The organism is Paenibacillus sp. JT31N7, assembly GCF_059692095.1.
The window spans coordinates 746,779-803,381 of sequence record NZ_JCAUAT010000002.1 but is presented as its reverse complement, the minus strand read 5'-3'; the positions used below and the strand labels follow the sequence as shown (position 1 = coordinate 803,381).

Genomic DNA, 56,603 nt, shown 5'->3' with positions numbered 1-56,603 from the left:
CCTTGTTACCGGAGCAGGAGGGTATATCGGGTGCGCCCTTGTGCCCGAGCTGGCCAAGCGGGGGTATGAAGTCCGGGCTCTGGACAAGTATGCCCGGGGCCAGGACAGGCATTTTATTCATTCCGGCGTAAGCCGGATTTATGCGGACACCCGAACATGGGGCGGCGAAGGACTTGAAGGCATAGATGCCGTGATCGATCTGGCTGCCATCTCCCATGACCGCCGGGGGGAAATGACTCCGCACGAGACGCTCGACATCAACCAGTTTACGCGTTACCGGACCGCGAAGAGATCCAGGGAAGCGGGAGCCGGGCGGTATCTGTTCATGTCCACCTGCGGCGTATACGGATTCCGGGACGACCCGGGCGGAGCGGATGAGACGGCGGTCCCTAACCCGCTGACGACTTATGCCAAAGCGGCCTGCCAATCGGAGCGGGATATTCTTCTTCTCGGCAGGGAAGGGTTTGATGTCACCGTAGCGCGTCCGGCCATCCTTTACGGCTACTCTCCGCGAATGAGATTCGACCTCGCCGTCAACGCGATGGTCCGGGAGGCGTGGCGGACCGGGACGATCACTCTCCAGGGCGGGGGCGGGCAGTGGAGGCCGTTCGTCCATCTGAAGGATGCCGTCGGGGCCGTCTGCCGTCTGCTGGAAGCTCCTGCGGAGAAGGTGTCCGCCCAGATATTCAACATCGGCTCCGGCGGGCAGAACATCCGGATCCGGGATCTGGCCGAACTTGTTGCGGCCGTACTGCCGATTCCGGTCGAGATCAGACGGGAGGGGCCCGCCGATTCGAGGTCTTACCGGATCAATACGGATAAGATCAGCGGGATGCTGGGCTGGAAAGCTTCGTATTCGCTGAAAGAAGGGATTGAAGAGCTGTACGGAAAAATCGCCCGGGGTATCGTCTGAAACGGTTGTTCTCCTCCGTCAAGGAGCTTCTCCCGACGGGACTTCTCCTTCGGGGCTTCTCCCGACAGGCAGCTCCGAAGAAGAAGTCCCGAAACCAGAACAAAGAAGCTTCCAAGCCCGCATCGCGCAGCGGGCTTGGAAGCTTCTTTTTGAATTCCGGATCCGGGTTAAAGGCGGTCGTTGAAAAGAATCATCGTATGACTTTGGGGACCGCCTCTTAGCTGTCTTTTTTATACACGAGCGGGTTATAGGGGGTGTCCGCCGTCTCGCCCGTCTTCTGTCCCCCGAAGTATTGGTTGAGGTGTCCGGTAGGATCGGACTCGAACGGGTTGACGATCACGGCTCCATCCTCGTAATACATCATCGTCATGGCTTCGCGCGTATCCTGCGTTTCGTTGGGCGGAGCATTGTGAAGCGTCCAGCCCGCGTGAAAGGTCACGTCTCCAAGTCCGATTCCACCGTAAGTCATCTCCTCCAGCCCGAGTCTATACGCCGCTTTCAGATTCTGCTTAGCGGTTTTTCCGCGATTGTCGAGCGTATGGGATCGCGAAATAAAGTGAAGCGAACCCATGGAAGCGGTAACCTCCCGGAGAGGAATCCAGGCTGTAATGGAACGGTCCGTGTCGAGCAGCATGTAGTTGTTATCCTGGTGCATGGGCGTTGCGGCCGCACCGGGCTGTTTGAAGAAGGCGGAGTCCCGGTAAATCCGGACGCCTTCCACGCCCATCAGGTCGGCGGCGATTTTGGCAAGCCGGCGGGAAGCGGCGAAGCGCCCGACATCCGGGTGGCGGAGACGCAAATTGACCGTGCCGGCATCGTCCGGACCCGAGGAGGGGATCGTATTGGTCCTATAATCCCGGATGGCTTCCAGAATGCGGGGCCGGTAGGCCAGAATTTCCCCGGGGGTGAGAACCTGCTTCAAATAAATATGCCCGTTGTCTCTGAAATAACGGATCTGCTCCGGGGTCAGCGTATAGCCGGACGATAAATCCGGCAGGACTTTGCTTGCGGATTCGGATTCCAACTGAATACCTCCTTGTGCGCGTTTACTTTTTTTCTATTATAGAATTCGGTCCGTTCCGGGCCTCAGGTTTTCTTGTCCGGTTGACGCTGTAAAAACGAAACGGGAAAGATTGTCCGATTAACGAGCAAGAAGTTCAGATTGTCCGTTCCACGGCGTTGTTAGAATGGAAATAAGTTCATGTGGCGAGGTGAAAGCATGCAGGACGGTTATTATCTTTCAACCTATTTTCATATCGGCCCCCTGGATTATTTGACGGGGACTTGTATCCGGCACGACCCCAATATGGCCCTGTTCCGCAAGGAGGGCGAAGATATCCGGCTGATCCGCTATTGGGAGCTGGAGAGATTTACGGGGCATAAGCAGCACAGGCAGTCTTTCTACAGCCGTGAGCATGCCGTAGGCGTCGTCAACGAATTGCTCGGCGCGCTCGGCCTGTCCTTCGAAGACATGACGGAAGTATGGGGAACGCCCGGTCTGGCTACGTGTTCGGATTACCACTCCTTGGACGATTACCCGGACTTGTCCTACCACAGCATCTCTCATCTGTTCTCGGCCGTAATGGCGGACAGCCGGCTGTTCTATGAAGGGAACGTACTCGGGCTGGCCGTCGACGGCATCCCGGATGACGTGGTGGACAGGGAGGCGGGGAGCAAGCCGTTTTTTGCCGGCTGTCTGGTGCGCAGGGGAGAGCTGGAACTGTTTCCGGTGCAATCCCCCGGTCCGCTGTGGGATTGGTCCAGCACGTATTACAACCTGAGAGAAGGCACGCTGATGGCGCTTGCCTATGCTTCCGAAAGCACCGTGAAGCCGGTTTCTCTGGAGCTTCCGCCGGCCTATAACCGGAATTTCAACATCTGGGAGCACGATTATTTACGGCCTCTCATCGAAGCTGCGGACCAGCTTTGGGAAAGGGACTCGCAGACAGACCCCGCTTGTACGGGCTTCGATCCCCGCTTCACGGAGAGGGAGAACAAGATTTCCGCCGTGATGAAGCAGGTGCAGGCGGCATCGATCGCCATAATGGAGCGGAATGTGGAAAATATTCTCGAATCATACGGCGTCAATCCGGAAGAGACCTATCTCGCTCTGGCGGGTGGTTATGCGCTGAATTGCCCGACGAACAGCCATCTCATGCGCAAGTACCGGTTTAAAGGCATGATCGCGCCGCCCTGCGTGAACGATTCGGGCCTGTCGCTCGGCATGGGCCTGTATGCGTTTTACCGTAAAATGTTCCCGGCGCGCATCCGGTTCAGGCTCGGTCATGCCTACCATGGCGCAGCCGGGTGCTCGCTGGAGGAAGTCCTTCAGTCCGGCACCTTCACCGATTACATCGGCGGCGTGACCCCGCTGGAAGAAAGCCGGGCGGCGCAAGACCTGTGCCACGCGCCTGTCGTGTGGTTCGACGGACCGGCGGAAATGGGGCCCAGAGCGCTTGGCGCCCGTTCTCTTCTCGGGGATCCGAGGACGCCGGCGGCGAAGGATGCGCTAAATGCCGTCAAGCAAAGAGAATGGTGGCGCCCGGTCGCGCCCGTTATTCTTGCCGGTGAGGTAGGGGAGTGGTTCGAGGAAGGCTGCCCTTCGCCCTATATGCTGCACACTTTCCGCGTAAAGGCGGGAAAGCGGGAGCTTATTCCGGCCGTCACTCATCTGGACGGCACGGCAAGGGTGCAGACGGTGGATGACGTTCCCCCCACCCGGAATTTGTACAGGCTGCTCCGCGCTTTTAAAGAAGCGACCGGTGTTCCCGTCCTGTGCAATACTTCCCTGAACGACAGAGGAGAACCGATCATCCAGGAAGTCGGGGAAGCGCTGCATTTCGCTCTGATGAAAGGCATTGAAGTGGCGTATATCAACGGCAGGCGCCTTCAGCTGGTTAACCACGGCAGCTATCAAACCCGGGCGGGGGCCGCCCCTTTTCCGCGGAAAATTAATTTCAGCCCGATGAGTCCCGAAGAGAGAGAGGATGCGTTGCTGAGGCACAATCCTCATCGAATTCCCCTGGAGATCCTGAAATTTTATATGGAACGGATCGAAAGAGGCGGGATTTCCCGGTATGACATCACCGATCCGAAGCAGGCCCGCCGGCTGATCCGGGAGGTTCAGCTGCACCGGGCGAGGCCGGGAGAACGTGGAATTCGCGATCCTGAAGCCTAGTCATTCAATACATTCGAAGGAGGCTGTTTATGACTGCGTACTCGTTAAGCGTGCAGGAGAAACAATTTTTTGCCGAGGAAGGCTATCTGGTGCTTAAAGGCGTGTATTCGCCGGAAGAAGTGAACGTTTTGAAGGAGGAGTACCACAGGGCTTGGCTCGATTCGATTCTCGACAAGAAAATCGTACAGGACCCGGAGAAGCCGTTAACGAGCCTGTTCCCGCGCATGAAGGATCTGCATAAAGATCATGCCCCTGTGCGCGAATTTGTTTTTAAAGAGAAGGCGATAGCCGCCCTGGAAGAACTGGCCGGGGAAGAAGCCCTTCTGGTATCGACAAACTTTTATTTCAAGCCTCCGGGTTCGGCGGGCATGCCGTTTCACCAGGATAACTACGGGATCGGCGTTCTGCCGGGCACCTGTTATGCGATATGGGCGGGCCTCGATCCGGCGGATGTGTCCAACGGAGGCATGAGGATTGTAAGGAAGACCCATGCGCTGGACCTCCAGGTTCCGGAGAAAGTGTACACAACGGCCGAGGATACCTTCGGCGGCTATGTTCAGACGCTGACCGTTCCCGAAGAACATGAACTTATCGAGCTGCGGACAGAGCCGGGGGATGTCGTGATTTATCACGGAAATTTGGTCCACGATTCGGCGGACAATGCGAGCGAGGTTCTTTTCCGTCATTCGATTATCAGTCATTTCGCCGGGGCCGGTGCCGAGAAGACGACGCTTAATTTCAATTATCTGATGAACAAAGAAGGCCAGCGGGTGCGCAAGCGGATGAACGCGGGCGCCAACTTGGGCAGAAAGGGGGAGTGACCGATGCATGAGAAGCTGCCGGAAGACAAGCTTACCACGTTCGCAAGCGAGGGCTATCTCGTCCTGAGCGATGTGTATACACCGGAGGAAGTCAGCGAATTAATCCGTCAGTTTGAACTGCATTGGGTGCAGCTCACGGCTTCCGGGCAAATTATCCAGAACGGAAACCGTCCGCTCGAAAGTCTGTATCCACGTCTCCGGGATTACCACCGGAAGAATGAAATCATTAAGCGGTTAACTCTCAAACCCCAGTTGTTCGCTTATCTGGAGCAGCTCATCGGTGAAGAGGCGCTCATTATTTCGACCAGCTATTATTTCAAATCTCCTTCGACGAGAGGTCTTCCCCTGCATCAGGATAATTACGCTTTCGGCGTATCGCCGGGAACGACTTATGCCGCATGGATTTCGCTGGATTTTTCCGATGAGGGCAACGGGGGCATGACTTTCGTGCCCGGTACCCACTCGTTGGACCTGCAGGTACCCGAAGGCGACACTTCCGACGTCCGCCGGTATTTTTCCGATGAAGGCCAGTGGCTCAAGGCTTACGAAACGGCGGAGATGGCGGAGGTGGCCACGAATCCGGGGGATGTTATTTTTTTCAACGGGAATGTTGTCCACGGCTCTTCCGACAACTTGTCCAGACACCGCTTCCGCAGGTCGCTGCTCGTTCATTTTACCGGGGTGAGCGTGGAGAAGCTTGCGCTTAATTTTAACAATCTGATGGATAAAACGGGCGCCAGAGTGCGCAGAAGGATCAATACGGATACGAAAATTACCGAAGGCCAGGAATCGGTGTTTTCCATTCAGGAAGCGGATTATTTTGCCGGGTGGAGGTAGAAAGAGGCGTGGAGAAAGAAGGTGACAGGATGCTCATTCGAGTACCGCTCGAAAAGGTGGAGCAGGCCGGAGATCTGATTCAGCTTATGGAAAAAATCTATTATCTGTCCGATCGCATTACGAACGTCAGCTGGGATGAACGGGCTTTGACGATCGAGTACGACGGTGCGGACGAAGAAGAGGTGGCCGGCCGGCTGGAAGCCTTGTGCGCTTCCTTGTCCGGCCGCCGGAAGCTTCCCTACCGGAAGCTGAAAGATAACCGCAGGGACGGGCAGGCAGCCGGTCGCGCGAAAACGGGGACCGGAGCGTCATCCTCCCGGGAACGGGATAGTGAAAGCGCCAAGGAGGCTCATGTTTTACTGGAGCAGGCGCTTGTGAAGCTTCTGCGGAGCCGTGCGCATACGTACGGGGCGGCTCTCCGCAGATACCCGGCGATGATGCCAGAATCCGTCCTGCAGAAGAGCGGATATATCCGGAATTTCCCGCAGAATGTTTATGCCGTAGGGGAATTCCGGCATCAATTCGATACGATGCAGGAGATTCGTTCCCGGCTCGAGGACAACGCACCGCTGCATAAGCTTTTGCAGCCGAGCGGCATGTACCTGCAGCCCTGCATCTGTTACCACGTGTACGAGGAACGGAGCGGGAAGCGAAGCGGCAGCCCTGCGGCGAGCGGAAGCGGTACGGGGGCGGCGGGGGCGGTTTCATCCGGCCCGAACCTCGCGCTCTACTCCGCTTACGGACCGTGCTTCAGACACGAGCACGCCAGCCGGATAGACGATTCCCGGCTGCGTGAGTTCGGGATGTTCGAGATCGTGTACATCGGCGGGGCGCAGGAGGTAAGGGATATGCGGCTGAAGCTGCTGGAGGACACGTGGCGCCTTTTTGAACAATTGGGGCTGGAGGGATATGTGGAGACAGCGTCGGATCCCTTCTTCCTGCCCGAGGATACGGACCGCCGGCTGTTCCAGCTCGCTGCGGAATCGAAATTCGAGCTGAGTTTTGCACCTGGCGGAGAGAGCGCAAGCGATTATGCGGTCGCGTCTTTCAATGTATGCGGCGACGTGCTTTGCAAAGCGTTCGGCATAACCGGGGAAGCGGGAGAAGCCAGCGAAGCCGGTGAGGCCGGTGAGACTGTGGAAGCCGTGGAAGCCGCTCCCCTTCATTCGGGCTGCGCGGCCTTCGGGGTGGACCGCTGGGTACAGGCTTTGGCCGAAACGCACGGATATAAAGCCGGAACCTGGCCGCAGCTCATCAGGGAGCACCTGTAAAGATGGATACGAGACACTTTCTTCCTGTCGTGGAGTCGCCGGGTTTCGAGACCGAATGCTATCACAACATCCGGCTGAGCCTTCTGCTTGCGCATGACCGGACGCTGCCCTGGTACCACAGTCATTTTATGAACCTGACCCTCAAATCGACGGGGGCCGATCTGTTTCCTGTCGTCCGCTTTGAAGAGCATCTCGACGTCTACTCGGAAGTTCTCGAGGAAACGCCTCTTGTCCGCTGTGAGGATTGGGTGGAGACGGCACGGAAAACGCTGGGCGAAGGCCGCTATATGATCGTGTATTTTAACTGGAGAAATATCCCCTGCTCCCGCTATTACAACAAGCAGGATATGTTTCATGAAGCGCTCGTGTACGGCTTCGACGATGAGCGCGGGGTTTTTCACTTTCTCGCCTTCGACGTGAACGGCAAAGGATACGGAAGCTCGGAGGTTCCCTACGGCCTGTTCGGCCGGGAAATGGCCAGATTGGCCGATGAAGATATGCATGCCCAGCGCTGGTTTGCTTTCTACGGGTTTCCCGCGTCGGTTATCCGGCTCAAAGATGCGCTCCCGTCCCGTCCCGATACCCGGAACATGTACTTTGCCCTGGAGAGGGGCAGGGTTCGGGGGAACGGTTCGCTGGATGAGACGTTTGCGATGGGCCATCACGTCAACGAGGTTCTGTCCGTTTATTTCCGGCAGCTTGCGGAGGGAAGGCCTCTTCAGGCAAAGGAATTCATTTACTGGAACATTATCGTTCACAAAATGATTCTCCACAAAAGCCTGATGCTGCAAAGGATTGTTTATCTTCAGGCGGGGACGGATTCCAGTCAGCTCGACCTGCTGAAAAATTTGTATATCAAGGCCAAAACGGAGATGGACCGGGCCAAGTGGACGAGCATCAAATACCAACGGACGAAAGCATCCGTATACCTGCATCAGCTTGCGGACAACTTTCAGACCCTGTACGAGCTTGAAAAACGGGCTTCCGCCATGCTGATGGAGTTTCTCACGCTGTCCCATTTGAAATGAAAATCTGAATCGTCGAGGTGTAAGCATGGACCAAACAGCCATGGAAGCTGTGATTATTGAACATGTGAAACAGATTTTGCCCCAGCAGATCGAGATTGAGCCGACCACCAAACTTCTCGAAACGGGAATCGACTCCATGAGTTTTATCCGGCTTGTGGTTTTGCTGGAGGAAGCTTTCAACATCGTGATCGAAGACGAGGAGATTCTTCTCGAGAATTTTACCAGTGTGGAGACGATCCGGAACCTAATTCGGAAATGCCTGGACAGCAAAGGGTGAACCGGACGGAACGTACGCCAACAGAAGACGAAGAGGTCATGGTCAAAAGCAGAGTAACCGGCTGGGGGATATGAGATAGTAAAAGTACCCCGGGGAAACAAAAAAACAGCCACTCAAGGAGGCAAAAGCATGAAAACCGCATCGTTCAAAAAGAATGCCAAGCAAGTGACCATGACACTGGAGAACTCCAACAGTAAAACGTACCTGGAGTTGCTGGACGGACGTTCCGAAGAGCTTCAATTCACTCAGGTAGCGCCGACCGAGTTCACCGTCAACGATTCCGAATTCAGCCTGAAATCGGGCATCAATGTAGAACTGGGCATTAAAAACGTCGATCTTGTCGCGACTTCGAGCGTGATCTGGCCGGGACAAACCATCCGCGTCCGCGGTGGTCTGCACGGTCAAGGCGCTGCCATGAAAGCCCAAGCCACAATCCCGTTCAACAAAAAAATGGCGGACGGCGTTCAAGGCGAGTCTTGGCTGTACTGGGTGATCGAAACTCCGGAAGGCGAATTCCACAACAAGCAGGCGATTCACATGAAAGGCACCCTGAAAGGCCTGCCTCCGAAAAACGCCACGTTCTATTCGGACAGTGTCACTCCGCTGTTTGACAGCGAAGACAATCAAGTGGGAACCGTATACGGATGCCTGCAATCTAACTAATCGAGCGGTCACGGGAGGGGTCATTAACACGGGCCCCTCTTTCTTACTTGAAAATTGCCGTACGAGAAGGAGAATGCGATGTACGACGTGATTATCGTGGGCGCGAGATGCGCCGGAGCTTCGCTCGCTTCCTTTCTGGGCAGGCGCGGACACTCGGTTCTGCTGGTCGATCAATTTCCGTACCCGAACGCGACAACTTCAACTCACATCCTGGGCGAGAGCGACGTGTACGAGAGGCTCGGAATTCTCGGGAAAATGGAGTCCGCCGGAGCGCCTTCCTTAACGCGGATGCGGGTGGATTTGGAAGGGACTGTTTTCGAATCGGATATTACGGTAACGAAAAGGGCCCTGGGACTCCGCAGAGAGCTGCTGGACCCTCTGCTTCTGCAAAGCGCAGCCCGGCACCGGCACGTTGAAGTGCGGCTTAACACCAGAGTGACGAAGATTTTACTGGAGAACGGACGAGCTGCAGGCATCGAATGCCGGAGGAAGGACGGTCGGCTTCAGCGTTTCGCCGGAAAAGCCGTAATCGGTGCGGACGGCCGATATTCGGCGGTAGCCAAAGGGGTGCAGGCTCCTCTGGAGACAGAAACGGAACGGCCGCTGCACGGGGTTGCTTACGCATATTTGTCCGGTGTGCATCGGCTGCCCGTTCCGGCGGTCGAATGGTACTGGAAGGGTTCGTCCGTCGTCCTGTGCAATCCGATCGACGGCTTGATGCACTGCGCAGCCATCATGTATCCCCCCGAGGAACAGGAGCGGATGACCCGCCCGGGACGAGGGGAATTCATGGAAAGGCTGCTGGAAATCCGTACCCTGGCGCCGAGATTGGCGGAGAGCGGAATGGAAGGAAGCGTCCGAGGAATTCCCCCGGGTAAAAGCTTTATCCGTAAAGCTTACGGCTGCGGATGGGCGCTGGCGGGGGATGCCGGGGCTTTTCTGCACCCGGTAGCCGGCGTCGGAATCGACAATGCCGTATGCACGGCGGAAATCCTGGCGGAAGAGCTGCATGCTTTTTTCACGGGGGAGAAAGAGTGGGAAGAAGCGATGCGTAGCTATGAAGAGCAGCGCAACGACCGGATTTATCCGCAGTATCGGCATTCGCTGGCCACGCTGGATATTGCAGGCGACCCCTTTACGGAAACGTCGGCCGGCGCGCTGAAGATGCTGGCGACTTTCCCGAGTCTGGTCAAGAAAATCGGCATGCAGGCGGAAGCCGTCATTTCACTTTTATCTGGAGGCCAAAGTCATGATTGAATGTCCAACGGACCGTACACGGAATGTCACCTATCTGGAAGCTACCCCGGAGCAAGTATGGCGGTCGATCGCCACGACGGGAGGAACTAATACGTATCTCACCTACTCCTCCTCGACAACGGGCGATCCCTCCCTGCCGCAGGCGGGAGATGTCTACACGCTTAATTACGGCGACATCGAGAACCAGTCTGTCGTTGTGGAAAGCGTACCTAACCACCGTTTCGTCCTGTCGGACGCTTATCAATCCCTGGCACCCGACGGAAAAGCGGAGACGTTCTACGTGAACACGGCTTTTGACCTTGAAGCATTGGACGGGTTTGTCAAATTGAGTCTGCAGGTGCAGGGATTTGCCGACGACACGTACGGGCAGTGGCTGCGCGAGTGTCTGGAAATGGGCTGGCGGCGGTCTTTGATGAATTTGAAGTCGGTGCTGGAACTAGGCCTGGATCTGCGGACGGAATTATTCAGTTATCCGCGGCTCGGCGTAACCAACTGCACGGTGAACAAGGAACAGAGCCGGGAAACGGGAGTATCCGCGGGGGGCGGAAATTATTTGCTGGAAGTATTCCCGAACAGTCCCGCACAGAAAGCGGGGCTCCGCGCAAACGATGTCATCCTCGACATCGGGGGACGGGGAACGGCGACCTACGGCGATTTTGTCCGTGTCATCTCGTCTTATTCCGGTAAAAAGGGGCCCGTATCGGTAAGGTTCAGCCGCAGCGGCAAACAGCATGAAACGACAGTCTGGCTGTCTGTAGAAGAGCAGTTTACCGGTTTGAATAAGGAGAGCCTCTCCCTGGAGGAAATTAAAAACAGGCGCGAGCTTATCGCGAAAAGCCGGTCGGCTTCCGGAGCGATCTGGTCCGGAGCGGAGGGCCGGGAAAGCGGAGAGCGGGAAACCGGAGAGTAGAGTCCGAGGACACCGGAGCTGAATGAAACGAAGGAGCGTGAGTGAAAATGATCGGGGATGACCGGAGTGCGGCAGCCGGACTGGACAGGGAGTACACTCTTACCGGCGAGCAGATTAGCCGCTATCGCAGGGACGGGCATGCTTACCTGGAAAAAGTCTGTTCGGCCGAGGAAGTAAAAACTTACCGCCGGGCGGTTACGGAAATTTACCCTTCTTTCACGGCCGATTCCTATCCGCCGGACGAACGGGAGTTTTACGGAGTGGAACGGGCCTTTCCGACCGTGATGAACATGTGGGAGAGAAGTTCCAAGGTGAGAACCTTCACCTTCGCCCGCCGTTTTGCCCAAATCGCCGCCGACTTGATGGGCGTGGACAGACTGCGGCTGTACCACGATTCGGCTATTTTTCTGGAGCCGGGAGGAGGAGCGATTCCCTGGCACCAGGATAGTCCCTACATGCTGCAGATGGACCCGGACATGACGATGACCATGTGGATGCCGCTTGTCGATCTGCCGGCGGAGCTCGGATCGATGCGTTTTATGTCGGGCTCGCACGAGCTGCCTTCCGATAAGCATACGAATCTGCTTCTGCAGGCTTACCGGAAAGGGCTGGCCGAGGTGCACTACGGGGCGATGCCCGCCGGAGACGCGACCTTCCATTCGGGCTTGACCCTGCATTATGCGGCGGCCAACCGGACCTCCATCGTGAGGGAGGTCGCCACGATTATTTACGTTGCGGACAACCTGCAAATCGTTGAACCGGATACCGAGGCGAGGGCCTATCACCTGAGACGGATTTTCCCCGGAATGAAGCCCGGAGATACAGCCGTCAGCCCTTGGACGCCGCTCGTATTCGACCGGTTTGCAGAGTCCGGCGGCCAGACGGAAAGGAAGGGATAAGATGGAGAACACGCATGGTTTTGATGCGCTGGAGCAGGAATTGAGCGTGTCGCGGGAGGACATCGACGGGTTCCGCAGGGACGGGCATCTGCTCCTGAGACAGTTGGCCTCGGAGGAAGATATCGGCGGGATCCGGGAAGCGTGCCGGCGCGAGATCGCCCGGCTGGACGACGGGCTCAGGCTGCAGGTGATGAATGTCTGGGAGAAGGATGCCGCCGTGAAGGCGTTTGTATTCGCCCGGAGATTTTCCCGGATTGCGGCGGATCTTCTTGGTGTGGACGGAGTCAGGCTGTATTTCGACCAGGTTTTCTTTAAAAAACCGGGGGCGGGCGCAATGCCTCTGCACCAGGCCAATCAGTTCATGCTTGAGCTGGACCCCGATTCCGTCATTTCGATGTGGATGCAGCTAACCGATATTCCGGGAGAAAGGGGGCCGCTCTCCTACGTTGCCGGTTCGCATCTTCACGAGAAGCTCCGGGGCGCCAAAAATCCGCTCCTCGCAGCCATGCGGCTGGGGCTCTCGGAGAAGCCGTGCGGTCCGATGCGGGCGGGCGATGCTTCCTTCCATACCGGCTGGACGCTTCACGGCGCTTACGGCAACGATACGGACATCACGAGAGAGATGCTCATTGTGACCTGGTTTGCCGAAGACGCCCGGATTACGGATCCCGGGGACAGCGCCGGCAGGAATCCGCAGCTTCAAAGCCTATTCCAAGGCTTGGAGCCGGGCGGCAAGGCGCAGGGACGGCGGCTTCCGCTGTTGTTTTACCGGCCCTACCGGGATGTGGTCAAGCTGGTTCATCAAGCGGAGGAGGATGCGGAATGAACGGAGCCGTTCACGATGACTTGCCGCCTCTAAGCGACAGCTACGCACTGCCGGAGGGCCTGATTGCACAGTTCCGGGCGAAAGGGCACGTCTGCATCAGGCAGGCGGCCTTCATCCATGAAATCAGCGCCTACCGTCCGCATATCATCTCGGCGGTGGAGGGCTACGCGGGAGACCGGAGCGTCCGGCCGCATAAGCAGCTGTATATGAACCTCTGGGAGGAAGACACGCGTGTCCGGCAGTTCGTATTTGCGCGCCGGTTCGCCAAGCTGGCGGCGGATCTCATGGGCGTTACGGGAGTCCGGCTGTACCTGGACCAGGCGAACTTTATCGAGCCGGGTGCGAGCATAACGCCTTGGCATCAGACCGAGGCTTATATGCTTGAGCTCGATCCCGCGCAGGTCATCACCATGTGGATGCCCCTGGTGGATCTGCCGGAGCCCGGCGGGCCGGTGACCTACCTGTCCGGCTCGCATCTTCTTCCGGGAGGAGCATCCAAAAATCCGCTGCTGGAAGCGAAAAGAGCGGGACTCCCGGAAGAGACCTACGGACCGCTGAGGACCGGCGACGCCACGTTTCATGCGGGGCGTCTGCTGCACAGCGCTCCGGGGAACGGCGGGGCCTTCACTCGCGAGGTGATGACGGTGACGTATTTTGCAGACGGGGCGAGAATCCTGGATCCCGAAGACAAATCCGGCAGAGCCCCGCACCTCAAACGCCTCTTCGCCGGAACCGGGGCGGGACAGCCGGCCGAAGGCCCGCTGACGCCCCTGCTTTACCACAGGCTTTTTTAAGAGGAGGAAACCAGGTGGAAGATTCTCTTTTCACGGCAAATTTGCACGAGGAGATCGAGCTGTCTCCCGGACAGATAGAAGAATACCGCAGCAAGGGTCATGTTTATGCCGGACGGGTCGCCGCGGAAGAAGACGTGGCGGCCCTGCGCCCCCTGGTGAGGGAGCTGGTTCGGACCTGCGTGCAGGAAGACCGGCCGCTGGAGGAACGGGACGATTTCGGCAAAGCTTTTCTCCAGCTGATTAATTTATGGCAGAGGGACGAGGCCGTGAAGAAATTCGTCTTTGCCCGCAAATTCGCCCGGATGGCCGCCGATCTGCTGGAAGCGGACGGGGTGCGGCTGTACCTGGATCAGATTTTTTACAAGGAGCCGGGAGGCGGCCCTACGCCATGGCATCAGGATGGCGCGTACATGCTCCGATTCAAGCCGGACAAGCTCATTACCCTCTGGCTGCCTCTGACCGATATCCCGGACGAGATGGGCTCGCTGCGGTTCATTTCCGGTGCGCATGAGATCGAGCGGATGAAGCATTCCGGCAACATTCTGCTGGATGCGGTCCGCAGAGGGCTGCCGGAGACGGATTATAAGGGAATGAAGGCGGGGCACGCGACGTTTCATTCCGGATGGACACCTCACAGCGCGCTGGCGAATCCTACGGACTCCATGCGTGAAGTCCTGACGATCACGTATATAGCAGAGGATGCGGTTATAGCCGACCCGGAGGATAACGAGGCACGCCGGAAGCATCTGGAGACGTACTTTCCGGGGCGAAAGCCGGGAGAGCGTGCGGACAGCCCGCTTAATCCGGTTCTGTACAGGAGGGAACGGCCTGCCCGGTCTGCGGCTGAATCTGCGGCTCAATAAAGGAAGAATTGTGTGCAAACGAAGCAGAGAGAAGCGGCGGCGGGACCTTTACAATGAAAGCAACGGAAAGTTTGGAGGGGGAAGCAACGTGTCCGCGAAAGATCAAATACGTCTGTTTTTAAGCGATCAAGGCTGCGGTATGCTGCCGGTCGAAGAGATTAGCGAAGAAAAACGGCTTTTCGATATGGGATTCGATTCGCTGAGGTTTATGGAACTTGTCGTGCTTATCGAGGAGCATTTCGGGGTCCAGTGGCCGGACGAAGCGCTGGAAATCAGCGGCAGTACGCAGGTCAGGGACATCGTTTGGGCGCTTGAAGGCTGTTTATGAGCTCCCGCCCGGACTACCGTCATTTGCTGACGATGCTGCCCCATCAGTTTCCCCTCCGGGTTCTGGACGAGGTGAAGGACTATTCGCCCGGTAAATTTCTTGTAGCCGGATGCAGCCCGCTGCCGCTGAAGATTTACTTCGGCAACACGGACACCATTCCGCCAACCCTGCTGATCGAGGGGCTTGCCCAAGCGTGCGTCATCTTGACCCAACTGGAGACGGTGCCTCTGGAGGAAGATGAAGTTCCCCTGCTGGGAGCGATCAAGGCCAAACTGCTCCAACCGGTATCCTGGCAGGAACCCATTACTTACAAGGTAGAACCCGTCCGTATTTTAAGCAAAAAAGCGATCTTTACCGGCACTTTGTACCGGTCGGACGGAACAACGGCGGTATCGGCCGAACTTAGCGTAGCTGTTGCCGCGACATCAAATTCATAATAGGCGGGGACCATCGTATGCCGGCAGAGGCTTATTTGCATGATGCAAAACCTTGGACCATGGTGGACCGGATTATCGGAGAAAGCGATAGGGCCATCTCAACTTTGAAGAATATTTCCAGTAGTGATTTCTATTTGATCGGACATTTCCCTTCATACAGTGTGTATCCCGGTATGCTGATGGTGGAATGCATTCTTCAATCGGCCGAGCTTCTGCTGCGGCGGCAATCGCCCGGAAGGCTAAAATCCTGCCTGTTCGGCGAGGTCGCCTCGCGTTTCCTCAGTCCGGTCGTTCCGGGGGATTCCGTGAGATTTGACGTCGGCTTTACAGCCGAAGGAAGCGAGCTGGCGGCTGTCGGCAAGGTCGGCAGCCGCACCGTGATTCACTGCAAAATGAAGCTGCTGCGGGAGGAGGGGGAAAAGGATGAACGGAGATGAAAGGCTGGTGGAGCTCTACGACCAGGGAAAACTGGCGGGAGTCCTGCACCTGCCGCCCGAGCACCTCAGACCTTGTCCGGTGATCATCTACTGTCCGGGCAAAAACGGCGAAAGGTACGAGGTGCACCGGCTCGCCGTAAAATTTGCCCGGAGATTGGCGCAGCAGGGGATCGCTTTTCTGCGTTTCGATTATTACGGAATCGGTCTGAGCGACGGGCATTATTTCGACATGACGACCTCCGGTAAAATCTCGAATGTGCGGAAAGCCTATGAGTTTGTCTGCAATCATCCGGATCTGCTGGAGAAGGATGCCGTCTTCCTGGGATTCAGCGATGGAGCCAGGATCGCCTTGATGGCCGCACTGGGATGCGTGGTAGAGAGGCTTGTCCTGTGGAGTCCGCTGTTTTTCGAATTCGGAGGAAATTATCCGAGCGGAAAACATCCCCGTTTTATCCGGCATCCGGAAGCGGGCAGGCTGGTTATGCCGTGGGCCGGCCTATGGGTCGGGATGGATTTTTACCGGGATTTGCAGAGCATGGACACCGAAGGCGCCCTGAAATCTTATAGGGGTTCTTCCGTCCTCATCTACGGAGACGACGATCCTCTCATCCTGGAGGAAATGGAACTGTCGGAATCCCGCCGGTCGGCGATTTACAGGCAATCCCCGCGGAACCGGGTAGTCGGAGTTCCGGAAGCGGGTCATCTGTTTACATCAAGGCCGCTGGAGGAGACGCTGATGGAACACACGACTTCCTGGCTCCGTTCGGAGCGTCTGGTTAGGGGAGGGTAAATCATGTGGAAGCAAAGAAGATTCGGCCGTGACCGGGGCATCTACGGACTCGTGGAAGAACTTAACGGCCCCGGGAACGATCTCGTTATGATGTTCGCTGGATTGGGCCAGGCGATGAGCGAAAAAAACTATTTCTTCTCTAACCTGCGCAAGTATTTAGCCCGGAGCGGAGTAAGGGTCGTTCAATTCGACTACCGCGGCCACGGGGACAGCTTCGGCGAACTGGGGGACACGACGGTGTCCGGCATGAAGCGGGATGCGCTCGAAGTGCTTGCCGAGGTTCTGGAAGAGCGCCCGGCGGAGAGGATTTTCCTGATCGGCAACGCCCTCGGCGGGATCATAGCCCTCCAGACGGCAGCCGCGCTGCTGAAGAAAGGGGATGCTGCTCCCGTCTGCATTCCTGTACTGCTGGCGCCTCCCTTCCGGAAATTCCCCGGGAAGGAAGTTTTGTTCGGGCGGGAGGCTCTTCAGGCTCTCGTGCGTGAAGGAAAGCTCGACGCCCAGCTTCTTGTGCCGGGCTTCGACTATTATACGCTGAGCGACTTTAACCGGGAGCCGTATGACTTTTTTATGGCCTGGGGAGCCCACATGCTTTATTTGCACGGGCAGTGTATTTCCGCCGGCATGCTGGACGAGCTTCTTGAGCTGGATACGGCCCGTCTAGTCAGAGAATACGGCGGACCTCTGCACATTATGTGCAGTAGTGAGGATGACGACGCCCGGATAATGGCAGAGGAATTGGACCATGTCACTATGCACAGGATGCGGGGGTACCGGTATTTTTACCAGCATCCCGCGGCAATGGACCAATGGTTAGCCGAGGCGGCCTCCATTGTACGGGGCGATAACGGGGAGAGTGAGAAATTTTAATGGAAGAAACCCGGAAAACAATAGCGCAAACCATCCTGTCCCAAAAAACCGACTGGCGGTTCCCGGACGGCGAAGGATTATCCCAGCGCACGCTTGACTGCAGACAGCTCTGCATGATGGAGGTGCTTAAATGGAAAGGAGAGCGGCAGCTTACGCCCGTTTTCCTGAACGCCTTCGACTGCGAGTCGAACGGGCTCATGCTGAGGCGCAGGGAGCCCGAGCCGGGGAGAGGCTGGAGGCTGACGAAATATTCTCCTTTGAACACGGAGGGGCTGTATCCTCTAATTGATTCCGTCTTCGATCACGAAGGCTATTGTCTGCTGTTTTACAACGCGAAGGCGGCCGTTTTTTCCTCGTATTACGGGAAGCACGATATCGTTCATTGGTCGCTGCTGGTTGATTATGACGAGGCGGGGGCGACCCTGGTCGATGACGAAGGGGCTCCGGCTTTTTTTAACGGGTATATCGGCAAAATTCCCTGGGAAACGCTGATGAGCGCTCATGCGGACTCGGAGAAGGGCGGTGTCGCGATACTGGGGCGCCGGCCGGGGTACGCGAAGACTTGGGAGGAAGAATTCCTCTCGCTGGTTCAGGCTTCGGTACAGAACATGGTCGATCAGCAGGGACTTAAGAATCTGGAGAACTTCGTAAAGGCGGTTGCGGAAAGTCCGCCGGAAGCCCTGATCCCCGTGCTGGAAACGCTGGAGTTCGACGTCCACTATTTCCGCCGGTTGAGGGAACTGTGGAAAACGGCCGTGGAGAACGGCACCGTACCGGACCGGTACATAGCCCCCGGCTGGGTGGAGGAGCTCGTTTACGTCTGCAAATCATGGTCGCTGGTTATGGGAGTTCTGGCTAAGTGGAAAAGGCAGCCGGACAAAGACTACTCGGCCAAACTTACCGATTACCTCGGGCAAGCCCTTGAAAGCGAAAAGGGGTTTTACCGGGAGCTACGACATCTGGTATGAGGTGAACCATGAAAGAGGAGTTCAAACGGATTGCGGACACGATTGTGAGCCATTCCCTGAGGCTTCGTCCGGGGGAAAAAGTGATGGTCAAAGTCCGCGGAGACGCGGCGGACTTGACCGAAAGCCTGATCGCGCGCATCTATGAGGCCGGAGCGGTGCCTTTTTTGCAGACGACGGGTGTAGAGGAACTTAAATGGCTGCTGGAGGGAGCTTCCGAGGAGCAGATCCGCCAATGGGCGGAGCATGACCTGGGCCTTGTCGAAGCCATGGACGCGTATATCGGGATTCATTCGGAAGAAAACATCTTCGAGATGGAAGATGCGGATCAGACGCGCTACGGCTACTACGTGAAGCATTATCTTCAGCCTTTGACGATGACGATGGCATCCAAGCCCAAATGGGTGCTGCTCCGCTATCCTACCCGGGGAATGGCCCAGCAGGCGGGCATCGGAACCGCGAAGCTCCGGCAAATCTATGCCTCGTCCTGCCTGATGGATTACGGGGCGCTCCAAGAAAAGGCGGAACCGCTCCGGAAGCTGCTCGGGCGGACCGGCCGTATCCGTATCGTCTCGCCCGGGACGGATTTGTCTTTCTCCGTGAAAGGCATGCCCTCTTTCCTGTGCGACGGCCGCTACAATCTTCCCGACGGGGAGCTGTTTACGGCGCCGGTGGCCGGCTCGGCGGAAGGCCGGATCACGTTCAATGTGCCTACAAGCTGCATGGGCAAAACGTTCGATTCCGTCGCGCTCACGTTCCGGCAGGGCCAAGTGACCGAATGGTCGGCGGACGATACCGAAGCGCTGACCGGCATTTTAAAGACGGACGAGGGAGCTTCCCGCCCGGGTGAATTCGGCATCGGGCTGAATCCCCATATCCGCCGGCCCATGCGCAGCCTGCTGTTCGACGAAAAGATGGCGGGAAGCATTCATCTTGCCTTGGGACAAGCGTACGAGATGGCCGATAACGGGAACACATCGGGCTTACATTGGGACCTCGTTTTATGCCAGTTGGAAGCTTACGGAGGCGGCGAACTTTATTTTGACGATGTATTGATCCGTAAAAACGGTTATTTCGTCGTGCCGGAATTGGAACCGTTAAATCCTTGAGCGGGAGGGAAGCGGATGGCTCACCTGTTTATCGCGGTCCAGAGGGTACTGGGACACGTAGTTCCGGCCTTGGCCATCGGACAGCAGCTTAAGAAGAAGGGGCATGAGGTCACGCTGGTTACTCACCCGGCCAATGAGGAGCTGGCCGTGCGTGCGGGACTGGCCTTCCTGCCGGCGGAATGGGGGAAATTTCCGGAGATGTTTATCTATGAGCAGGCTCTGGAAATGGACGCGCTGCTTTCCGGCAGGGAAGTCGACTGGGTGATTTGCGATTCCTCCCAGGCCGCCCCCGCTTATGCGGCGGAGAAAAGAGGGATCCCCTGGATCAGCCTGCAAACGACGGTTCCTTATCCCGAAGAAGCGCTCCCCGGCAGCAAAACCGTCTTTAACCGGATGAGGAAGAGCTACGCCCGGGAACTGAACGGGGTCAGACTGAGACTGGGACTCCCTCTGCTCACGGATGACAGGAGAACGCGGGGAGATCTGGCGGGGCTGTCTCCCCGGCTTCATCTGGTCAACGTCCATGCCGTGCTGTACTCGGAGGAAGGCGGTATTCCGGAGCAGTCCGTGTTTACCGGGAGCTGCACGCTTGAGACCGGAGACCACAGCAGCCGCATAAGTGCGGCGTCCCGGATAGAGCCGAACCCGAACCCGAACCCGTACCCCGGGCGTCCCACCGTTCTCGTCTGCGCTTCTTCGACGGAACGGCATGATTCCAGGGAGGTCATGAACCGCTATATCCGCGCGGCCGTGAGTTTGTCGGAGGAGAATTCATTTAATCTGATCGTTGCGGAACATAAGCCGTACGAAGGGGAGCGGCCTCTGCCTTCCCATGTCCGCTGGATAACGGCTTATCCGAATCACGATCTCCTGCTGCCCCTTGCGGACGCCGTCATTACGCACGGAGGCTGCGGCACCGTACAGTCCGTCATGAGGTACGGCGTTCCCATGGTTGTGATTCCTCTCGCGTCCGACCAGCATCTTCTGGCCCGGACATGCGAGCGCCTCGGAATCGCCCTGACAGTCGGTCCGGAGGAAGCGGAACGCGGGCGGATCGGGCAGGCGCTGCACAGTCTGCTGGCGGAGGGGAACCCGTACACGCCGCGGGCCAAAGAACTGGCGGCGCTTATGGAGCGGGACAACCCGAACGAAACGGCCGTCCGCGCCATCGAACAAGTTCTGCAAAATAATTCGTAAAGGATGAAGCGCATGTTGACCGGAGAAGCGGCACTGGAAGTCATTCAGAAAATCGGCGAGCTCGATAGCGTGGAGATGGATACCAATTTTCTGGAAAAAGGAATAGATTCCGTTAAGGTCGTTGAAATTCTGATTGAGTTCGAAATGATGTTCAATATCGACGTTCTGGACGATCAGCTGAACCTGGACGAACTGTCGACTCCCAAACACATTCAAGACTACGTGAACGGAATTATCGCCAAGTAGCGCAGAGTCGCCAATAAAGCCGAGTAACTCTCCCTTCGACCTTCTATGCTTAAAGAGAGAAGGGGAACCTACCCCGCTAAACGGAAGGAGGGGCACATTGAGGAAGGAAATTATGACAGGCGAAATGATGGAGCACTACAGGGAAAAGGGATTCGCGGTCATTCCCGGGGTGTTTTCGCCGGACGAAGCAGTGGAGATCAAGCGGGCCTTGAAAGAAGTATGGACGCAGGGCATCCGCAGCCGCACGATTCTGCAAAGCCTGGTATTTCCGCTGGAAAGCTTATTCCCGCCCTTGAGGAATGTGCATCAGAGCCATGAGGCGCTCAGACGGTTCTCGCTCGATTCCAGAGCCTTCGGCACGGCTGCCCGGCTGCTCGGCGAGAATGCGCTGCTTGTCGGAACGACGGGGTTTTATAAATGTCCGGGGGCCAAGCAGTTGCCCCTGCACCAGGACAATTACGATATCGGGGCCGAGCCTGCTCCGGGCTGCGCTTTCTGGGTGTCCCTCGACGGGGCGTCCCCGGAAAACGGCGGGCTTCGGATGGTTCCGGGCAGTCACCGCCTGGGACTGCTGAAACCCCGGGCTCCGGGCAGCCGTTCCACGTACGGGCAGTCGGTTCCGGTTCCCGATCGTCACACGGAGGTCGATCTGACCACCAAGCCCGGAGACGTGGTGGTGTTTAACGGCTACACGGTCCACGGCTCCCATGCGAACCGGACCCGGTACGGGTTCAGGAATTCTCTCGTGATGCATTTCGTCGGCGAAAGCGTCAGAAGTCTTTTTGTGCAGAACAGAGAACTTCTCAATTCGGCCGGCGACAACATATTCAGGCCCGTCAACAAATCTCACAGCGTGAAAAGGTTGTTTCTGGGCACGAATTCCAACTAAACGGGGAGGAGCGGGGATGGATGCAAAGTTATTTTTCCGTCAGCTACATGACCATTGTGGCCTATGCGCAGTGGATGGAACTCATGAAGTCTCCTACAGCCGGATAACAGAGCTTGCGCAGCGTCATGCGAGGATGCTGGAGATAGCCGGCCTTGCGGCGGACCCGATCCGCGGACAGCGGGCCATCGCGGTCGACGTTTCCATCGGCTGGCGAGCGATCCCGCTGTTCTTGGCGGCTCTCCGGCAGAAGGTAACCCTCGTTCCGGTCGATCCCGCCAAAAATCCCGGCTTGACCGAAAATGTGCTGAGCTGGATCGCTCCGGACCTGTATATCACACCGGCACATATAGACGAAGACGGCGGGCTTCACTCCGGGCTTCAGCCGGTAACGGCCGCGCCCAGGGAAGAGCTGCGGGACGTCGCGGTCGTCCTGTACACGTCGGGAACGACCGGCCGGCCCAAAGGCGTCATGCTGACCTACGGCAACATTTGGTCGAACGTCGGCAGCATCCTGGGCTACTTCAAGCCGGCTCGGGAGGACAGACTCTATCTGTTCCGGCCGCTTACTTACGCTTCGGCCTTTACCGGCGAGCTGCTGCCGTCCTTATTCCGGGGAGCGGCCATCTATTTCCGGCCCCCGGATACGAATCCGCTGAGCACGATGAAGAGCCTCCAGCGGGACGGCATCACGATTCTCGGCACAACGCCGACCGTTGCCGCCACCTTCGCCCGTTTCCGGAAACGGTTCGATTTCGGCAGCCTCCGCTGCCTCATGCTGAGCGGGGAGTGCCTGACCGGCAGGCAGGCGGAGCTCATTGCCGAAGCGTTTCCGGGTGCGGCCGTCTGGAACGCTTACGGGCTTACCGAGGCTTCGCCCCGGATCAGTTGTCTGACCGAGGCGGGCGCCTTCCTGAACCGGAAGGGCTGCGTCGGCAGGCCATTGGCAGGCGTCGAGGTGAAGGTGCGGGTGGAGGACGCGGAGGGAAGGGCTGCCGCGGACGGCGAGGAAGGCGTCCTGTACGTGCGGGGACCCCACGTCATGAAGGGCTACTACGGCGACCCGGCCGCGACCTCTCTGAAAATCACGGAAGGCTGGCTGAGGACGGGCGACCGGGCCGTGATCCGGGAAGGCGATATCTATATTCTCGGAAGAGCCGATTCCCTGATCATCCGCGGAGGCGTCAATATGGACCCGAGCGAGATCGAAAGCGAGCTGATGAAGCTCCGGGGAATCAAGGAAGCGCTCGTTTTTGCGGATCATTCCGAAGACCGGACGAGAGTCCATGCCTGGATCACCTGTGAGAAGGGGGTCCTGATGACACAAATCCGTTCGACGATCGTTCACGAGATCAAAGATTCCCGCTTATGGCCGGATGTGATCGAAATGAAGGAGGAGCTTCCGAAGACGGCCAGCGGCAAGCTGATCCGTCCAATCCAATCTTTGAGGTGAGTTCATGGAAAAAAGCTATCCGGTCGTCCATCCGTTTACATGGATGCCTCCCAGCGGCACGCTTACGACGGACACCTGGCTCGAGCAGGTAACCTGTCTGGAGCGGGGAGACGGTTCCTGGGTGTACGACACGCAGGGCAAAGCTTATCTGTATACGACTACGGCGGTTCCCACGGTGGGGCTCTCCAACTGGCGGGTTATCCAGGCGATGAAGGAGCAGATGGAACGATTAAGCTTCGCGTCGACCTGCGCCCAGACGCACGGTCTGGTCGAGCCTCTGGCGGACAAACTGCTCCGCCTCTGCGGCAGCCGGTATGCCAAGGTGTTTTTTACGAACGACGGATCGGGGGCCGTGGAAACGGCAATGCGTCTCATCCGGCAGCATTTCATCTCCCGCGGGGAGGCGAAGCGGGACAAGTTTATTTCATTCGACGGAAATTTTCACGGAACCACCTACGGCTCCGGTTCGGTTACCCATCTGGGCATCCGGGAGATGTTCGGAAGAGGCCTGGATGATTGCTTGTGCGCTCCGGCGCCTAATTTGTATAGGCCTCCGGCGGCGGCTTCTTCTCCCGAAAGTGCGGCGGACTTCTGTCTGAAGGAGCTGGAGCGTCTGATCCGGGAGGCCGGACCGGAGACCGTCGCCGCCGTTCTTGTGGAGCCGATTCAGGCGGTGAACGGAGTGGTTCTTATGCCGGAGACGTTTTTTTCACAGGTCAGGGCTTTGACGCGGCAATACGGCATTGCAGTGATTTCGGATGAAGTTACAACAGGGCTTGGCAGAACCGGACACTGGTCTTTGAGCGAGAAATACGGGCTGGAGCCGGATGTTCTTGCCGTATCCAAAGGATTGACCGGCGGTTACTTCCCGATGGGGGCCGTGCTGTTGTCAGGCGAACTGGATGAGAGTTTATTCGGAAACGGAGGCATCCTGCTTCACGGCTCGACGCAGTGCGGACATCCGGTGGGCTGCGCGGCGGCACTGCAGGTGCTGGACATCATCGAGCAGGAAGGTCTGCCGGACCATGCGGCCGTGCGCGGCCAGAAGCTTCTGGATGACTTTGCGGACACGCTGGCCGGACATCCGAATGTGGGCGATATCCGGGGAATGGGCCTGATGCTTGCGCTTGAATTTGTGAAGGACAAGGCGACCAAAGAGCCGGTCGATTTCGAGTGGGGACGCCGGTTATCCGGGCATCTCCATGACGAAGGCATTCTGGGCAATTACTTTAACGGCATTCTTCTTATGTACCCTCCCCTGAATGTCAGCGGGGAAGAATGCGACTTTCTCGTTCATGGGGTGACGAGAGCATTAGGGCGAATGAGGTGAGGATAGTGGTGGCAAGAGAGCACTGGCACGACTTTTTCGGGAAAGACTATCTCCTTTTCTCGGAAGTGATTCTGAATGAAGAGCGTACCCGCTTCGAAACCGGGCAGCTTCTGTCCCTGCTGAATCTGCCGGAAGGCGCGTCCATTCTCGACCTGGGCTGCGGGCAGGGCCGGATCAGCGTGCCCCTCGCACTGTGGGGGTACAAAGTGACCGGCATCGACGCGTCGGATACGCTGCTGGATGAAGCGCGGCGGCGGGCCCGGGCATCCGGAGCCGAAGCCGAATTCAAGTCTCTGGATATGAGAGAGCTTGATTTCGCGGAGACATTCGATGCGGTTCTTAATCTCGGCACGGCATTCGGCTACCTGGAAAACGAAGAAGAGAATCAGGATATTCTGCATCGTGTCTACCGCGCTCTAAAACCGGGGGGACAATTGCTCCAGGAAACGGAAAACCGGGATTTCAAGCTTCTTTACAGCGCGAAAAAGACGTGGGACATGATGAACGGCTGTCCCGTATGGTCGCAGCGGGAGTTTGACAGCGTGACCGGCCGGTGGAACGAAGAGATGACCTGGTTTGACAATGGCGAGCTCAAGTCGTCCCGGTTGAACCTGCGTCTGTATACGGCCGCCGAGCTGCTGCAACTGCACGGTAAGGCGGGACTGGACGCCAAGGGGATTTACGGAGGCTTCGATCTGTCTCCGCTTACGACTTCCAGTCCGCGGATGCTGCTTCATCTGGAGAAAAAAGCGGATTAATCCAGGGAGGGTTCTAGATGGAAACCGAAAATAAACACAAGCTCATTAAATGGGAAGAAATGAACTGGGAGCCGGGCATCTACGAAAACACCGAAATGAGCTACCTGTACGAAGACGAACAGGGCAGATTGTGCTTTCTGGTTAAACTTCATCCCGGAAGCTTTATTCCCATGCACGACCACCCGAGAAGAGAATTCGCCTACCTGATCAAAGGCGATCTTATTTTAAACGAGAACGAAGTGATGAAAGAAGGCGATTTTCTTACGGCGGGTCTGGCCGAATCCCATGACGTCCGCACCGAGAACGGTGCGCTGCTATACGTCTTCATCGATTATCATGTGATCCGGCAGCGGATCGTTGAGATCGAGACCACATCGTAAGGCTGGGAGGAACAGGGGTGAGTGGTGTTACGACCGTTAAGACGGCTTTGTTTAACGAAACCTATCATGCGGCCTATGAATATGTATCGGATTATACGGCCTTTACCATTTTGAACGCCATGAAGGCGGAGGGCATCGACCTGAACGGCCCCGTGCAGGAAAGCAGGCTGCATACTCTGATCGCCTGCTCGGAGGAGAACAGGCCGCTGCTGGACTGGGCTCTTCATTTTTTGGAGCAGCAGGAATTCGTCCTTAGGACAACCGGCCCCGGGGGCGCAGCGGTTCTGGCGCTCACCGTCAAAGGCAGAGACTGGACGAATCCGGGAAATCCGTTCCCGGCCGTGCACGTGGCCCCTTCCCTGAAGCTTATCGAATACGCGGGGACAATCTGGCTGGGAGCCATCCGGGGAGAAATTCAGCCTCGGCACAGGCTGTTTAACCGCGTAGGCATCGCCCTGTGGGAAGTGTATTTCCACAATGCGCATGACTTGTACGCGGTCCACAACCAGTGGGCGGCGGAAGAGCTGGCGGACCTGCTCCCCGCGGAATCCTCCGGAATCCTGGAGCTAGGTACAGGTTTCGGTTCGGCAACGCGCGCTCTGCTGACGGAAATCCGCCTCCGGTCGAAGTCCGTGGAGGAGTACACCGTCTCGGACGCGAGCAGACTGCTCGCCGCGAAAGCGGGCAGGATGCTCGAAGGAGAGCTTCCTCCGCACAAGCTCCGCCAGGTGACACTGGATATCAACGAGGTGAAGAGCGGCGCAGAGACGTACGATTTTATTTATGCCGTCAATGTCATGCACTGCGCGGAGGATCTGGTTCAATCACTGGACGCGCTGCGCCGGCTGCTGAAACCCGGGGGGACCATTGTGCTGTCCGAATGTGTAAGGGAGCATTACCGGTCCAGGCTGCATCAGGAATTTATTTTCTCGCTGCTGCCCGATTTCAAGCCGGTCGGCGGAGCGGACGGGGATACGTCCTGTTTCGGTTTTCTCCGGCCGGAGGACTGGTGCGAGGTTATGCAAGCCGCCGGCTTCCGGAATATCCGGGTCAAGGTGAACGAAGGGCCGGTACGCGGCGCGATTATAGCCGGAAGCCGGGAGGGCTAAACCATGATCGTATTCTGGGACCAGGAATCCGGCAAGGATACGGCGGGCAGCGATCCGCTTGATTCCGGCGATACGCCCGCTGCCGCTTATGTGGCCGACGGCTTGATTCTGCACGTCGGTACGGCGGAAGATGCCCGCAGAGAGGCGGTAAGCGGCAGCTGCGAGGCCCTTGTCGTCCTCACGGAGAACGAGCGGGTGGAGGAAGGCGAATTGCCCGCGGACGCTGCCGTTCCGGTGTATGTTTTTACGAAGGCGGACAAGCAGTCGCGGTTTGTGATCCAGCTCCTCTTTCACTATCTCGCGTCGATCCAGAGCCATGTCTTCTCGAGGAAGACATTCGCGGGTACCGGACCCGATACGGAGATGGATTGGGAGCGCGTGCTGAAGCATATCCAGGACAACCTGGGCACGGGAGAGCTCTCTCTGGAGAGCGTGGCCAAAGAATGCTACGTATGCAAATGGCAGTTTTCGAAAGTGTTTAAAAAACAATTCGGCATCACCTTCCGCGACTATCTGATCGAACAGCGGATCGGGGAGGCCAAGAAGCTTCTCGTAAAAGGACACTCCGTTACGGATGCCTGCTATGCCGTGGGATACGGAGATATGACCCATTTCGGAAGAATCTTCCGCAAGAAGGTCGGTGTGAGTCCTTCCGATTACCGCAAGCATTATTACAGCCAGTTTATTTTATGAAAGCCGAAGGGAGATCCCATCCAATTCAAAGCGAGGGGTAACCGTATGAGAAAAAGATGGCAGTTTTTGCTTGCCGTATTGATTGTGGCAGGACTATTAACGGAATTTTATACTTACTGGAACCGGCCGTATAAGCTTCCCCCGGTATCCGACGGCATGGAGCTTGCGGAGTACAATCTTGCGTTCGAGAAAGAAAAAGCCGCAGCCGGCGGCCAGGCGCAGGGAAGCGCGGACGAATTGAAAAAAAAGGTGGCCGCCGAACCGGATAACCTGGCCTACGGCAATGCGCTCCGGATAGCGATGGGCAAAGAGGGCCGGATCGACGCCTTCGTATCGTTTATGAAATCGTTGGAGCAGCCCCCGGCAAGAGCCAAGCTGCAGCTGGCGCTGGCTTACGTGGACCAGATGCAGAACGAGTCTCTGGGAACCGCTTCTCTCGGGCAAATATCCGTTCATTCGATTGAATTGATGAATGAGGTGCTGGAGAAGGACCCTTACGACTGGCTGGCTCATTATGCCCGCGGAATCAACAATCTGTACTGGCCGGTGGGCTTGCAGCGCATCGATAAGTCCATTCAGGATCTGTCCTTCTGTCTGGCCGTTACGAAGAAGTTTGAACAGGACCATCCTTTCTACATGTGGACTCTGGCGTACACGGCACTGGGGGATGCACTGGTTAAAAAAGGCGAGGTCGGCGACGGTATGAAGATTTGGAAAGAGGGGCATCAAGCCCATCCGGACGACCCGGCCCTGAAGGAGCGGGCGCAAGCCTCTAAGGATCAGGCAGTCGAGATTGTCGTGCGTGAGCGGGGCATGGATCAGTTTCAGCGGCCGGAACCGGGAATCAGCGACCTCAGCCCCATTTGGAATCCCGCGAAAGAAGGGCAGGGCAAATGAACCAAGCAGGCTATGCACCCGATGAACGATCCCGTCAAGCGGGTCAGACGGCAGTTGTAACGGGCTTGGGAGTCGTAACTTCGATCGGAACGGATGAAGCATCCTTCTGGAGAAATCTGCTGCGGGGAGAGACGGGCGTCAAACCGATCACGGTATTTGACGTGGAGAAGCATACGAACCGGATGGGCTGCCAGATCGACGACATCCCCCTCTCCGAATACGCTCCGGACGCTCTCCGAAAATCGGGAAGAGCGACCCGGCTACTGATGCCCGCCATCGAGCAGGCCCTGCGGAATGCGGGGCTCGATCAGCCTGCGCTTTCCCGTTACCGGATCGGGCTTTGCGTGGGCACCACGATGGGAGATATCGACCCGCTGGAAGGCGCCATTCAGGGAAAGCGCAGCGAGGCGTTCGGAGGGCCGCATGTCATAACGGAGCAGGTGGGGCGGCTGCTCGGATTGAGAGGGCCCGTATGGACGTTCACCAACGCCTGCGCGGCGGGTAATTTCGCCATCGCCAGAGCCATGGACGAGATTGCGTCCGGCAGAGCGGACGTGATGATCGCCTGCGGAGCGGATTCGCTGTCCTGGGTCGCTTTTACGGGATTCAGCAGCCTGCGCGCCATGGCGCCCGACCTCTGCCGGCCCTTCGACGTCCGCCGGAAAGGACTCATCCTCGGGGAAGGGGCGGGCGTGCTCGTCATCGAATCGCAAGCTCATGCGCAAGCGCGCCGGATACGTCCGCGGGCCGGGCTGCTCGGGTACGGGATGAGCTGCGACGCTCATCACATTACCCAGCCGGATCCGCAAGGGGAAGGCGCCGTGCGGGCCATGCGGGCCGCTTTGAAGATGGCGGCGGTCCCGGCGTCCGCCGTCGATTATGTGAGCCTGCACGGAACGGGCACACAGGCGAACGACAAGATGGAAGCGGCCGCTCTGTCGGCCGTCTTCCGGGAGGCGCGGCTCCCGGCCGCAAGCTCGATTAAAGGCCACATCGGCCATACGCTGGGCGCGGCAAGCGCGATTGAAGCGGTGATGAGCGTGAAATGCCTGGAAGAAGGGGTGGCTCCGCCGACGCTTCATCTGGAGCAGCCCGATCCGGCGTGCCCGGTCCCGGTTCTCATGAAGGAGCCCGCACCCGGCCGGTACCGTACCGTTATGTCGAACTCCTACGCGTTCGGAGGGGTGAACTCCTCGATCGTACTGTCCGCGGTTCATGGGCAGGGGCGGGAAAACTTGGATTAAAGGGGGTGGCACAGTGCCGCAGTTCATTTATTTAAGCGGGTGCGGTTATTATATGGCTCCCAGCTTCGCCGCGATTGTAGAACGCCCGGAAAGCCGACCGTCGGCTGAAGACCCCGGAAGCGAGGCTTTGTCTTCGCGGATTGAGGACGAACCGGAGGAGGAAGCGTCACGAGGTCTTAAAGGGTTGAAAAGGCATTCCAGAGCCGTCCGGCTGGCCTGCCTGGCCATCCGCAAGGCACTGCAAATGGCCTCGATTCCCGAGGATGCTGCGGGTGGGAAGAGAAACGACATCGGAGTGGTTGTCGGAACCAACGACGCGAATCTGGAGGCCATCGACCGGCTGCAGCAGGAGGCGGAAACGTACGGGGTGAACAACACGAATCCGGGGCTGTTTCCGGAAACCGTATTGAATGTAATAGCCGGCCAGGCCTCCATTTATTTCGGGCTCGGCGGGCCCAATGTAACGATATCGGGCGGGGACTTCTCGTCGGTGAAGTCGCTGCAGTATGCGGCCGACATGCTGAAGGCGGGCCGTGCTTCCCATGTGGCGGTGTGCACCGTAAGGCTGCTGCCGCCCGCCGTCTTCGAGGGAACTATCCGGTACCAGGCCGCCCGGGAGTCCGTCGTGGCTTTGGTGTTGTCCCGGCGGCCTACCGGCGGGAACGGCCTTAAGCTGCGCATAGAAAGCGGAACGGATCTGCCGGATGCGACCGCAATCCGCGTGACGGACGAGCAGCTTCTGGCGGCGCTGGCCGTCAAGCTCGGAAGCGGCGGCCTCCCGTCCGGAACGTCCGTGCTTTATGCGGATGCCGGCCAAGAGGGCCTGATTGCCGTCGAGTTTTAAATCCGCGCAAATCCGCGTCGTTAAGAGGAGATAACCGTGAAAAACACTAGCGTTCTGGTTACGGGAACGAACATGTTGTGTTCCCTGGGCATGACCAATCACGACGTATGGAAAGCGGCGCTGTCCGGTTCGGTGCCGGAGCCGTCCCGGCGCTCCTATCATTTTCCGGACGGCACCGGCCTGGAGTATCCGGTCTTCTCTCTCCCGGATTTCGACCTGTCCGATTGGCTGGAAGAGAAGAGCGTGCGGTGGCTCTCGGAAAATCATCTGCAAGACGACCGGGATTTCTGCATGCTGCTTCTGTCCATCCGGCAGGCGCTGGACGATGCCTCTTTCCGGATAACGGGAGGCAGCAGAATCGGGCTCGTTATCGGCCACGAGAATCTGGGCGCCGTGAAGCTGACGGATAAATTTATCCGTTATCAGGACGCCGCTCCACAGACGGACCGCGCGGAAAAAGTCCCGCTTTTCAATGAATTCCGTCGTGAATTTTTTAATATCCAGACCTTTCCCTATCTGTTTTACCTGGCGCAGCTGCTGGGGGTGAACGGGCCGGGCTATGTCGTAAACAATGCCTGCGCCTCGGGTTTGTATGCCCTGGAGCTGGGGAGGATGCTCATTGCGAGCGGCAGCGCCGATCTCGTTATCGTCGCCTGTTCGGACTACGCGCACGCATCGGAGTATTTGTGGCTGCAGGAGAAGGGGTTTGTTTCCAGACAGATGAAAGTCAGACCGTTTGATCTGCATAGGGACGGTTCCATTCTCGGGGACGGTGCGGGCACGCTCATTCTCGAATCGGCCGAGCATGCCGCAGGAAGGCCGGCGGAGCCCCTGGCGGTTTACCGCGGAGGGGCGTTCATCCAGGAACACTGGCATATGACGCTTCCGGATGTTTCGAGGCACTCCTATGCGTCGGTCATCACGGAAGCCGCCGGGCACGGGACGGCACCGGAAATCGACGTTATCGTTCCGCACGGTTCAGGCAGTACCCTGTGGGACCGGTACGAAGCGAACGAAATCCATCGTTCCTTCAGCCGTCTGGACCGGCCTGTTCCGGCCGTAACCTCCTTCAAGGGGTACTTCGGGCATTTGCTGGGAGCGAGCGCCATGATCGAAACCGTGCTTCTTCTGCACTGCATGAAGAGAGAGATTCTGCTTCGTACATTGAACTACGAACAAGCCGATCCGAGGCTACAGCTGCCCGTTCAAACGCAAACCGCGTACAAAAAAACGGCTTCCGCCTTAAAATCGGTACCCGCTTACGGTGGATTCCACGCGGCCGTTCTGTTCAATAAGCCGGACTAGGAGGAACTATGGCAACGACGACGTACAGTTTTACAGGAAAAACGATTCTGGTGACCGGAGGGTCGCGGGGTATCGGCAGGGCCGTCGTTAAGCAGCTGGCCTCGGCAGGCGCTCGCGTAGTCTTCACCTACTCGAAGGACCGGCAGGCGGCCGAATCGCTTCTGGATGAGACGGGGAGGGACTTATCGCGCGTCTCTTGCGTGCAGGCGGATTTTACTGACAAGCTTGCCGTCGCAAGGATGGTCGGCAAGCTGCTTGAGGAGGGGCCCGTGCACGGTGTCGTCAACAACGCCGGCATTCTGCAGGATACGCCCATGTACCGGATGACCGATGAGCAGTGGGACACCGTCCTGCAGGTGAACCTTACTTCCCTGCATGTCATCTTGAAAAATCTGATTCGTCCCCTTGCCGCTTCCGGGGGCAGCATAGTGAACCTCTCCTCCGTGACCGGAATTGCCGGAGCGGCCGGACAAACCAATTATGCCGCCTCCAAGGCAGGCGTTATCGGGTTGACCAAAGCGCTTGCCAAGGAAGCGGGGCCGCTGGGCATACGGGTAAACGCCGTTGCACCGGGGTTTATCGGAACCGATATGCTGGAATCCATTCCCGCCCGCCGCAGGCGGAACCTGGAAAAGGATATCCCGCTGAGAAGACTGGGAACGCCCGAAGAGGCGGCCTCCGCCGTTCTTTTCCTTCTCTCGGATGCGGCTTCTTATATTAACGGTACCGTGCTGGTTGTGGACGGAGGACTACTTTGAAAAGGAGAACTGTCATGAACGTTAAAGCTGTGAAATCCCGCATTATCGAAGTAACGGTGAGTCTTCTGGATTCTACGGAGCCTGTGGAGGAGCTGGACGCCGACGCTTTCCTGCGAAAACCCCTGCCTGAAATCGGAATCGATTCTCTGGCTGTCCTGGAACTCGTGGTGACCCTGGAAAGAGAATTCGGCGTGAGAATGACGGAGGACGATCTCGGAAGCATCGCGACACTGGAAGATATTCTGACCTTTATTACGGGTAGAGCCGGACAAAGCTAAGCAGGATCTCATTATGAACGGATGGGGAGATGGAGAGTACATGCAGGTTAAACCTTTGAGCAAAATGCTGCTTGCCGTGTCGGCGCTGCTACTAACTGCCACCGGCTGCGGCGCCGGGCAGAGCCGGACGGATTTCGGCTTTACGTTGAAGGAGACCACACAGGCCTCGGGTGTCAAATTCACCCACAGCAAGCCGACGTTCGACTCCAAAGTGGCGAACATTATGCCTTGGATGGCTTCGACCGGAGCGGGCGTATTTACGGCCGACTATGACGGAGACGGGTTTATGGACCTTTACTTCGTAAACTCGGCCAAAGGCTCCAAGAATGCCCTGTTCCGCAACAACGGAGACGGCACCTTTACCGAAACCGCCGAGTCCGCCGGGCTTGCGGATGTAAACAAGGACGGAATCTCGGAGGCGGCCGTCTGGTTCGATTACGATAACAGCGGGTATCCGAGCCTGTTCGTCGGTTCCTGGGGCAAAAGCCGCCTCTTTCATAACAACGGGAATGGGACCTTTACGGAAGTCACGGATCAGGCGGGCGTCGGGTACAAAGGCTACGTCAACAAGGCGATCGTCCTCGATTACAACAAGGACGGCAACCTGGATTTGTACCTGTCCTGTTATTTTCATGAGAAGAACGACTTGTGGAATCTGACGACGACGAAGATTATGCATAACGATTTCGAGAGGGCGCGCAACGGCGGCCGGAACGTGCTGTACCGAAATAACGGGGATGGAACTTTCACGGACGTCACCGAGGAGCTCGGGGTGGGCGATACAGGCTGGACCCTCGCTTCCGGAACGTGGGACGTGAACAACGACGGCTGGCCGGACATCTATAACGCCAACGATTTCGGACCCGATACTTTGTATCTGAACGAGAAGGGCAAGAAATTTACGGCCGTGGTCCAGCCGAGGGGAATCGGAGACGATACCTTCAAAGGAATGAACGTCGATTTCGCGGATATTTTCCACGACGGCAAGCCCGCCATGTACGTCAGCAACGTCAGCAAATCCCAGTATATCCTGGAAGGCAATCAGCTGTGGCACGAGAAGGACGGCCAGTTTATCGACCGCGGGAAAGAAATGGGCGTCAATTTGGCCGGTTTCTCCTGGGGAGCCCGCTTTATGGATCTCGACAACAGCGGCAATTCGAGTCTGGTCGTACAGACGGGGTTTGTCTCCGCCAGCAAGAAGAAAGATTACTGGTTCGATCTCGGGACACTCGCAACGACACCGGGCAACATCGTCGAGGATACGAAGAACTGGCCGGCTTTCGTCGACAAGAGTCTTTCCGGCTATGAGAACAAATTTCTTTTCTACCCGCAGGGAAATAAATTCACGGATATAGCGGGGCAGGTGGGGCTTGACTTCGTAGAGGACGGACGCGGGATCTCGGCGGTGGATATCCGGAACAAAGGCAAGCTTGACCTTGTGTTCGCCAATCAGGGCGGCCCGGCCAGAGTTTACGAGAATACCGTCACCAATCAGAACAATTGGATCAAGCTGGATCTGACGGGTACGGCTCCGAGCAGCCGGGACGCGATAGGGGCTAGAGTGACTTTTGAAGTGAACGGAGTCGAAACGGTCATGGAAAAAGACGGCGCCAACAGCTTCGGCGGCCAGAGCGATCCGCGTCTGCACTTCGGTCTCGGCAAGGCGGACAAAGCGGACAAGATCACGGTGCGCTGGCCCAGCGGAAGAGTGGAGCAGTTCCGGGATGTTCCCAAAAACCAGATTTTGCGGCTGACCGAAAAGAAGGACTAGATGAGCAAAGATCCGAGACTGTACATTTTGGCGTTTTTGTTGTCCTTTGTCGCCGCAGGCCAGCTTTTTCTCGGTTTTTTTCAGAGATGGGACTCTTTTTTCGCCTCTGTTCTTACAGCGGTCGCTCTTGAGTTTATTCTGGTCGGCTGGCTGAAGAAAAAGTGGACGTTCCCCTTGAGCGCCCTGATTACGGGCATCGGCATCAGTCTGCTGCTCAGCTCCTATGCCGTATGGCCCTATGTCCTGACGGCCGCTCTGGCTGTCACGATCAAGCAGTTCGTAAGGCTACGGGGCACCCATATTTTCAACCCGAACAATGTCGCGATGGTGATCATGCTGATCGCTCTGCCCGCCTATGCCGTGAGTACTCCCAAACAATGGACCAACGGGATCGAGGTTATGAGCCTTATTATGATTCTCGGTCTCTTCGCGGCCTATAAAGCGAAAAGGCTGGACTCCGTGCTGGCTTTTATAGGAGGATTTTCCTTTTTTGCTTTTATAAGAGTCGGATTTTTCGGAGAACCGGCCCTGTACGCCTTCGGTCCGATGATGGGGGCATCCTTTCAGCTTTTTTCCTTCTTTATGATTACGGATCCCAAAACGACGCCGCCCACCCGGAAAGCGAGAATCCTGTTCGCCTTTATGATCGCGTTTACGGATGCCTGGCTCCGTGTGAATCACATAACGAATTCGCAGTTTTACGCTTCATTTCTGGTCACGCTCCTGCTCGGGGTGCCCTACAGGCTGTTGGCCAAAAAAGCGGGGGAAACGAGCATTCCCGTCTAAAGACGCAGCGGCAAGGCAGCGGACTTTCCCACACGGAAGAGGGGAAGCCGCTGTTTTGCCGGCTGTGTACACGCCAAAAAGTCCGGGGAGGCGGCTCCGTTTGGAGCTTCCGTTGTCCCCCGGACTTTTTCTGGGCGGCTACTCGACATAGCGTTTCTCGGCGCCCAAATGTTTGGCGATGCAGGCTGCGCTGCAGAACCAGTCCCGGTCGAAGTCCCAATTCTTCTCTCCGGCGTAAATCGGGCTGCGGCATCTGTCGAATGCGCACTCCGTAACTTGACTGGGTTCCTCTGCCTGACGGTCCGGCAGTCCGACTTCAAATCGATCCAACGACGGCAAGACGAGCCCTCCATTCATCCGTTATGAAACTAGGATACGATGGCGGAGGTCGTCGTGACTCCTCGTTTGTTGCCGGCTGTACGGCGTTTGTTGACGTCCCGGCCGGTTTATTCGGCGTCCCGCAGCACGCTGACGACTTTGCCCAATATGCTGACGTTAACCGGATAGAGAGGCTGAAAGCGATCGTTGGCGGGCTGAAGCCTGACCCGGTTGGATTCTTTGAAGAAGGTTTTCACCGTCGCTTCTTCACCGTCGATCAACGCGACGATCACTTCCCCGTTGTCCGCCGATAACTGTTGACGGACGAGCACCAGATCGCCGTTCTCGATTCCTTTGTTGATCATGCTTTCCCCTTGAATCCGCAGGATGAAATGTTTTCCCTGGCCCACCAGATTTTTGGGGACGCTGAAATACTCTTCGATATTCTCCGCAGCCAGGATCGGACTGCCCGCCGTAACTTTACCGATCAGGGGAAGCCGGACGTAATACTCCGCGGAGAGCGAAGCTTCACGGAGTTCGCCGCCCGGTTGGATGGAAGCCGTTTTCACCTTCCCGGACCGGTACAAATCACCCTGCATCTGAGCCCGGTTCTTGCTTGCAAGATGAGTGGCCATCGTCTGGAGGAGGACAAAATCTTCCTCCTGAAGCTGTTCGGCGACGTCATACAAGGCATCTATGTGGGGATGGCTTTTGTCGGAAGATGGAAAGGTTATGAAGTTCGAAGGAAGATCGGGAATCGTACCTGTCATCAGCCAATCAAGGGAAACGTTGAATTGTTTGGAAATGGAGATCAATGCTCTAGCAGTAGGGGTCGATTTTTTTTTGCCATTTTCCCAATCACTGATGTTTCCCGGAGAAACTCCGATCATAGCGGCCATCTTGGCCATGGTCAAGTTGTGCTTTAACCGCAGCTCCTTGATGCGATGATTAATTTCATTCATTTGCAAGCCCCCAATTCGGCATATTCCAGAACAATCAACAAACATATGTTCTAATAGTATATCAAACATTAGTTCGAGAAAATAGCTCTTTATTCCTGTCTTATAAATAATCGAATATACGCATTTTCGAATTGTTTCTTGTATTCGTACGCATAAGCGTATATAATTTGTTTTACCAGTTTCCCCCAAATGAAATTTGAATGTTTATATCTGACTTTTTCTAAGGATGTGAAACTTCATGACAAAAAAAGACGGATAGGTGACAATTCAAGCAGATCACCGACAAAATTTTATTGGTAAAATTTATTACAGAAGCTCTTAATGAACCATTTTATAATTCCTAACTATATTATTCAAAAAAAATACCAATTATTAAGAGGGGGACGAACAAAGTGGATTTGCTGGTCTTTGTACATAAAGCCGAGAAATGTAAAGATTACCTGGCGGATTTGCTTCTTCTTTCCAAAAAAGTGAAGTTGACCGAGTTTGTCGATTTTAACTCCGCACTCCAGTTGGTCAAGCAGGCGCACTATAAACTAATCGTGTTTCTTACATTCGAGCCGTCTTTTCCGAAAACTTGGAACGTGAACGAGCTGAGAATCAACAGTCCTCTGCTCGCGTTAGCCGGTGCCGATAAAATCAGCTTATCTTCCTTGATATCTCTTATTGATATGGTGGCTCAGAATGAAGAAGTTTCCCATGATAACCGGCTTTTCGCGGAATCGCTGGCCTACATCGACGAAAACATATGCGAGAACGATCTGAATCTCGAGAAAGTCGCTTCGCAAATTTATGTCAGCCGGTGCCACTATTCCCGGATGTTCCAGAAGTATGTGGGCACGGGCTTCAAAGAATATGTGATGAATAAACGCATCCAGAAAGCGAAGCTTCTTTTGAAAAGGGGCGAGCCCGTAACAGATGTCTGTTTCTCGGTAGGCTATAACGATTTGACTCATTTCGGCAGAATTTTCAAAAGGAAGGTGGGGATGAACCCGTCCGTCTATAGATTGAGCAAAGCCGCTTCGCAATAAGAAGAAAAAGGAGGGAAATGAAAAAAACAAGCAAGACGCTGCTTTTTACAGACGCGTCAACCGTTTTAGCCACAAGGAAAGCGGAGGAGATGGATCCATGCAGGTCATTGCAGTCGCATCCGGAATAGGGGCATGCCTAGCCGTTCTTGCTCCCTTCATTTATCTGAAAGTTTTTCAACGCAGCATCCCGAAGATGGTCGCCAAATTTCCGCTCACGGGCCATGTCCATTACGACCGCAAATTCCCGCAGATTTTAAGAGCGTTCTTGTCCGGCAGCAACTGGGCGTTGAAACCGGTATTGGTGATGTCCAAGCTGCGTGCCAGGCTGGAGAACCGTTTTGAGCCGTTCTACAAAGGGTTCGCTTACGAAGGGGCCGGCATGGGACTCGGCGTGAAATCCGCTTTATTCCCGTCCAGAGGCAGGCGTTTTGAAGGGTACATTCATCAGCTTTCGCCCGGGTATTTGTACCAGTACTACGTGGGACTCGGATGGTACCTCACTATCCGGTACGGTTTCCGGTACCGGGCATACAAGCGCTGGATAAAGCAGCTGGACCCCAGATATGCGCCCATTGTGTTCGACGGAGCCGGATTTAAAACAGCATTGTTTCACTATAAGAAAAATAAACAGATTATTCAGAAATTTGGACATTTCCCGATTCCCTATCAGCGCGTCTGTTACCAGGGCTTTGGCCGGTGTTTATGGTTTTTAACGGAATTCGATTTACAGAAAACGGCTGCCGAACTGGAAAATTTGCCTGCTGAATTCAGAAACGATGCATATAGTGGAGTAGGGTTAGCCGCAGCCTACAGTTTTTTCGACCAGCTTGCGTTTGCGGCCCATGCGGATAAACAGATTCCCGTACAATACCGGGCTTCTTTCCGGCAGGGGCTTGCTTTCGGCTGGGAAGCGCGCCGCCTGCAGGACCCCGTTTACTGGGATGAACAATTGGAGAGATACACCTATCCCGTCATACTCAAAGTCACCGGATTTACGGAATGTGTCCACGAGGCCGTGAAGCTGATGGGGCATGACGATACGGAAGCGGGTTATTACTTGAGATGGATGGATACGGTACGGAGTCTGCTTAAGGAAAATTAGTTCGTCGTCGCAGCAGGAGCTGCCGGTGTAAAGGAGAGATGATATGCGTGCCAAGAAGCTTGTGAATACCCGGGATATTTCTTGTGAGGAATGGCTGGCCTGGCGGAGACAAGGAATCGGCGGCAGTGATGCGGGAGCCGTCTGCGGAGCGGACAAATGGAAAACGGCGCTGGAAGTTTACCTGGATAAAACCGGAGAGCTGCCTCCTGCGGAAGAGAAGGAAGCGATGAAGCTCGGCAGTAAGCTCAAAGATTTTATCGCACGGGAATTTACGGATCGGACCGGGCACAGGGTGATGAGAAGAAACTCGATTTTTCAGCACCCGGAGCACTCTTTTATGCTGGCCGGCCTGGACCGTTGGGTGATCGGCTCTCGTGCGGGCCTTTTATGCAAATCAGCCGGCGAATTCAGCAAAGAAGAATGGGAGAACGGCCGGGTTCCCGCGAAGATTGATTTTCAGTGCCAGCACTATATGGCCGTTACGGGCGCGGACCACTGGTGGGTAGCCGTTCTGATCGGCGGCAACAAGTTCCGTACGGTGCGTCTGGAGCGCAGCGAAGAACGGATCAACCGGCTTATCGACCGGGAAGCCGTATTTTGGAACGAGCATGTCCTGAGAAGAAGGCTGCCGTCCTTCGACGGAACGGACGCTTCGTCCGATTTGCTGAACCGGCTGTATCCCCCGGTGACGAGCAAGAACTCGTCCGTGCCCTTGACGGAAGAAGCGGAACGGTGGATCGGGCAATACCGGCAGGGGGCGGAGGAAGAAAGGGCGGCGGCGCTGCGCAAAACGGAGGCGGAAAACAAGCTCAAGGGACTGCTGGGCGAACACGAGCAGGGAACGGTAGGGAACTACAAGGTGGAATGGAAAAGCATCAACCGGAAGTCGGCCCGGTTCGCCCCTTACAGGCGGTTTCAGATTTCAACCATTTCGAATTAACGGAGGAATTTCATGCGCAACGAAATGAATACGCATCTGCGTTCAGTCGTATCCTGGCGGGATTATCGGATTGATCCGAGATACTTTATTCTGGCGTTCCTGAGCAGCTTTGCGATAGCCGGGCAAGTGTATTTGGGCTTTTTCCAGAAGTGGGATGCGGTTCTTGCGGCAGTCGTTTGTACCACGGGGACGGAAATTATTCTGAACCGGCTGAAAAATAAAACGTGGATGTTTCCGCTCAGCGCACTGATCACGGGAATCGGCATCTCTCTTCTGCTCAGCTCCAACCTGCTGTGGCCTTACGCGCTCACATCCGTCATCGCGATCGCGCTGAAATATGCCATCCGCTTCAAAGGCGGGCATATTTTCAACCCCAACAACGTGGCGATGGTCATCATGCTCTACTCTCTGCCTCAATATGCGGTGAGTACCCCCAAGCAGTGGACGAACGGCATCGGCGTCATGATTCTGATCTTGTGCCTGGGCATTGTGGTGTGCTACATTGCCAACCGGCTCGATGCGGTGCTGGCTTTTCTGGGAAGCTTTACGCTGTTTGCGTTCGTACGGCATTTCTTCTTCGGAGCGCCTTTGTTTGCGGCCCTTGGGCCCCTCATGGGCGCCTCCCTTCAGCTGTTTGCCTTCTTCATGATCACGGATCCCAAGTCCACGCCTGCGACAAGGAGCGCCCGCATTGCGTTTGCCTTTTTCGTGGCCCTGCTGGACGCCGTCTTCCGCATCAACCGGATCCCGAATCCGCAGTTTTACGCGCTGTTCCTTGTGTGTCTCGCCCTTATCATTCCATACCGGCTGTGGGCTGCCCGCAAAACGGTGCCGGAGCCGAGTCTACCGGCCAACTCTTAAATAAAGGATAGAAAACGGAACGATGACCGGGGAATTAATTTTACAAAAGAGGTGAGCTCCATGTGCCGGAACGGGACATGCAGGGGGGCTTTCAAGGGCGGAGAGGGGACAGGCTGCGGCAGACACTGCGCCAACCTCCAACCGGAAGCCTTTTCTAATGAAGGAACGGAATGTACCAAAGAAAAGCCGGTAAACCGGACCGCAAATCAGGTTGAAAAGCAGCCGGAACATCGGATGCCAAGCCGTACTGAAACTCAGCCGCAGCACAAGGAACGAAGCGATGAACAGAACCTGGAGAAGCGCGACCGTCTCCCCGCCGACCATTTGCCGTCGAGGTACTTTCTGCGCACCAAGTATTTTAAGTACTGGGACTTCTGGGACTACTTCCGCTAAACCGCAGGCCAAAGCCCGATAAGCATACAGACAACCCCATATGAAAAAGACAAGGACAGGACGGGCCCTCCCGTTTTTGTCTTTTTTTATTTATTCAAAGAAAAACAAACATAAAAATAAATATTCAAAAATAAATAAAGATATGTTACGATTTAATAAAAGAAAACAAATAGAAACAAAACAAACCAATACTCGTTCAATTTCTGAGGAGGAGCACAAAATGACGGCAAATTTATGGGATGCGGAAATCGCGGTAGGCGTTAAGAAAGGACTGGACGAACTGGTATATCGCTCGAACCTGCTCGGGTTTGACCGTACGGTCGCCAACTGGGGCGGCGGCAACACCTCGGCCAAAACGACAGTCACCGATTTTCGCGGGCGGGAAATCGAGGTTATGTGGGTAAAAGGCAGCGGCTCGGACCTTGCGTCCATGAAAGCGGAAAATTTCACGGGTCTGCGCCTGGACGATATTCGTCCGCTTATGGAGCGGGAAGAAATGAACGACGAAGAAATGGTCGCCTATCTGGGACACTGCATGGTAGACAGCCGGCACCCGCGGGCTTCGATTGAAACGCTGCTGCATGCGTTTCTTCCTTTTAAACATGTGGATCATACGCATCCCGATGCCATCATCGCCCTCTGCTGCGCGGATAACGGCAAAGAGCTGGCGCGCGAAATATACGGCGACCGGTTTGTCTGGGTGCCCTATGTGCGTCCCGGCTTCACCCTTTCGAAAATGATCGCCGAAGGCGTGCGCGGCAACCCGGCCGCCGAGCTTGTCCTGATGGAGAAGCACGGACTCGTCACCTGGGGAGAGACGTCGGCGGCCTGTTACAAGAAGACGATCGAGATTATCTCGGAGGCGGAAAACTTTATTGAAGCGCGCGTGAAACGCGCTGCGCTGTTCGGCGGCGCGAAGTGCGAAGCGCTGGCGGATACCGCGCGCAGAGAGATTCTGGCACAGGTGCTGCCGGTCATCCGCGGAGCAGTCGGCGGAGAGCGGAAGATGCTGCTGACGGCCGATGCCGGAGAAGATGTGCTGGCTTTCGTGAACAGCCGTGAGGCGCAGACGCTTTCCCAGGTGGGGGCCGCCTGTCCGGATCATCTCGTTCATACGAAGATGAAGCCGCTTTATGTGGATTGGAACCCCGCCGAAGCTGATGTTCCGGCTCTTATCGAAGCGCTGAAGGACGGCATCGCCGCTTACAAGGAAGCGTACGGGGCCTACTTCGAACGCAACAAGAACGAGGGAGACGTGATGTTCGAAGCGGCGCCGAGAGTGATTCTGATCCCCGGCCTCGGGATGGTGAATACGGGCAAAACCCGGGCAATGGCTCAAGTGAGCGGAGCCCTTTACCACCGTGCCATCGCCGTGATGAGGGGCGCGACGGCGCTCGGGACTTTCGTTTCGCTGAGTGAAAACGAGTCCTATAACGTCGAATATTGGCCGCTGGAGCTGTACAAGCTGACTCTCGCCCCGGCGGAAGCCGAATTCTCCCGGAAAGTGGCGTTCATCACCGGCGGAGCGGGGGGCATCGGCGGCGCGGCCGCCCGCGAGCTGCTGAAGGGCGGCGCTCACGTCGTGCTGGCCGACCTGAATCTGGAGGGGGCGCAGACACTGGCGGCGGAGCTTAACCGGCAGTACGGGCAAGGACGCGTCATTGCCGCCGCCATGGACGTTACGCGCGAAGAACAGGTCGCGGAAGCGTACAAGGAAACCATTCTTGCCTTCGGCGGGGTGGATATCCTTGTGAACAACGCCGGGCTGGCGACATCGAGTCCTTTTGAAGATACATCCCTGAAAGAATGGAACTTGAACATGAATGTGCTGGGAACGGGCTATTTTCTCGTGGCGAGGGAAGCGTTCAAGATCATGAAGGTCCAGGGAACGGGCGGCAGCATGGTATTCGTCGGCTCGAAAAATTCCGTTTACGCGGGCAAGAACGCATCCGCCTACAGCACCGCCAAAGCCGCCGAAATCCACCTGGCGCGCTGCATTGCCGCCGAGGGAGGTGCCTACGGCATACGCGTTAATTCGGTGCTGCCGGACGCCGTCCTCCAAGGCTCTGCCATCTGGAATTCCGGCTGGCGCAGCGAACGCGCCGCGGCTTACGGCATCGAGCCGGATCAACTGGAGGAGTATTACCGCCAGCGGACGACGCTGCTCGTGAACGTTTATCCGCAGGATATCGCGGAAGCGATCGCCTACTTCGCCTCGTCGAAATCGGAGAAGACGACCGGCTGCATGCTGACCGTGGACGGCGGCGTTCCGGCGGCGTTTACGCGATAGCCGGGGAGAGGCGCGGCGAGCCCGCCTAGCCGCCTCGTGGCGGAGGGACGGAGCGTTGTACCGGGGTGATGCAGGTTTGCCGCAAACGGACGACCGCCGCACAGGCTGATGCTGCCTAGCCGCAAACGGCCGACCACTGCTCCGGATGATGCTGCCTCGCCGCAAACGGCCGGGACGTTGTGCCGGCTGGTGCAGCTCGTCGTACCGGCATATGCCGACTCGTTTGCAGACGGCAGCGTCGTGCCCGTCTCGGCCCGCCTCCGTCATGGGCCGCCCGAAGGCCGTTCGTCCAGTCCCTTCCCGCGCAATCACGCGATATTGTACAATAAAAGAAACAGAAGCGGGGCCCGGACCCTGGCTGCATCCGTCCGTACCGCAGCAGAGCAGCGGTCCCACCTCCGCAAGTATGGAACAATGAAATGAGGATGCACGATGCTTGTAGCGGAAAGATGGCAGAAAATTACCGCACTGGTCAATGAAAGAGGAAGCATACGGGTGACGGAGCTCAGCGAGCTTTGCGGAGTCACCGAGGAAACGATCCGGCGCGATCTCGACAAGCTGGAGAGCGAAGGCCGGCTGATGCGCAGTCACGGCGGAGCGGTCCGCGTGGGAGAATCCCAGCCCGAGATCCCGTTCAAAGAACGGGAAACGGTGCACGCGGACCTCAAGCGGAGCATCGCCAGAGAAGCCGTCAAGCATATCCGGGAGAACGACCGGATCATTCTCGATGCGAGCACGACGGCATGGTACATGGCGCAAATTTTGCCCGACGAACCGCTGACGGTGCTGACCAACTCCATCCAAGTTGCCGTGGAGCTCAGCTCCAAGGAGAAAATTCAGGTCGTTTCCACCGGAGGCCGTCTTCTTCCGCAGTCGCTTTCCTACGCCGGTCCGCTGGCCGAGCGCTCTCTGGATACGTACCATGTCGATAAAGCGTTCCTGTCATGCAAAGGCGTGCATGCGGCGCGCGGTATTTCCGAATCGAGCGAGCTGCAGGCGCTGGTCAAAGCCAAAATGGTCGCCATTTCCGACGAAGTTTTTTTGCTGGCGGACCACAGCAAGTTCGGCCTGCAGTCGTTTGCCCACGTCGCTTCATGGGAGCAGATCGGGCATGTCATCACCGATTCGTCGACGAGCGCGGATAGCTTGGAAGCTCTGCGCGAGAAAGGCGTAAAGGTGACCCGGCTGTCCTGAGCCTCCGTATCCGCCCTGCCCGTTCCTCCATCTTGTTCGCGGACCGGAACGGGCTTTTTTTACAATCACCAAGACGCGTTTCTTCTATTTAAAAGAGAGCGCTTTCAACCGAAAGGGGCGATTCATCTTGAAGGTTTCCTTATTTATCACCTGTTTGAGCGACCTCGTGTATCCCCGGGTCGGGCAGGCGATGGTGCGGCTGCTCGCCCGGTACGGCATCCAGGTCCATTTTCCGGAGGTGCAGACCTGCTGCGGACAGCCGGCTTTTAACAGCGGCTACTGGGACGATGCGCGGAAGTCCGCCCGGACTCTGCTGGAAGCGTTTGACGACAGCGATTTTGTCCTGTCGCCTTCCGGGTCGTGCACGGGGATGGTCCGGCACTATTATCCGAAGCTGTTTCAAGACGATCCGGCGCTGCTTGCCAAAGCGGAGGCCCTGCGGGAAAAAACGTACGAGTTTACGCAATTTCTCGTCGGCGTGCTGGGCGTTACGGATCTCGGTGCGGTGTTTCCCCGCAAAGTCACCTATCATCCGTCCTGCCACGGCACGCGGCTGCTTGGCATCAAGGACGAACCGGCCTCCCTTCTGGAACATGTGCGCGGCCTTGAGCTTATACCGCTGCCTCATGCGGAGGACTGCTGCGGGTTCGGAGGCACGTTTGCCGTCAAAATGAGCGATATATCGGGCGCGATGGTGGCGGAGAAATCCGATCATGTCCTGGAAACGGAAGCGGAGGTGCTCGTCGGTCTCGATATGGGCTGCCTCATGAATATATCCGGGAACCTCCAGCATAGAGGCAGACCGGTTAAGGTCATGCATCTGGCGGAACTTTTGGAGGAGGGAGTGAGACGGGCCGATGAGCATGTCTAGCGGTGGAGGCAGCGTAAAAGACCGGGCGAAAATCGCGCTGAACAACGATTTCTTGCGGAAAGCCGTCAAGTTCACGACCGAGCGTCTGAAAACCGGCAAATTGAACGCGGCCGCCGAGCAGGGAAACTGGGAAGAGTGGCGGGAGCGGGGACGGCAGATCCGCCTGCATACGATCGCCCATCTCGATTATTACCTCGGCGCGTTTGTTGAAAATGCGCGGGCGCAGGGCGTCCACGTGCATTTTGCGGACACGGCGGAGGAGGCGGTGTCGATTACGATGGAAATCGCCCGGCACAAAAAAGCGGAGAGCGTCGTAAAGTCCAAATCCATGGTATCCGAAGAAATTCACATCAACCGGGCTCTCGAAGAGCTCGGCATTGAAGCCGTAGAGACGGACCTCGGCGAGTACATTATCCAGCTTGCCGGGGAAGCGCCGTCCCACATCATCATTCCCGCGATCCACAAAAACCGCTACCAGATCGCGGAGCTGCTGTCGGAAGAGGCGGGCGAGACGCTCCCGCCCGATACGGGCGTGCTCGCCGGCTTCGTGCGCCGGAAGCTGCGGGAGAAGTTCCTGGAGGCGGACATCGGAATGACCGGCTGCAATTTCGCCGTCGCCGAGACCGGCTCCATCGTTCTCTTCGAGAACGAAGGCAACGGCCGAATGGTCAGCACCGTCCCCAAGACGCAGATCACCTTCATGGGAATGGAGCGGATCATTCCCACACTGGACGATCTGGAGGTCATGGCGACGCTGCTGCCTCGCTCGGCCACCGGCCAGAAGCTGACCGTGTACATGTCGGTCATCTCCGGGCCGAGAAGAGATCCGGACGGAGACGGTCCGGAGGAGATGCACGTCATCATCCTGGACAACGGGCGCTCGCTTCAGCTCGGAGACCCGGATTTCCAGGAACTGCTGAACTGCATCCGCTGCGGCGCCTGTCTCAATGCCTGCCCGGTCTACCGGCACATCGGCGGGCATGCGTACGGCGGCACTTACAGCGGTCCGATCGGGGCCGTCCTCACCCCGGCGCTTAACCGGAACACGGCCGAGTGGGACGATATCGCCGGGGCCTCCACTTTGTGCGGCGCCTGTTACGAGGCATGTCCGGTCAAAATCCCGCTGCACGACATGCTGGTTTATTTGCGAAGCCGCAAGGTCGAGAAGGGCCATGGTGATGCGGCGGAAAAGGCGGGAATGTCCGCTTTCGGCTATATCATGGCCGAGTCCAGGCGCCTGCGGCGGGTTGCGGCGCTGGGCAGATTCGGCCAGCGGTTTGTGGCCCGCGGCGGCGTGATCAAAGCGAGAATCGGTCCGCTCAAGGGCTGGAACACGCACCGCTATGCCCCGGCGCTTCCGCCGAAGACATTCCGCGAGGAATGGCAAAGCCTCGCGGAAGAAGCCGCCGGAAGCCTGCCGGAGATGGACGCGGCCGTGAAGAGCCGCATGGAGCGGATTTTGGACGCCCGCCGGAAAGGGGGCGGCCGTCATGAGTAAATCCGACGCCGAGTTCCTGAACAGGCTGGAAGCCGAGTCCAGGCGGAAGCAGGAGGCATTCTTCGGCGGAATAGCTGCCCGGCTGGGGCGTTCCCGGATAACGGAGCGCCCGGCAAGACCGTTCCAGGGAGCGCCTGACTTCTGGAACGACGTAGATTCCGACGAAGAGGGGCGCATCCGCCTCTTTATGGATAACTGGCGCAAGGCGGGCGGCCATGCCGAGAAGCTGGCCTCCATGGAGGAAGCGGCCGCTTTCGTACGGAAGCTGATCCGTGACCTGGAGGCGAGGCGGGTCATCCGCCAGGACCAGCCGGAACTGGACGCGATAGCGGCCGTGCTGGAGACGGCAGAGGGACTCGACCGTGTGACCGTCTGGAACACGGAGCATGCCTCGGACGCGGAGAAGGAGGCCGTGCTGGCAGACGCTGCCGGAGCCGACATCGGGCTTGTGGCGGCCGACTGCGCCGCGGCTCATACCGGCACGGTCGTGCTGATGTCCTCGCCCCGCAAAGGCAGGAGCGTCAGCCTGCTTCCGGCCGTCCTCGTCGCGGTGGTTCCCGCCAGCCGGATGAAGATGCGCCTCGGCGAGGTGCTCCGTCCGCTGGACGGGCTGGCGGCCGAAGCGAGGCCGGCCGGAATCCACTTCGTATCCGGCCCGAGCCGTTCGGCGGATATTGAGAATGACCTGACCATCGGCGTGCACGGTCCGGGCATTGTCTATGCGCTTGTGGTGGAAGACTGCTAGCCGTCTCTGCCGGGACGGACCTGCGGCTTGCCTGCCGGCGGCGGCAGTCCATGGCTTTGCCGCCGTGTGCGCTTTCTTTTATGCTGCTATGCGCTAAAGGCCGGAGACGTTTCAATCTCCCGCAAAATCTAGCGCCGTCAGGCCGCCGCTTGCCCGCCGCCGCCTGACCGCAAAAAAATGCCGTCCCTTAAAAAAAGGGGCGGCATTTCTCGTTATGACTCGGCAGGCTGCATAGTCCGTTCGGTGAATCCGGCGTTACTTCGTTACCGGTACGGCATTCAGATATTCTTCCATCGTCGTGTTTTTCGTCTTGATATCTTTGGCCATCTGGGTACCTACATAACGCAGGTGCCACGGTTCGTACTGATAGCCGGTAACGGATTCTTTCCCCTTCGGATAGCGGATGATAAACCCGTACTCGTGGGCATGGTCTTCCAGCCACTTGGCTTCGGGCGTTCCGCCGAAGCAGTCTTCGGCCGCACATTTGCCTGTGCTGCCCGCAACGTCTATGGCCAGACCCGTTTCATGCTCGCTGTGCCCCGGTACGGCGCTGTATGTCTTGGCCGCTGCCTCGCCGTCTTTTTGTACGTAACGGTTGAACAGGGTCGTCTGCGTGGAGTGGGAGCGGTAAGCGGATACGCCGGCCAGCGGCGTTCCGTCTTTCTTGGCCGCGTCGAACATGTTCTCCAGCGCGCCGGCCGCTTCTTTGCGCATCATGCGCTTTTCGATTTTTTCGGCGAATACAAAATTCACATCCGGGTATACCAGATCGGAAGGTTTGTAGGTGTCCGGAAGCTTGAATTGTTTGTTAACCAGCACGGTCATGCTTTCCGGCTTAGCGGCAACCTGCTCTGCGCCATCCGTTCCTTTGCCCGTTCCGGTTCCTTTGGAAGTAGGAGCCGATGTCGGCGATGTCGTCGGCTGGCTCGTGCTTCCCGGTGCTGCGGACGGATTTGCGGAAGGCGAAGTTACCGCTGACGTACCCGGGGTTGCCGTGGCGGACGGGGAATTTCCGCCCGTTTCCTTGCTGTTCTCGCAGCCGGCGAAGAGAGCGACGGCGGAAGCCAGGATCAGAAGCCGGGTGATTCTTTTTTTCGGGGTCATGGTAGTTCCTCCTTGAATTAAAAAAAGGCGCATCCTTATGCGGGACGCGCCCGGAATACAACATTTTTTATTATACCTTAAGCGGATTGAAAAACCCAACGCGGGCAATTGTGACTAAGCGGTGAAAACACTATCATCTTCTCATTTCATTCGCTACAATGGGGGTAACAAGAAGGGGGGCAGCAGCTATGATGGTCGCATCTCTGATTATCGGCCTGGCTTTGGCGGGACTGATTTTATGGGCAACGATTTGGATCACCAATAAAGCGTACTCCAGAAAATGGGAAAATCCCGACGAGGATTGAATTCGGGATACCCGGCGGTTCCCGCCCGGGAGTCCGACTCTGCCGTCCGGGGTACGGGCATTTTCGTTTCATGCGTTATCCGTAAGAGAGAGAAGGCCAACAGCAATTGTCGGGGATAAGCCGCATGTGACGGAGCGGACGCCTTCTTTGCTCTTTTCAATTCTTCCGTTTTGTAACCATCGGTTTTACCCCCTCCCTAAGCGCATATGCTCTATGTTCGCTCTTTTTGCGGGAAAGGTTCGATTTAGTCCGGGCCAAGGGTCCATACACCGCGAAAAACCATGTGACCCGGATATTCATCCGGTTCTAACCTCCGCATACGGCGCCAATTTCCAAAATAAACCGTTCTTGGCGTTTCACATCTTTCCAATTCGGGTTAACTCCAAATAGGGCAGGATTTCTTCAATTTCCTCCTTTATACAAATTTTTGTCTTTGCTTCCTTTGAAAGCTGTATTATAATCGTTCATGTTTCTTATTATCGTGTGGGAGAGAGAGAGGAGAAATCGTGTGAAGAACAAAGTATGGATGTCTGTACTCGCATTGCTGTTGACTTTTACTGTAGTATTGGCGGGGTGTGGAAAGAAAGAATCACCGAAAACGGCATTGGAGGAATCCTTTACCACTGCTTCAACCATGAACAGCTCGGATTTTAACATGAACATGACCTTGAACCTGGATTTCCCGGAATCCGCGCTTAAAGCGGACCCGAGCTTGGCAATGGGTGCTAATTTCCTGAAAAACCTGGATGTTACGGCTAAAGGTGTTTACCAGGCCGATCCTATGCAGCTGGAAATGACGCTGGAGGCCAACCTCAAAGGCGACATGCCGATGAAGATTTCCCTTCCTATGGTCATGACCAAAGACAAGATGTATGTAAAAGTTCCGAACATTCCGCTTCTGCCTATTCCGAAAGACGCCGTCGGTAAATATATCGTGATGGATGTCAACGAGCTGAACCAGACGACGGAAGGCAAAGTGAACGTAAATGCCATCGACGTGAAGAAACAGCAGGAGTTCGGTCAAGACGCGATGAAAATCTTTACGACCAACTTTGACGAAAAAACGTACTTTGTCGATGTCGACAAGAAAAACGCCGGACTGCCCGAGAGCGTAGACGCGAAGCAGGTCGTGAAATTCCAGATTACGAACGAGAACCTGGAACCGGCCATCAAAACGATTGTCGAGAAGGTAGCTCCGCAGCTTCTTGATCTCGTATCCAGCGACAAGTATAAAGACATGCTTCAAGTCGATCCGGCCGAAATCGAGAAGGCGAAGAAAGAACTTGCCGCCGGATCGAGCAAGGAAGATACCCAGAAGGCGATCGATGAACTGAAAAAAGTGCTGAAAATCAACGATTTCAACATTTTGACGGCCATCAATAAAGATAAATTCCCGGCTTATCAGGAGATTAACGCCAACCTGGACGTCACCGATGAGAAGCAGGGCACGTTCAAGATCGGTACGAAAATCAAAACCGAGTACAGCAATATCAACAAGAAGGCTAACCTGCAGCCTCTGCCTACCGATACGCTGACGATCGAACAATTCACGCAAAAAATGCAAGCTTCCGGCATGCAGTAATCGCTCCGGTAGCGCGCACGGAAAATCCCCGGTTTCCTTAATGGAAGCCGGGGATTTTTTCGCGATTGTCCGCGTTTTCCGCTTTTTGCGGCACGGGAAAAACCGGCTGACGGGGGGATATCCGGGTCGGCCGGTTTCTCTTTCAGGATGTAGAGCCGTCGTTAAACAGCTTGTACGAATAGTCCATAATGAGGACCATGGCGGCGCGCTGCTCGTCCGTTCTGGCCAGCAGGCAGTGACGCCTCCAGTCCAGGAACCGGATGGCGGCCTCCCGGCTGCCATCCTGGGCTCTCTGCCAGGTGTCTTCGATCTCTTCGTTAGACGGAATGACTTGATGCCTGCGGTAAAAGCCGACCGTCCGGGAAATGGAGGACCAGTCATAGTGCATAAGCGGCCCTCAAAACGTTTCTTCTTCGCCCTGCGGCTCGAACCCGGACCAGAACCGGAAGGTGGCACTGAAGAGAAGCATCACGCTTCCCCACCACATAAACGGGTTCCACAGGGCCGGAGCCCCGCTGAACAGGCCGCAGAGGCAAAGGATGATTCCATGCAGCAAAAAGATGAATCCGGCCAGGCGGCGCAGGTCGTGTTCTTTTTTTGTCCCGCTATTCATCGTGTTTCCCTCCTTCGCCTGGATGCCGGATTCGTATGAAGATTCCGGACGACTTTTTTACCGTACCCTGTATTACCTCCGTCTCTTTTAAAGGAAACAGCGAACTCGGTCACACGATGCCCGACGGGGGTGCGTTTTTGGCAGCAAGAGGGATTATTTGGGGCTATTTTTACGGAAAAGGGGGGCTGGGCGGCGTTTACGCTCGTATATGAAGAATGTGGGAGCTTGCTTCTTGCGGAGCGGTTTTCTATGATACAGGTATACTTATAACCCTTACAGAGAAACGAGGCGGCCCATTTTGAAAATCGGATTAAGCTCTTACAGTTTGTACCGTGCCATCAGAGCCGGGGAGTTGGACTATGTCAGTGCGTTGGATTGGATTGCGGCTAACGGCGGCGAGCATATGGAAGTCGTTCCGCTGGAGATCGATTTTACCCGGGAACCCCAGCTTGTGAAAAGCATCAAGGAAAAAGCGCAGGCCGCAGGCATCGAGCTTTCCAATTATGCGATCGGAGCCAACTTCCTGACGGAAAATGAGGACGCTTACCAGGATGAAATTTCCCGGGTGAAGCGTGAAGTCGATGTAGCAGCCGAGCTGGGCGTCAAGCTGATGCGCCATGATGTGGCCCGCCATGAAGACGTTTCCATCCGTACGTTCAACGCGAATCTGGACCGCATGATCGAAGCGTGCCGGACAATCGCGGATTACGCTGCGCAGTACGGGATTACGACCAGCATCGAAAATCACGGCTATCTGGTGCAGGCGAGCGACCGGGTGCTTACCGTCGTTCAAGGCGTGGACCGCCCGAACTTTAAAACGACGCTGGATATCGGCAACTTCATGTGTGCGGATGAAAATCCGGTCGCTTCCGTGCAGAAAAACCTGCCGTTCGCCTCCATTGTACATATCAAAGATTTCTATCTCCGCCCTTCATACCGGAATCCGGGAGAAGGCTGGTTCAAGACCACGGCGGGCAACTATCTCCGGGGAGCTATTGCCGGGCAGGGCGATATCGACATGTGGGAAGTGCTGCGTCTGGTGAAGCGTTCCGGTTTCGACGGCTATCTGTCCATCGAATTCGAAGGCATGGAAGAATGCAAACAAGGCTCCAAAATCGCCATGGATAACGTGAAACGGATCTGGGCCGAGGTCTAGACGGTTCTGTCGTATCAGCACTGCCGGCGGTTTTATAAAGGAAGCGTTCCAACCGTATAGGGGGCGCTTCTCTTTCGGGTTTGCCGGAGTGAAGCGGGGAGCAGGGAACTTTTTCTGAACAAGAAGAAGTTCTTTTTTATTTTCCGGGGATGCTGAAGCTGATATACTAAGGACAGACTTTAGCCGGAAAAAAGGAAAACCGATGATTTGAGGTGCGCTTGGAAATGAATAAGTATTTGGAACTGCTTAAGGATATCAAGGAAAACGGAACCCGCAAAGAAGACCGCACGGGAACCGGAACCATCTCCGTGTTCGGGCGTCAGATGCGGATGAATCTGGCGGAGGGCTTTCCGCTTTTAACGACCAAAAAACTCCATATGCGCTCGATCATTCACGAGCTTTTGTGGTTTTTGAAAGGTGAAACCAACATTCACTATCTACACGACAATGGCGTCACCATTTGGGACGAGTGGGCCGACGAGGACGGTAATTTGGGCCGGGTGTACGGCGCCCAGTGGCGCACTTGGCAGGCACCGGACGGCCGGGCTATCGACCAGATTACCCAGGTGATCGACCAGATTAAAACCAACCCGGATTCTCGCAGGCATCTCGTAAGCGCCTGGAATGTCGCAGAGGTAGATCAGATGGCGCTGCCGCCCTGTCACTATGCGTTCCAGTTCTACGTGGCGGACGGCAAGCTGTCGTGCATGTTCCAGATGCGTTCGGTCGATACGTTCCTCGGTCTGCCGTTCAATCTGGCTTCTTACGCCCTTCTTACGCATATGGTCGCGCAGCAGTGCGATCTCGAAGTCGGGGACCTTGTATGGACCGGCGGGGACGTGCATATCTATTTGAACCACCTGGAGCAGGTGGAGAAGCAGCTTGCGAGAGAGCCGTTTCCGCTGCCCAAGCTTGAAATCAAGCGCAAGCCGGATTCTATTTTCGATTACGCTTTTGAAGATTTCGAGTTTGTCGGCTATCAGTCGCATCCCGGCATTAAGGCCCCGATCGCGATCTGATTGCGTAGAGTGTCCGCAGAGCACGTTTCGGACCGGATACGGACGGAAAATAGAGTGATCCTAGAACGGCCGCAAGGTCCTCATGGATTGCAGGAAGAGGTGTTGAACAAGTGAGTATTTCCTTTATTTTTGCCATGGACCGCAACAACGCGATCGGGATCGACAACCGACTGCCGTGGCATCTGCCTGCGGATTTGAAATATTTCAAAAAAATGACGACCGGTCATCCGATCCTGATGGGGCGGAAGACATACGATTCAATCGGGCGTCCGCTGCCGAACCGGGAAAATATTGTCCTGACGAGGCAGAACGGTTTCGAAGCCGAAGGATGCAAGGTCGTCCATACGGTGGAAGAAGTGCTGGAAAGCTACACGGAAGGGGAGGTTTTCGTGATCGGCGGGACGGAAGTGTTCCTGCTGTTCTGGCCTCACGTTGACAAGCTGTATGTGACGTTTATCGACGATACCTTCGAAGCCGATACCTTCTTTCCGGAGATCGATCCCGGGGAATGGACGCTTGTTTCCGACGAGCCCGGTGTCCGGGACGAGAAAAATCCGTATGACTACACGTTCCGTGTGTACGATCGGGCGAAGACTTAGTGACAGCCAAAATGCCGGTGCCGGTGCCGGAATCGAAATCAAAAGGAGATACGTATACGTCAAAATGGTATTTGTAGTCCGGCACGGTAACGGGGGATACGGGTACGCAGGGGGTTCAGAAGGACGGTAAACGAGGCGGACCGCAGGCCGGTTATTCAAGCTCCTGCGGCTGCCCGGTCTTCTTTGCCGGAGACCCTTACCAAAACGGCTACACGACTAACCCAGCGGCTTACATAAGCCGGGAAAGCTGAACGGGGGCGTTAAGGATGCAGCAACCAAGTTTACGGATCGGCATGATCGGACTGGATACCTCCCATGCCGTCGAATTTACGAAACTGCTCAACGACTCGGAGCATCCCTGGCATGTGCCGGGCGGACGGGTCGTGATCGCCTATCCGGGCGGCTCGGAAGACTTCGAGCTGAGCCGCTCCCGCGTGAGGGGGTTCACCGAGAAGCTCCAAGCTGAATACGGCGTGGAAATCGCCGATTCTCCCGCGGCCGTTGCGGCGGCATGCGACGCCATCCTGCTCGAATCGGCGGACGGCCGGGTGCACGCCGAACAGTTCCGGCAGATTGCCTCTTACGGCAAGCCGGTCTTCGTCGACAAGCCGCTGGCCGTCAGCTCCCGGGATGCCGGCGAAATAGCCGCCCTGGCCGAGCGGCATGGCGTCCCGTTCCTAAGCAGCTCGTCTCTCCGCTTCGCCGAAGGCTTGACGGAAGCGCTTCGCGGCTCGGAGAAGGGGGCGGTCACCGGAGCCGACTGCTTCGGCCCGCTGGCGCTGGAGCCGACGCAGCCCGGCCTGTTCTGGTACGGCATCCACATGGTGGAGATGCTGTACGCCGCACTTGGCCCGGGCTGCGTGCACGTCACGGCGGCAGCCGGGGAGACGCACGAGGTGGTCGTCGGCGTCTGGGCCGACGGCCGCATCGGGACCGTGCGCGGCAGCCGCGCGGGCAGTCCCGCGTTCGGAGCGGTGGTGCACCGCGAAGGGGGGAGCCGAGCGGTCGATATCTCCGCGGACGCGAAGCCCGTCTACGCGTGCCTGCTCGAGCGCGTCATGGAGCTGTTCCGCGGGGGTGAGCCGGCCGTCGGCATGCGGGAGACGCTGGAAGTGATCCGCTTCATCGAAGCGGCGAACGAGAGCCGCCGGACGGGACAGCGGGTCGGGCTGTAGGCGGAGCCTCGCCTCTAAGGCGTCGCGCCGTATCCGTCGCCCCGGGGCGTCTCGCCTCGTGTGGCGACCCGCCGTCGCCCGAGGCCGCTTCCCGCCGTCTCCAGCGTCTCTTGCCTCGCCTCAGGCTGCTCTGGCCGCCTCCAGCGTCTCAGAGCAGCCTGAGGCCGCTTGCGTAACCTTCGTCGCTCCGCGCCGTCACGCCGCAAAAAAGACCTGAACCGCCGTAAAGAGCGGTTCAGGTCTTTTCAAGTGAACAAAAAAAGCTGTGGAATCGTCATTCCCGCAGCTTTTTCCCGTTTCCGCCCGGCTGATCCAGCGGGACGGAAACGGAAGGTAACTTCGCTTAGGCGCGCTTTCTGAACAGGCTGAGCAGCAGGGAAGCCGCGCTCAGTACCACAGCGGCAATCGACAGATAGAGCGGCGTATTGCTCGCGGAAGCGCCCGCCTGCTGGGCGGGAGCCGCCGTGGCGCTGCCCGGCGCCGTGCTTGTATGGCCGTGGCTGTCCGTCGCCCCGCCGGCCGGTTTGGCGGTTACCTTCGTTACGGAAGCGGGTTTGTCCGAGCCTTCGGCGCCGGTCCACTCCACTACGCTGCCGTCCTGGTAAGTCTGATAAGCCTTCCAGACGATGGAAGTGGCGTTGTCGGCCACCTTGCCCTGCATGTTGAATTCACCGAATTCGGTTTTGGTCAGGCCGCCGTTCTCCGCGGTCCAGGTCACACCCGTGATTTTATCCGCTCCGTCTTTGGCAATTTCGTATTTCCAGCCCGGTTTCGGCTCGAAACGCGAGACGGATACGGCGTCGATCGGGAATTTCACTTCGATTTTGGTAGTCGGAATATCTTTTTCCGTCGGTACGCGAACCGTAAATTTCTGATAGGAACCCGCCGTCGCTTCGGCAGGATTAACGGTAACGTGGGCGCTGGCCACGCCGGCAAAGAGCATCAAACCGGCTACAACGGCGGCCGCTTGGATTTTAAGCTTGTTCATGATTAACTCCCTTTCTCTCGCAATCTTGTAGTACTTCTACTGTACCCAATGCGGGCGGGAGAAAGTATGACTCAACTGGGCTATTTTTGCCTCCTAGTTATGATCTTTTCGTGACATACCGTGTTTCACGGCGTAAGCGGTAAGCTGGACGCGGTTATCCATGCCGAGTTTTTCGAAAATATTTTTCATGTGGTTTTTAACGGTGTTTTCCGAAATGAGCAGCTTTTCCGCGATTTGCCGGTTGTTGTAGCCTTCCGCGACATAGAGGACGATTTCATGTTCGCGGGCCGTGAGCTGCGGCAGGGGCTGGCCGGAAGCGGCCGGTGTCCCCGACGGACGGAAGCGCCGCATGAGACGGTCCGCCATCTGGCGGGCCACCTGGGAATTGTCGTCGAGCAGGGCGTGCAGGTAGCTGAGCCATTCGTCAGGGTCCATATTTTTGAGCAGAT

61 protein-coding genes (2 of these 61 only partly in view) are annotated in these 56,603 nt (G+C 56.8%); 53 read left to right on the top strand and 8 right to left on the bottom strand.

Going from position 1 to position 56,603, the window contains the following annotated elements; translation table 11 throughout:
- Window positions 1-913, top strand: partial view of an NAD-dependent epimerase/dehydratase family protein gene (locus tag AC58P5_RS13940; protein ID WP_497387369.1) — the 3' portion only. Its footprint begins 23 nt before the window's first position; the window shows 913 of its 936 coding nt (coding positions 24-936); its start codon lies beyond the left edge, outside the window; it ends in the stop codon at window positions 911-913.
- A gap of 217 nt (window positions 914-1,130) precedes the next feature.
- Here the strand turns inward: AC58P5_RS13940 and AC58P5_RS13935 are convergent, their stop codons facing one another.
- Entirely contained in the window at window positions 1,131-1,937 is an 807-nt protein-coding gene (locus AC58P5_RS13935) for a phytanoyl-CoA dioxygenase family protein (RefSeq protein ID WP_497387367.1), read from the bottom strand.
- A gap of 177 nt (window positions 1,938-2,114) precedes the next feature.
- On the opposite strand from AC58P5_RS13935, the gene AC58P5_RS13930 reads away from it, so the two are divergent.
- The 37 genes from AC58P5_RS13930 (at window position 2,115) to AC58P5_RS13750 (ending at window position 35,408) form a co-directional block, all read left to right on the top strand.
- Window positions 2,115-4,091, top strand: a complete 1,977-nt coding sequence (locus AC58P5_RS13930) for a carbamoyltransferase C-terminal domain-containing protein (protein WP_497387365.1) — start codon at window positions 2,115-2,117, stop codon at window positions 4,089-4,091.
- Between the two features lie 29 nt (window positions 4,092-4,120).
- The gene (locus AC58P5_RS13925) at window positions 4,121-4,912 is read left to right on the top strand and encodes a phytanoyl-CoA dioxygenase family protein (RefSeq protein ID WP_497387363.1); all 792 of its coding nucleotides are present in this window, start codon (window positions 4,121-4,123) and stop codon (window positions 4,910-4,912) included.
- A gap of 3 nt (window positions 4,913-4,915) precedes the next feature.
- Complete coding sequence (locus tag AC58P5_RS13920; RefSeq protein ID WP_497387361.1) at window positions 4,916-5,749, top strand: phytanoyl-CoA dioxygenase family protein; 834 nt, start codon at window positions 4,916-4,918, stop codon at window positions 5,747-5,749.
- A 29-nt stretch (window positions 5,750-5,778) separates the two neighbouring features.
- On the top strand, window positions 5,779-7,020 hold the full coding sequence (locus tag AC58P5_RS13915) for a class-II aminoacyl-tRNA synthetase family protein (RefSeq protein ID WP_497387359.1): 1,242 nt from the start codon (window positions 5,779-5,781) through the stop codon (window positions 7,018-7,020).
- Window positions 7,021-7,022: 2 nt separating this feature from the next.
- Window positions 7,023-8,048, top strand: coding sequence for a hypothetical protein (locus tag AC58P5_RS13910; protein WP_497387357.1), 1,026 nt, complete (start codon window positions 7,023-7,025; stop codon window positions 8,046-8,048).
- Window positions 8,049-8,073: 25 nt separating this feature from the next.
- Window positions 8,074-8,325 (top strand): acyl carrier protein, encoded by a 252-nt coding sequence (locus AC58P5_RS13905; RefSeq protein ID WP_217559673.1) that lies wholly within the window; start codon window positions 8,074-8,076, stop codon window positions 8,323-8,325.
- 129 nt (window positions 8,326-8,454) lie between these two features.
- Window positions 8,455-8,988 (top strand): hypothetical protein, encoded by a 534-nt coding sequence (locus tag AC58P5_RS13900; RefSeq protein ID WP_497387355.1) that lies wholly within the window; start codon window positions 8,455-8,457, stop codon window positions 8,986-8,988.
- Window positions 8,989-9,066: 78 nt separating this feature from the next.
- A complete protein-coding gene (locus AC58P5_RS13895) occupies window positions 9,067-10,245 on the top strand; it encodes an NAD(P)/FAD-dependent oxidoreductase (RefSeq protein WP_497387353.1) in 1,179 nt (392 codons plus the stop codon).
- Complete coding sequence (locus AC58P5_RS13890) at window positions 10,238-11,155, top strand: SRPBCC family protein (RefSeq protein WP_497387351.1); 918 nt, start codon at window positions 10,238-10,240, stop codon at window positions 11,153-11,155. The genes AC58P5_RS13895 and AC58P5_RS13890 overlap by 8 nt, the downstream gene beginning before the upstream one ends.
- A gap of 47 nt (window positions 11,156-11,202) precedes the next feature.
- Window positions 11,203-12,054: a phytanoyl-CoA dioxygenase family protein gene (locus AC58P5_RS13885; protein WP_497387349.1), complete on the top strand. Its 852-nt coding sequence runs from the start codon at window positions 11,203-11,205 to the stop codon at window positions 12,052-12,054.
- A 1-nt stretch (window position 12,055) separates the two neighbouring features.
- On the top strand, window positions 12,056-12,880 hold the full coding sequence (locus tag AC58P5_RS13880) for a phytanoyl-CoA dioxygenase family protein (RefSeq protein WP_497387347.1): 825 nt from the start codon (window positions 12,056-12,058) through the stop codon (window positions 12,878-12,880).
- Complete coding sequence (locus tag AC58P5_RS13875) at window positions 12,877-13,674, top strand: phytanoyl-CoA dioxygenase family protein (protein ID WP_497387345.1); 798 nt, start codon at window positions 12,877-12,879, stop codon at window positions 13,672-13,674. The genes AC58P5_RS13880 and AC58P5_RS13875 overlap by 4 nt, the downstream gene beginning before the upstream one ends.
- 14 nt (window positions 13,675-13,688) lie before the next feature.
- Window positions 13,689-14,537 carry a phytanoyl-CoA dioxygenase family protein gene (locus AC58P5_RS13870; protein ID WP_497387343.1) on the top strand — a complete coding sequence of 283 codons (849 nt, stop codon included), beginning with the start codon at window positions 13,689-13,691 and terminating at the stop codon, window positions 14,535-14,537.
- Window positions 14,538-14,625: 88 nt separating this feature from the next.
- Window positions 14,626-14,865 (top strand): acyl carrier protein, encoded by a 240-nt coding sequence (locus AC58P5_RS13865; protein WP_497387341.1) that lies wholly within the window; start codon window positions 14,626-14,628, stop codon window positions 14,863-14,865.
- On the top strand, window positions 14,862-15,302 hold the full coding sequence (locus tag AC58P5_RS13860; RefSeq protein ID WP_497387339.1) for a 3-hydroxyacyl-ACP dehydratase FabZ family protein: 441 nt from the start codon (window positions 14,862-14,864) through the stop codon (window positions 15,300-15,302). Before AC58P5_RS13865 ends, AC58P5_RS13860 begins: the two co-directional genes overlap by 4 nt.
- 17 nt (window positions 15,303-15,319) lie before the next feature.
- Window positions 15,320-15,739 (top strand): ApeI family dehydratase, encoded by a 420-nt coding sequence (locus AC58P5_RS13855; protein ID WP_497387337.1) that lies wholly within the window; start codon window positions 15,320-15,322, stop codon window positions 15,737-15,739.
- Window positions 15,726-16,529, top strand: a complete 804-nt coding sequence (locus AC58P5_RS13850) for an alpha/beta hydrolase (protein WP_497387335.1) — start codon at window positions 15,726-15,728, stop codon at window positions 16,527-16,529. Before AC58P5_RS13855 ends, AC58P5_RS13850 begins: the two co-directional genes overlap by 14 nt.
- A gap of 3 nt (window positions 16,530-16,532) precedes the next feature.
- Window positions 16,533-17,399 carry an alpha/beta hydrolase gene (locus AC58P5_RS13845; RefSeq protein WP_497387333.1) on the top strand — a complete coding sequence of 289 codons (867 nt, stop codon included), beginning with the start codon at window positions 16,533-16,535 and terminating at the stop codon, window positions 17,397-17,399.
- Window positions 17,399-18,367, top strand: coding sequence for a hypothetical protein (locus AC58P5_RS13840; protein WP_497387331.1), 969 nt, complete (start codon window positions 17,399-17,401; stop codon window positions 18,365-18,367). Before AC58P5_RS13845 ends, AC58P5_RS13840 begins: the two co-directional genes overlap by 1 nt.
- Before the next feature lie 8 nt (window positions 18,368-18,375).
- A complete protein-coding gene (locus AC58P5_RS13835) occupies window positions 18,376-19,473 on the top strand; it encodes an aminopeptidase (RefSeq protein ID WP_497387329.1) in 1,098 nt (365 codons plus the stop codon).
- A 15-nt stretch (window positions 19,474-19,488) separates the two neighbouring features.
- A complete protein-coding gene (locus AC58P5_RS13830; protein WP_497387327.1) occupies window positions 19,489-20,670 on the top strand; it encodes a glycosyltransferase in 1,182 nt (393 codons plus the stop codon).
- A 12-nt stretch (window positions 20,671-20,682) separates the two neighbouring features.
- Complete coding sequence (locus AC58P5_RS13825; protein ID WP_497387325.1) at window positions 20,683-20,916, top strand: phosphopantetheine-binding protein; 234 nt, start codon at window positions 20,683-20,685, stop codon at window positions 20,914-20,916.
- A gap of 97 nt (window positions 20,917-21,013) precedes the next feature.
- Window positions 21,014-21,805 (top strand): phytanoyl-CoA dioxygenase family protein, encoded by a 792-nt coding sequence (locus tag AC58P5_RS13820; protein WP_497387323.1) that lies wholly within the window; start codon window positions 21,014-21,016, stop codon window positions 21,803-21,805.
- 16 nt (window positions 21,806-21,821) lie between these two features.
- Window positions 21,822-23,255: a class I adenylate-forming enzyme family protein gene (locus tag AC58P5_RS13815; protein WP_497387321.1), complete on the top strand. Its 1,434-nt coding sequence runs from the start codon at window positions 21,822-21,824 to the stop codon at window positions 23,253-23,255.
- 4 nt (window positions 23,256-23,259) lie between these two features.
- Entirely contained in the window at window positions 23,260-24,585 is a 1,326-nt protein-coding gene (locus AC58P5_RS13810) for an aminotransferase family protein (protein ID WP_497387319.1), read from the top strand.
- Window positions 24,586-24,593: 8 nt separating this feature from the next.
- A complete protein-coding gene (locus tag AC58P5_RS13805) occupies window positions 24,594-25,343 on the top strand; it encodes a class I SAM-dependent methyltransferase (protein ID WP_497387317.1) in 750 nt (249 codons plus the stop codon).
- A gap of 17 nt (window positions 25,344-25,360) precedes the next feature.
- On the top strand, window positions 25,361-25,723 hold the full coding sequence (locus AC58P5_RS13800; protein ID WP_009677210.1) for a cupin domain-containing protein: 363 nt from the start codon (window positions 25,361-25,363) through the stop codon (window positions 25,721-25,723).
- 17 nt (window positions 25,724-25,740) lie between these two features.
- Window positions 25,741-26,832 carry a class I SAM-dependent methyltransferase gene (locus AC58P5_RS13795; protein WP_497387315.1) on the top strand — a complete coding sequence of 364 codons (1,092 nt, stop codon included), beginning with the start codon at window positions 25,741-25,743 and terminating at the stop codon, window positions 26,830-26,832.
- A gap of 3 nt (window positions 26,833-26,835) precedes the next feature.
- Complete coding sequence (locus AC58P5_RS13790) at window positions 26,836-27,525, top strand: helix-turn-helix transcriptional regulator (RefSeq protein WP_497387313.1); 690 nt, start codon at window positions 26,836-26,838, stop codon at window positions 27,523-27,525.
- A gap of 45 nt (window positions 27,526-27,570) precedes the next feature.
- Window positions 27,571-28,422, top strand: coding sequence for a tetratricopeptide repeat protein (locus AC58P5_RS13785; protein ID WP_497387311.1), 852 nt, complete (start codon window positions 27,571-27,573; stop codon window positions 28,420-28,422).
- Window positions 28,419-29,666: a beta-ketoacyl-[acyl-carrier-protein] synthase family protein gene (locus tag AC58P5_RS13780; RefSeq protein WP_497387309.1), complete on the top strand. Its 1,248-nt coding sequence runs from the start codon at window positions 28,419-28,421 to the stop codon at window positions 29,664-29,666. The genes AC58P5_RS13785 and AC58P5_RS13780 overlap by 4 nt, the downstream gene beginning before the upstream one ends.
- Before the next feature lie 13 nt (window positions 29,667-29,679).
- Window positions 29,680-30,510 (top strand): beta-ketoacyl synthase N-terminal-like domain-containing protein, encoded by an 831-nt coding sequence (locus AC58P5_RS13775; RefSeq protein WP_497387307.1) that lies wholly within the window; start codon window positions 29,680-29,682, stop codon window positions 30,508-30,510.
- A gap of 36 nt (window positions 30,511-30,546) precedes the next feature.
- Complete coding sequence (locus AC58P5_RS13770) at window positions 30,547-31,815, top strand: beta-ketoacyl synthase N-terminal-like domain-containing protein (protein WP_497387305.1); 1,269 nt, start codon at window positions 30,547-30,549, stop codon at window positions 31,813-31,815.
- An 8-nt stretch (window positions 31,816-31,823) separates the two neighbouring features.
- Window positions 31,824-32,573 carry an SDR family oxidoreductase gene (locus AC58P5_RS13765; RefSeq protein WP_497387303.1) on the top strand — a complete coding sequence of 250 codons (750 nt, stop codon included), beginning with the start codon at window positions 31,824-31,826 and terminating at the stop codon, window positions 32,571-32,573.
- Window positions 32,574-32,587: 14 nt separating this feature from the next.
- Window positions 32,588-32,851 carry an acyl carrier protein gene (locus AC58P5_RS13760; RefSeq protein WP_497387301.1) on the top strand — a complete coding sequence of 88 codons (264 nt, stop codon included), beginning with the start codon at window positions 32,588-32,590 and terminating at the stop codon, window positions 32,849-32,851.
- A gap of 13 nt (window positions 32,852-32,864) precedes the next feature.
- Window positions 32,865-34,622, top strand: a complete 1,758-nt coding sequence (locus tag AC58P5_RS13755; protein ID WP_497387299.1) for a CRTAC1 family protein — start codon at window positions 32,865-32,867, stop codon at window positions 34,620-34,622.
- Window positions 34,623-35,408, top strand: coding sequence for an RnfABCDGE type electron transport complex subunit D (locus AC58P5_RS13750; protein WP_497387297.1), 786 nt, complete (start codon window positions 34,623-34,625; stop codon window positions 35,406-35,408). It begins immediately after the preceding gene.
- 138 nt (window positions 35,409-35,546) lie between these two features.
- Here AC58P5_RS13750 and AC58P5_RS13745 read toward each other — a convergent pair whose 3' ends face one another.
- Together AC58P5_RS13745 and lexA are read right to left on the bottom strand one after the other, a co-directional pair.
- Entirely contained in the window at window positions 35,547-35,747 is a 201-nt protein-coding gene (locus AC58P5_RS13745; RefSeq protein WP_497387295.1) for a hypothetical protein, read from the bottom strand.
- 107 nt (window positions 35,748-35,854) lie between these two features.
- Complete coding sequence (gene lexA / locus AC58P5_RS13740; RefSeq protein WP_497387293.1) at window positions 35,855-36,688, bottom strand: transcriptional repressor LexA; 834 nt, start codon at window positions 36,686-36,688, stop codon at window positions 35,855-35,857.
- A 392-nt stretch (window positions 36,689-37,080) separates the two neighbouring features.
- On the opposite strand from lexA, the gene AC58P5_RS13735 reads away from it, so the two are divergent.
- The 10 genes from AC58P5_RS13735 to AC58P5_RS13690 all read left to right on the top strand — a co-directional run bounded on the left by AC58P5_RS13735 (window position 37,081) and on the right by AC58P5_RS13690 (window position 47,613).
- Window positions 37,081-37,719, top strand: coding sequence for a helix-turn-helix transcriptional regulator (locus AC58P5_RS13735; protein ID WP_497387291.1), 639 nt, complete (start codon window positions 37,081-37,083; stop codon window positions 37,717-37,719).
- 97 nt (window positions 37,720-37,816) lie between these two features.
- Window positions 37,817-38,821: a DUF1702 family protein gene (locus AC58P5_RS13730; protein ID WP_497387289.1), complete on the top strand. Its 1,005-nt coding sequence runs from the start codon at window positions 37,817-37,819 to the stop codon at window positions 38,819-38,821.
- A gap of 43 nt (window positions 38,822-38,864) precedes the next feature.
- Window positions 38,865-39,761, top strand: coding sequence for a YqaJ viral recombinase family nuclease (locus AC58P5_RS13725; protein ID WP_497387287.1), 897 nt, complete (start codon window positions 38,865-38,867; stop codon window positions 39,759-39,761).
- Window positions 39,762-39,773: 12 nt separating this feature from the next.
- A complete protein-coding gene (locus AC58P5_RS13720) occupies window positions 39,774-40,622 on the top strand; it encodes an RnfABCDGE type electron transport complex subunit D (protein ID WP_497387285.1) in 849 nt (282 codons plus the stop codon).
- 234 nt (window positions 40,623-40,856) lie between these two features.
- Window positions 40,857-41,015, top strand: a complete 159-nt coding sequence (locus AC58P5_RS13715) for a hypothetical protein (protein ID WP_497387283.1) — start codon at window positions 40,857-40,859, stop codon at window positions 41,013-41,015.
- A gap of 220 nt (window positions 41,016-41,235) precedes the next feature.
- Window positions 41,236-43,305, top strand: a complete 2,070-nt coding sequence (locus AC58P5_RS13710) for a bifunctional aldolase/short-chain dehydrogenase (RefSeq protein WP_497387281.1) — start codon at window positions 41,236-41,238, stop codon at window positions 43,303-43,305.
- Between the two features lie 432 nt (window positions 43,306-43,737).
- Window positions 43,738-44,499: a DeoR/GlpR family DNA-binding transcription regulator gene (locus AC58P5_RS13705; RefSeq protein WP_497387279.1), complete on the top strand. Its 762-nt coding sequence runs from the start codon at window positions 43,738-43,740 to the stop codon at window positions 44,497-44,499.
- A 127-nt stretch (window positions 44,500-44,626) separates the two neighbouring features.
- A complete protein-coding gene (locus tag AC58P5_RS13700) occupies window positions 44,627-45,370 on the top strand; it encodes a (Fe-S)-binding protein (protein WP_497387277.1) in 744 nt (247 codons plus the stop codon).
- Entirely contained in the window at window positions 45,357-46,868 is a 1,512-nt protein-coding gene (locus AC58P5_RS13695) for a LutB/LldF family L-lactate oxidation iron-sulfur protein (protein WP_497387275.1), read from the top strand. Before AC58P5_RS13700 ends, AC58P5_RS13695 begins: the two co-directional genes overlap by 14 nt.
- Entirely contained in the window at window positions 46,861-47,613 is a 753-nt protein-coding gene (locus tag AC58P5_RS13690) for a LutC/YkgG family protein (protein ID WP_497387273.1), read from the top strand. Before AC58P5_RS13695 ends, AC58P5_RS13690 begins: the two co-directional genes overlap by 8 nt.
- A gap of 255 nt (window positions 47,614-47,868) precedes the next feature.
- Here AC58P5_RS13690 and AC58P5_RS13685 read toward each other — a convergent pair whose 3' ends face one another.
- Window positions 47,869-48,717: a M15 family metallopeptidase gene (locus tag AC58P5_RS13685; protein WP_497387271.1), complete on the bottom strand. Its 849-nt coding sequence runs from the start codon at window positions 48,715-48,717 to the stop codon at window positions 47,869-47,871.
- Window positions 48,718-49,530: 813 nt separating this feature from the next.
- Between AC58P5_RS13685 and AC58P5_RS13680 the strand changes: the two genes are divergently transcribed.
- Window positions 49,531-50,604 carry a hypothetical protein gene (locus tag AC58P5_RS13680; RefSeq protein WP_497387269.1) on the top strand — a complete coding sequence of 358 codons (1,074 nt, stop codon included), beginning with the start codon at window positions 49,531-49,533 and terminating at the stop codon, window positions 50,602-50,604.
- A 142-nt stretch (window positions 50,605-50,746) separates the two neighbouring features.
- Here AC58P5_RS13680 and AC58P5_RS13675 read toward each other — a convergent pair whose 3' ends face one another.
- Entirely contained in the window at window positions 50,747-50,992 is a 246-nt protein-coding gene (locus AC58P5_RS13675) for a hypothetical protein (protein ID WP_497387267.1), read from the bottom strand.
- A 9-nt stretch (window positions 50,993-51,001) separates the two neighbouring features.
- Entirely contained in the window at window positions 51,002-51,217 is a 216-nt protein-coding gene (locus tag AC58P5_RS13670) for a hypothetical protein (protein WP_497387265.1), read from the bottom strand.
- Window positions 51,218-51,515: 298 nt separating this feature from the next.
- Here AC58P5_RS13670 and AC58P5_RS13665 point away from each other — a divergent pair, with 298 nt between their 5' ends.
- From AC58P5_RS13665 to AC58P5_RS13650, 4 genes are all read left to right on the top strand, one after another.
- Entirely contained in the window at window positions 51,516-52,373 is an 858-nt protein-coding gene (locus tag AC58P5_RS13665) for a sugar phosphate isomerase/epimerase family protein (RefSeq protein ID WP_497387263.1), read from the top strand.
- A 224-nt stretch (window positions 52,374-52,597) separates the two neighbouring features.
- The gene (thyA, locus tag AC58P5_RS13660) at window positions 52,598-53,392 is read left to right on the top strand and encodes a thymidylate synthase (protein ID WP_497387261.1); all 795 of its coding nucleotides are present in this window, start codon (window positions 52,598-52,600) and stop codon (window positions 53,390-53,392) included.
- Between the two features lie 110 nt (window positions 53,393-53,502).
- Window positions 53,503-53,991 carry a dihydrofolate reductase gene (locus AC58P5_RS13655; RefSeq protein ID WP_497387259.1) on the top strand — a complete coding sequence of 163 codons (489 nt, stop codon included), beginning with the start codon at window positions 53,503-53,505 and terminating at the stop codon, window positions 53,989-53,991.
- A 266-nt stretch (window positions 53,992-54,257) separates the two neighbouring features.
- Window positions 54,258-55,166: a Gfo/Idh/MocA family protein gene (locus tag AC58P5_RS13650; protein ID WP_497387257.1), complete on the top strand. Its 909-nt coding sequence runs from the start codon at window positions 54,258-54,260 to the stop codon at window positions 55,164-55,166.
- 343 nt (window positions 55,167-55,509) lie between these two features.
- Here AC58P5_RS13650 and AC58P5_RS13645 read toward each other — a convergent pair whose 3' ends face one another.
- Together AC58P5_RS13645 and AC58P5_RS13640 are read right to left on the bottom strand one after the other, a co-directional pair.
- A complete protein-coding gene (locus AC58P5_RS13645; protein WP_497387255.1) occupies window positions 55,510-56,154 on the bottom strand; it encodes a YcnI family copper-binding membrane protein in 645 nt (214 codons plus the stop codon).
- 93 nt (window positions 56,155-56,247) lie between these two features.
- Window positions 56,248-56,603, bottom strand: partial view of a response regulator gene (locus tag AC58P5_RS13640; RefSeq protein ID WP_497387253.1) — the 3' portion only. The gene runs 313 nt beyond the window's last position; only the last 356 of its 669 coding nucleotides appear in the window; the start codon falls outside the window, past its right edge; it ends in the stop codon at window positions 56,248-56,250.

Coding starts and splice junctions, on each gene's coding strand:
- AC58P5_RS13845 (WP_497387333.1), top strand. CDS start 16,533: ATGTGGAAGCAAAGAAGATTCGGCCGTGACCGGGGCATCTACGGACTC.
- AC58P5_RS13730 (WP_497387289.1), top strand. CDS start 37,817: ATGCAGGTCATTGCAGTCGCATCCGGAATAGGGGCATGCCTAGCCGTT.
- AC58P5_RS13905 (WP_217559673.1), top strand. CDS start 8,074: ATGGACCAAACAGCCATGGAAGCTGTGATTATTGAACATGTGAAACAG.
- AC58P5_RS13755 (WP_497387299.1), top strand. CDS start 32,865: ATGAACGGATGGGGAGATGGAGAGTACATGCAGGTTAAACCTTTGAGC.
- AC58P5_RS13690 (WP_497387273.1), top strand. CDS start 46,861: ATGAGTAAATCCGACGCCGAGTTCCTGAACAGGCTGGAAGCCGAGTCC.
- AC58P5_RS13895 (WP_497387353.1), top strand. CDS start 9,067: ATGTACGACGTGATTATCGTGGGCGCGAGATGCGCCGGAGCTTCGCTC.
- AC58P5_RS13830 (WP_497387327.1), top strand. CDS start 19,489: ATGGCTCACCTGTTTATCGCGGTCCAGAGGGTACTGGGACACGTAGTT.
- AC58P5_RS13765 (WP_497387303.1), top strand. CDS start 31,824: ATGGCAACGACGACGTACAGTTTTACAGGAAAAACGATTCTGGTGACC.
- AC58P5_RS13695 (WP_497387275.1), top strand. CDS start 45,357: ATGAGCATGTCTAGCGGTGGAGGCAGCGTAAAAGACCGGGCGAAAATC.
- AC58P5_RS13645 (WP_497387255.1), bottom strand. CDS start 56,154: ATGAACAAGCTTAAAATCCAAGCGGCCGCCGTTGTAGCCGGTTTGATG.
- AC58P5_RS13920 (WP_497387361.1), top strand. CDS start 4,916: ATGCATGAGAAGCTGCCGGAAGACAAGCTTACCACGTTCGCAAGCGAG.
- AC58P5_RS13925 (WP_497387363.1), top strand. CDS start 4,121: ATGACTGCGTACTCGTTAAGCGTGCAGGAGAAACAATTTTTTGCCGAG.
- AC58P5_RS13930 (WP_497387365.1), top strand. CDS start 2,115: ATGTGGCGAGGTGAAAGCATGCAGGACGGTTATTATCTTTCAACCTAT.
- AC58P5_RS13780 (WP_497387309.1), top strand. CDS start 28,419: ATGAACCAAGCAGGCTATGCACCCGATGAACGATCCCGTCAAGCGGGT.
- lexA (WP_497387293.1), bottom strand. CDS start 36,688: ATGAATGAAATTAATCATCGCATCAAGGAGCTGCGGTTAAAGCACAAC.
- AC58P5_RS13860 (WP_497387339.1), top strand. CDS start 14,862: ATGAGCTCCCGCCCGGACTACCGTCATTTGCTGACGATGCTGCCCCAT.
- AC58P5_RS13855 (WP_497387337.1), top strand. CDS start 15,320: ATGCCGGCAGAGGCTTATTTGCATGATGCAAAACCTTGGACCATGGTG.
- AC58P5_RS13725 (WP_497387287.1), top strand. CDS start 38,865: ATGCGTGCCAAGAAGCTTGTGAATACCCGGGATATTTCTTGTGAGGAA.
- AC58P5_RS13880 (WP_497387347.1), top strand. CDS start 12,056: ATGGAGAACACGCATGGTTTTGATGCGCTGGAGCAGGAATTGAGCGTG.
- AC58P5_RS13685 (WP_497387271.1), bottom strand. CDS start 48,717: ATGACCCCGAAAAAAAGAATCACCCGGCTTCTGATCCTGGCTTCCGCC.
- AC58P5_RS13825 (WP_497387325.1), top strand. CDS start 20,683: ATGTTGACCGGAGAAGCGGCACTGGAAGTCATTCAGAAAATCGGCGAG.
- AC58P5_RS13885 (WP_497387349.1), top strand. CDS start 11,203: ATGATCGGGGATGACCGGAGTGCGGCAGCCGGACTGGACAGGGAGTAC.
- AC58P5_RS13760 (WP_497387301.1), top strand. CDS start 32,588: ATGAACGTTAAAGCTGTGAAATCCCGCATTATCGAAGTAACGGTGAGT.
- AC58P5_RS13785 (WP_497387311.1), top strand. CDS start 27,571: ATGAGAAAAAGATGGCAGTTTTTGCTTGCCGTATTGATTGTGGCAGGA.
- AC58P5_RS13875 (WP_497387345.1), top strand. CDS start 12,877: ATGAACGGAGCCGTTCACGATGACTTGCCGCCTCTAAGCGACAGCTAC.
- AC58P5_RS13835 (WP_497387329.1), top strand. CDS start 18,376: ATGAAAGAGGAGTTCAAACGGATTGCGGACACGATTGTGAGCCATTCC.
- AC58P5_RS13915 (WP_497387359.1), top strand. CDS start 5,779: ATGCTCATTCGAGTACCGCTCGAAAAGGTGGAGCAGGCCGGAGATCTG.
- AC58P5_RS13900 (WP_497387355.1), top strand. CDS start 8,455: ATGAAAACCGCATCGTTCAAAAAGAATGCCAAGCAAGTGACCATGACA.
- AC58P5_RS13705 (WP_497387279.1), top strand. CDS start 43,738: ATGCTTGTAGCGGAAAGATGGCAGAAAATTACCGCACTGGTCAATGAA.
- AC58P5_RS13650 (WP_497387257.1), top strand. CDS start 54,258: ATGCAGCAACCAAGTTTACGGATCGGCATGATCGGACTGGATACCTCC.
- AC58P5_RS13790 (WP_497387313.1), top strand. CDS start 26,836: ATGATCGTATTCTGGGACCAGGAATCCGGCAAGGATACGGCGGGCAGC.
- thyA (WP_497387261.1), top strand. CDS start 52,598: ATGAATAAGTATTTGGAACTGCTTAAGGATATCAAGGAAAACGGAACC.
- AC58P5_RS13910 (WP_497387357.1), top strand. CDS start 7,023: ATGGATACGAGACACTTTCTTCCTGTCGTGGAGTCGCCGGGTTTCGAG.
- AC58P5_RS13710 (WP_497387281.1), top strand. CDS start 41,236: ATGACGGCAAATTTATGGGATGCGGAAATCGCGGTAGGCGTTAAGAAA.
- AC58P5_RS13670 (WP_497387265.1), bottom strand. CDS start 51,217: ATGAATAGCGGGACAAAAAAAGAACACGACCTGCGCCGCCTGGCCGGA.
- AC58P5_RS13800 (WP_009677210.1), top strand. CDS start 25,361: ATGGAAACCGAAAATAAACACAAGCTCATTAAATGGGAAGAAATGAAC.
- AC58P5_RS13815 (WP_497387321.1), top strand. CDS start 21,822: ATGGATGCAAAGTTATTTTTCCGTCAGCTACATGACCATTGTGGCCTA.
- AC58P5_RS13810 (WP_497387319.1), top strand. CDS start 23,260: ATGGAAAAAAGCTATCCGGTCGTCCATCCGTTTACATGGATGCCTCCC.
- AC58P5_RS13890 (WP_497387351.1), top strand. CDS start 10,238: ATGATTGAATGTCCAACGGACCGTACACGGAATGTCACCTATCTGGAA.
- AC58P5_RS13675 (WP_497387267.1), bottom strand. CDS start 50,992: ATGCACTATGACTGGTCCTCCATTTCCCGGACGGTCGGCTTTTACCGC.
- AC58P5_RS13715 (WP_497387283.1), top strand. CDS start 40,857: ATGCCAAGCCGTACTGAAACTCAGCCGCAGCACAAGGAACGAAGCGAT.
- AC58P5_RS13720 (WP_497387285.1), top strand. CDS start 39,774: ATGCGCAACGAAATGAATACGCATCTGCGTTCAGTCGTATCCTGGCGG.
- AC58P5_RS13750 (WP_497387297.1), top strand. CDS start 34,623: ATGAGCAAAGATCCGAGACTGTACATTTTGGCGTTTTTGTTGTCCTTT.
- AC58P5_RS13850 (WP_497387335.1), top strand. CDS start 15,726: ATGAACGGAGATGAAAGGCTGGTGGAGCTCTACGACCAGGGAAAACTG.
- AC58P5_RS13840 (WP_497387331.1), top strand. CDS start 17,399: ATGGAAGAAACCCGGAAAACAATAGCGCAAACCATCCTGTCCCAAAAA.